Source organism: Neptuniibacter sp. 2_MG-2023 (assembly GCF_030547495.1).
In the GTDB taxonomy this organism is placed as follows: domain Bacteria; phylum Pseudomonadota; class Gammaproteobacteria; order Pseudomonadales; family Balneatricaceae; genus Neptuniibacter.
The window spans coordinates 1-47,977 of sequence record NZ_JAUOQC010000018.1 but is presented as its reverse complement, the minus strand read 5'-3'; the positions used below and the strand labels follow the sequence as shown (position 1 = coordinate 47,977).

The following is a 47,977-nucleotide window of genomic DNA, read 5'->3' as shown; positions in this document are numbered from 1 at the left end:
TGTACATATGAATTTCCTGTAGGCATAAAAAAACCAGCACAGGGCTGGGTTCTTTAAGTGGTGGGTCGTACAGGATTACTATTGCCCTTCGGGCCATCGTCGCAAGCTCCGATGTTTTCTTATGACTTCGTCATGCGAATCGAACCTTTAACGGTTCTCATCCTGTACATATGAATTTCCTGTAGGCATAAAAAAACCAGCACAGGGCTGGGTTCTTTAAGTGGTGGGTCGTACAGGATTCGAACCTGTGACCAATTGGTTAAAAGCCAACTGCTCTACCAGCTGAGCTAACGACCCACTTGGAGGAGGCGTATTCTACGCACCAAAAGCGGGAAAGCAAGGCTTTTTTTACTGGTAGCGTGTTGGGTCTTTAATTCCTGCCTCCACAAAACCTTTTGTACGTAACCGACAGCTGTCACAAACACCACAGGCACGACCTTGATCATCCGCTTGATAACAAGAGATCGTCAAACCGTAATCAACATTCAGCGCTGTACCCGCTTGGATAATCTGCTCTTTAGTTAGATCGATCAACGGTGTCTCTATACGAATAGGATCACCGCTTACACCACGTTTAGTGGCAAGGTTCGCCATAGTTTCAAATGCAGCAATATATTCTGGTCGACAATCAGGATAGCCGGAGTAATCCACCGCATTGACACCGATAAAAATAGCATCCGCTTCTAACACTTCAGCCCAACCTAAAGCCAAAGACATAAATACCGTGTTACGTGCTGGCACGTATGTCACTGGAATCTCATCCGTCTCCTCTTCAGGAACATCAATACTATGATCAGTCAGCGCAGATCCGCCAAAATCTTCAAGGTGAAGGCGAATCACTTGATGCTCAACCGCTTTTAGCTGTTTAGCAATCTCTTTAGCTGCATTAAGTTCTGTCAGCGAACGCTGTCCATAATCAAAGCTCAGTACATAGCAGTCATAACCACGGTCAGAAGCAATGGCTAGCGCTGTTGCTGAGTCCAAGCCGCCAGAAAGCAGTACCACTGCTTTAGGGGAAGCAGGCGTATTCATGTATATTTCCAGATTTATTGAAGACGTTTAAATTCTTCGGCCAAACGGACGGCAGAAGAGTCCGGATACTTAGTAATAACAAGATCTAAGTATTCAGTGGATTTTTTACTATCACCTAGCTGATCGTAGACAATACCAAGTTTATAAGCGGCATCCGGTGCTTTACGGTGATCAGCAAATCGTGTGACAACCTGCATAAAAGATTCGCGCGCCAACTCAGGTTTCTGTTCGGCCAAGTTCACTTCACCAAGCCAATAATAGGCATTAGCTAAGCGTTCGCTTTGCGGGTAATCTTTAATAAAAGCAGTAAATGCTTCAGCCGCTTTAGGAAAGTTTCTCTCTCGCACTAGCCCAAAGGCTTCGCGATAGGCTTTAGCATCACTAGGTGCTGCATCAGACTGCACAAGTTCAGGCTGGGATTGCGTAACTGTAGGCGTTGGCTCAGCACTACTCAGATCAGTAGAAACAGGCGTACTGGGAGCTGAGGTTGTAGATATAGATGATATACGTCGATCAAGATCTCGGTAACGATCCAATTGCTGACGTTCCATCTGTTTTAGACGGTAATCCTGCTGCTCTAACTGCCCTCTTAATGATCGCACCTCATCCTGCAACTGCTGGACAATAAGTACAAGCTCACTACCGCTTGACGCTTGAGGAGTATAAGTCGCCGTTTGAGATGAGCTTTGGCCACTATCGACGCCTAACTCAATCACCGGAACCTCTTCAGCAACAGCACTAGCGCTGAGTAACAGCGCCAGTGTTGATGTATATACTGTGTATTTTGAAGTCATAAATTAACGAGATACGTACTTCAATTCCACACGACGGTTCTGGCTCCAGCTAGAATCGCTGTGACCCAAAACGGCTGGTTTCTCTTCACCGAAGCTAATAGATTCAACCTGGGAACCAGATACACCATTAACTTGTAGGAAACGAGAAACAGCTTTAGCACGACGCTCACCTAGAGCCATGTTGTACTCACGAGTACCACGCTCATCAGCATGACCTTCTAGTATAACTTGTGCTGATGGGTTAGCTGCTAAATAGGCCGCATGTTTTTCTAAATCAGCAAAACCATCCGCTTTTACAACAGACTGGTCAAAGTCAAAGTAAAATACAGTTTGAAGGTTTGCGACATCGTCCATAGAGGAACCGCTAACACCAGTATTCTGGCTTACGCCCTGAGTCGAACCTGTGTCAGTTCCTGCTGTAGAACCAGTGCTTTCTGTTGTGCCAGATGTACTACAACCTGCTACCCATGCAACGGATAGGGCTAGTGCAACTGCTTTAGTTACGTTGGAAGCTCGCATTGATCACTCCTGAAAAAATTTACTGGTTTACCCAGCATTTTTAATGTTATTAACGCCGCCATGTCCAAATCAGGACATAAGTTAATGTCTATAAGAAATTATTGCAAGTAGGGACTCCATGCGGGTTCCCTAACATCGCCACTCGTTGCCGGCAATATAAAGCGCACATTACCATCTAAGGTCACGCCACCAAGCACACCTTTCACCCCTTTTTGAGTAGCATAAAGAATAATACTACCGTTTGGAGCTATAGTGGGCGACTCATCAAGATACGTATCAGTTAGCGTATCTAAACGGCCTGTTTTCAAATCTTGAACAGCAATTCGGAACACATTGTCATCACCTCTGTGTACCATCGCGAGGAAGCGACCATCATGGGTCAAACGTCCACGTGAATTATAATTGCCTTCATAAGTCACTCGTTCCAACTGGCGGGTCGGCAGATAGATCCGATAGATCTGTGGCTGACCACCTCGGTCGGAGGTAAAAATAATAGATTGACCATCAGGAGACCATGAGGGCTCCGTATCAATCCCATAATGATGAGTAATTCTGGCTAAACTACGGGATCTTAGATCCAGTACATAGACCTCCGGATTACCATCTTTAGATAAGACTATCGCTAATTTATTACCATCTGGTGACCATGCTGGCGCACCATTAAGGCCTCTAAATGATTGAACTTTTTCACGTTTACCTGTTGCCAAGTATTGAATATAGATTGCCGGACGGCCACTTTCAAAAGACACATAAGCGAGTTTAGAGCCATCTCGTGCCCAAGCCGGTGACATTAAAGGTTCACTCTGCTGACGGATCGTAATCGGACGCGCACCATCAGAATCGGCCATTTTAAGGCGGTAGCTCACTTTACCTTCACCATATTGCTGAGCGGTAACATAGACAATTCGTGTGGAAAACGCACCGCGAATGCCCGTCAACTTCTGATAGATCATATCCGATATATAATGTGCTATATCGCGTAGATTATCTTGTGTACCTGATACTCGCTCAGATAACAAACGCTGCTCTTTAAGGACATCATAAAGCTCAAATTCAACTTTTATTTGATTACCTTCAGCAGGTATTTGACGGCCAATCACTAAAAACTCAGTTTTGCTAATTCGCCAATCTCTATAATAGATCTGAGCTTGCTGAGTTGGAAAACTCAACATATTTTTAGGATCCATCATATTGAACAAGCCGGTACGACCTAAATCAGCTGAAACAATCTTAGCAATATCTTCTTTTAACGCTGACGACCCATCCCAAGCAAAAGGTACAACCGCAACAGGGGTTGGCTCATCAATGCCTTGGGTGATCTCAATCGCTAAATCACTCTCAGCACTAGCAACAGAGGAAAGCAGTAACACACAACTCATAATTAATAGATGAAACACTTTCTTCACGCTTAACTCCCCTTTAAAACTTAATCCCGTAAATCTTCAGGTCTAAACCGAAGAACACGCTTCCTAAAATAACGGTCAAACACAACAGGATCTAACTCCTGTAGCTTTTCAAATACAGTAACACGATCAATCGCTCTCAGTGCATCATTATCAAACCGAGAATCACCACTCGACTTCGTTACATAGCGATCATTAACACGGCCTGAGGGTAATAGATGCACCGTTATCTCAACCACCATACCATTTCTTGCTGTTGGAGAACGTCGCCAATTACGAGTGACCTGATCAACAATATAAGCTTCATAGCCCATCGCAGCAGCACGCTGTTCTTCTGCCGCAATTGCAGCCTCTTCCTCTTCTAAAGCCCGAATCAAGGCTTCATTTCTAGCCTGTTCTTCTGCTGCTTTACGGGCTTTTTCTGCTTTGCGTTCAGCTTCCGCTTTTTTCTTAGCCGCATCAGCTTTAGCTTTTTTTGCAGCCGCTTCTTTAGCTTTTTTCGCTTTTTCTGCGGCCGCTTTCTTTAACTTAGCCTCTTGAACTTTCTTCTGTTCAGCCTGTTTTTTAGCATCGGCTGCTTTTTTCTTAGCTAACTCTTGTTGTCGTTTTTTATCTTCTGCTTTCTTCTTAGCCGCTTTCTCTTTTGCTAACTGTTTTTTCTTCGCATCCGCTTTACGTTTTTTATCCGCTTCAGCTTTACGTTGCAAATCAGCTTTCTGTTTTGCTTTAGCCTCTGCTGCGGCTTTTTTTTGTGCAGTTTGAGTTTTCATATCCACAATCGTTGCTTGAACATGCCGCGGCACTTTACGTGTCGAGTCTTCATGGTCAAACCAACTCTGTGCCAATAAGCCAACAACAACCGCATGCAGTAAAACAGCAAAGAGAGTGGGAAGCAGGTAACTACCTAAACGCAAAATTCTAACCTACTCTGTCACCAAGCCAACGCTTGGAGCGCCAGCTTGTTGTAGTAAAACCATCAGTTGCACAACCGTATTGTAATCAACACTACGATCGCCGCGAACTAATAACATTTTATCTGGATTGGTCGCCAAAATCTTACTGATTCGATCTTGGACCACCTCAGCGGTAACCGCTTCTTCAGGGTCACCACCAATATCGATAAAGTATTCGCCATCGGCATTAACCGTCACTATAACGGGTTCATTGTCTTTATCATCTACAGGTTCTGCTGCGGCTTTAGGTAACTCAACATTAACCCCTTGTGTAAGCATCGGTGCAGTAATCATAAAGATCACTAATAACACCATCATTACATCAATATAGGGCACAACATTGATATCGGCGTTCAACTTGCGCTTTTTCTTATGCCTTCTAATCATCTGATCACACTCCCCATTAAATTAGTGTGATCCATGCATACGGCGATGCAAGATAGATGAGAATTCATCCGCAAAGGTTTCATAATTACCTAATAGATATTCCACTTGTGCAGAATAACGGTTGTAAGCAATGACGGCTGGAATTGCGGCAAAAAGGCCAATAGCTGTAGCAATTAGAGCTTCAGAGATACCTGGAGCCACTGATGCTAGAGTTGCCTGATGAACATTGGCTAAGCCACGGAAGGAGTTCATAATCCCCCAAACGGTTCCAAAAAGACCGACATAAGGGCTGGTTGAACCGACGGTTGCCAAGAAAGGTAGATGACGTTCTAATTTATCTTCTTCACGCGCTAAAGCAACACGCATGCTTCGCTCAACGCCGTCCATTACAGAATCTGGATCATAACCCTGCTGTTGCGTTAATCGGGTGTACTCTTTAATGCCTGCACGGAAAATATTTTCAGCACCACAATCGGAATTAGGCTGCTGATTGACTTCACGGAAAAGTTGGCCTAAATCGACACCTGACCAAAATCGTTCTTCAAACTTCCTGAGGCTTTTACGTGCTTTTGAAAGCACCGATTGACGCTGAAAAATCATTATCCAAGAAAGCACTGAGGCTAACAAAAGCATTAGCATAACCAGTTGCACAACTAAACTCGCATTTGCAACCAAACTCCAGATCGACATTTTTTCGACCACAGTACTATCCTTCTTATCTATTTAAGCAGTTAAAGAGACCCCAAACCTGCTTTCTGATTACTCAAAAGCAGATAAGTTCAATCTATTTCCCAGCAGAGAAATTTAGGATCAACAATAACAGTCAGAAGAATTAATACAAGAAAAAAACCAGCCTAGAACGGCTGGTTTAATACAAGAAAAGTGATGAAGGGTTTTGTAAAAAAAAATTATGCGCTTTTTTGCAAACCTTGCTCATATAAAGACTGACAACGAATACATCGAGCGGCAGTTGGACAAGCCTTTAAACGACTCAATTCAATCTCTTCACCGCAATCGGTACATAAACCGAACTCCCCTGCATTGATTCGACTTAACGCAGATAAGCATTCTGCTATCTCTTCGTTATGCCTAGACAGGGATTCAACTTTCAACATAAAGTCTGCGGTAGCATCCGCATCTTCCCCAGAATCATGAACCTCTAGCGTTTGCACTCCGGTGCTTATCTGCGGCTCCATTTCCTCTGTCACTTCAGCTTGTAACTGCTCTAATAGATAGAGAAGCTCCTTTTTAAAGGCCGCCACCTCTGATAGCGTAAGATTAACCGTCATAACAATACCTGCACTTACTTTATTATAGTAATCGGTATATTAGACCTAGGACCTATAAAACAGGGTTGACGAAGATCAGTTTTAGCACAAAAGCATACTTAAAGTAGGGTTTATTGATCTAAATCGGATTTGGTTTATTTAATAAAACCAGTAATGATTAACCTTCGTCTGGCCGATCAATCCCAAAATGCTTATAAGCATAATCAGTAACTACACGCCCTCTAGGGGTTCGCATAATAAATCCTTGCTGGATAAGGTAGGGTTCCAATACATCTTCGATAGTATCACGCTCTTCACTGATTGCCGCTGCAAGATTCTCTACACCTACAGGGCCTCCCGCAAACTTGTCGATCATCGTCATTAACATTCGGCGATCCAGATGATCAAAACCATGATGATCAACATTAAGCATATTTAAAGCTCGATCTGCCATATCATTATTGATCTTACCGTCCCCTTTAACCTCAGCGTAATCCCGCGCACGGCGCAACAAACGGTTTGCTATACGTGGCGTTCCTCTAGAGCGCTTTGCTACTTCCGAAGCGCCCTGCTCATCAATATAAGTGCCAGAAAGGTTAGCTGAACGGGAAACGATGCGGGTCAAATCTTCGACATTATAAAACTCTAAGCGCTGCACAATCCCAAAACGGTCACGAAGCGGGGATGTGAGCAACCCCGCTCGCGTGGTTGCCCCCACTAAAGTAAAAGGAGGCAGCTCCAACTTAATAGAACGGGCAGCAGGGCCTTCACCAATCATAATATCAAGTTGATAATCTTCCATTGCAGGATAAAGCACCTCCTCCACATTAGGGCTAAGGCGGTGAATCTCATCAATAAACAGAACATCATTAGGTTCTAAATTAGTTAAGATCGCTGCTAAATCCCCTGCTTTCTCAAGCACTGGGCCAGAGGTGGTTTTAATCTCCGACCCCATCTCATTAGCAATAATATTAGCTAATGTGGTTTTACCTAGGCCCGGAGGCCCAAAAATCAAGGTATGATCTAAAGCTTCATTACGCATTTTCGCAGCCTGAATAAAAATCTCCATCTGCTCGCGTACAACAGGCTGTCCCACATAATCTTCAAGGGTTTTAGGGCGAATAGCGCGATCTGTCGCCTCTTCTACAGGATTACTTAACGGCGAAATAAATCGATCAGCTTCTATCACTTACAGTACTCCTACCCAACCATTGCACGTAGAGCGTAACGAATAAGCGCTTCACTACTACTTGTAGCACCTAAAGCTTTTACCGCTTGAGCTACCGATTTAGTCGCTTGAACAGGCTTATAACCTAAAGCGATCAACGCGCTTTCAGCCTCAGACCGAGAATCGGCAACTGGCTCGAAAGCAGCCATATCAGGTCCATCTGCAGCCGATAACTGAAATTCGCTTGAGCTTTCAAGGCCCAATGCCTGAATTTTATCTTTCATCTCAACAATCAAACGTTCTGCAGTTTTTTTGCCTACACCGGGCAATTTTACTAACGACGCGGTATCACCATCATTTACACAACGTACAAATTCGGCAGTAGAAATGCCCGATAAGATTGTGATCGCCAGTTTGGGCCCGACACCATTAGCTTTAATTAAAGTGCGAAAAAGCGTGCGTTCTTCCCGTTCATAAAAACCATAGAGCAACTGCGCATCTTCACGGGTCACAAAGTGAGTAAACAAAATTAGCTGCGAACCACATTCAGGTAAACGATAAAAAGTATTCATTGAGGCTTCGACCTCGTAACCCACTCCATTCACATCAATAACGAGTTGTGGAGGGCGTTTCTCTATTAACTCACCTTTTAATCGACCTATCACTGATCCTGCCCCTTTTTCATATCTTCCAACTTATGTCCTGCGACAATAAATTCTGGCAATTTCAAGTTCGCAAAAATGGTAGCCATGCGAACAACAAATACTATCGACATGGCTATAAGTACCAATAACTGCTCTTCTACCACCTCATAAAACGCAATATAGAATATCGCACCGACAATAGAGCAGGTCGCATAAAGCTCGCCGTCACGCTGAAGTATTAACGGAATTTGACCTGTGAGAATGTCACGAATCATACCTCCGGCACAACCCGTTATTACCCCCATCATAACAGCGATAATCGGTGAAAATTCTAATGCTAAGGCTTTTTCAGCACCAAGAACTGTAAAGAGCGCTAACCCCATCGCATCAAGTATTAACAATAATCTTCTTGGGTATTGCATATAGCGACACACGACAAAAGCAACAACCGCAGAAATAATCGCTACCCAAAGATAAGTCGTATCAGCAATCCAAACAACCGGGTGAATATCCAATGTGATATCACGAATAGTTCCGCCACCAATTGAGGTCACAATAGCTAACACTACCACCCCTAAAATATCTAAACGCTTCCCTTGGGCTGCTAAAGCTCCCGCAGTGGCGAAAACCGCAACACCCAGAAGGTCGGCAATATAGATAAAATATTCGTAACTCATGATTAAACTCTTATAAGTAACAATGCTGCCTAAGCAACTAGAAAATTAACGGCGCCAACTCGCATTTCGCGACGACATACTACCTGCAGTTTTAATCAAACTACTACGTGTATGAGCATGACAAAGAGCAATAGCTAACGCATCAGCGGCATCCGCTTGAGGCGCGCCTGGCAACTTCAGAATTTGAGTCACCATATGCTGGATCTGTGCCTTATCAGCCGAACCTTTGCCCACAACAGATTGCTTAACTTTACGCGCTGCGTATTCATAAACAGGCAGATCTGCATTAGTGCCTGCCACAATAGCCACACCACGCGCCTGACCTAGCTTTAAAGCTGAGTCAGCATTACGTGCCATAAACACCTGCTCAATGGCCATCTCTTGAGGACAATAACGCTCTATGACCTCAGCAACGCCTGTAAAAACCTGCTGCAAGCGTTCTGGCAGCTCATCACCTTTGATGCGTATACAGCCGCTAGCAACATATTCATTTTTATTGCCAACACTATTAATCACACCGTAACCTGTGATGCGCGACCCTGGATCTATTCCTAATATAAGCATCTGTTTAATACATTCTGATTCAAATTGCGGTTCAAAATCACCAACCCCAAAAAAATACTGTTTATTTATACAGCAAAGAATACAGGAGCTAGCCCATTTTAAAAACCCTGAACCCACTAATATTGAGGAATAAAAAAAGCCGAGAGTATAATCCCGGCCATTAGAAAGAGGAAAGAAAATTATTCGTCCATCGATTCTTCAGGGATAATGGCATTGTGATAAACGTTCTGAGAATCATCAAAATCCTCTAGCGCATCGATCAGCTTCAGGACTTTTCGGCCCGCATCTACATCCAACTCAACAGTTGTTGATGGAATCATCGCAATTTCCGCATGAACCGGCTGCAAGCCGGCATCTTCCAAACCTTGCTTTACATCCATGAACTCATGCCAATCGGTGAACACATCTATAGAGTTATCATCATTAGTAACCACATCTTCAGCACCAGCCTCAAGTGCGGCCTCCATTACAACCTCTTCATCCAGATCGTCCCCAAAGGTGATCTGGCCTTTCTTCTCGAATAGGTAAGCAACCGAACCACTTGTACCTAAGTTTCCACCAAACTTATTAAAAGCAGCACGCACCCCAGCAACCGTACGGTTAACGTTATCTGTCATACACTCAACAAGAATTGCCACACCATTTGCGCCGTAACCTTCATAGGTGAGCTCATCGTAATTATCACCTTCTGCGCCCCCTGCTCCACGTAGAATCGCTTTATCGATAGTATCGCGCTTCATATTTGCGCCTAGGCCTTTATCAACCGCCGCACGCAAACGAGGATTATCATCAGGATTACCGCCACCCTCTTTCGCAGCAACCACAAGTTCACGAATCAGCTTAGTAAAAACCTTACCGCGTTTAGCATCTTGTGCCGCCTTACGGTGTTTAATATTTGCAAATTTAGAATGACCAGCCATCACCCTCTCCCTATCTACCGTATGTTTTAAAATAATGATCTATAGATACAAATAAACTGCCCGAAGGCAGTTTATTTTTAATACTAAAAGGCCCTTTTAAGCGCCCTATTACAGCAAAACGAAAACTAAGGCGTTTTACGTAATTTAATGTTTAATTCACGAAGCTGAACAGCGCTAACCTCACCTGGCGCATTGGTCATCGGACAAGATGCACTCTGCGTTTTAGGGAAAGCGATGACTTCACGGATAGAATCCGAACCGGTCATCAACATAATCAAACGGTCTAAACCAAACGCTAAACCACCATGCGGAGGCGCACCAAATTTTAGGGCTGTTAGTAAGAAGCCAAATTTATCTTCAGCTTCTTCGTCAGAAATACCTAGAATCTCAAGTACTTTAGCTTGCATCTCTTGATCATGGATACGGATAGAACCGCCACCCAGTTCACAACCATTAAGCACCATGTCATACGCACGGGATAGTGCCGCTAGCGGATCAGCTTTAAGCTCTTCTGGTGAGCAGCTTGGTGCCGTAAATGGGTGGTGCAGCGCAGTTAAACCGCCATCACTTGTCTCTTCAAACATTGGGAAATCAACAACCCAAAGTGGCGCCCACTCGCGCTGAGACATTTCAAGATCTTCACCTACTTTAATACGTAAAGCGCCTAGTGCTTCAGAAACCACTTTCTCTTGATCAGCACCGAAGAAAACAATATCGCCATTTTCTGCGCCTAAGCGTTCCATAATCGCCATCGTTACATCATCACCTAAGAACTTGATGATAGGTGACTGAAGGCCATTCGCGCCGTTTTCAATTTCATTCACTTTGATCCACGCCAAGCCCTTAGCACCGTAAATGCTAACAAACTTAGTGTAATCATCGATATTTTTACGTGTCAGCTTAGCGCCGCCCGGTACTTTAAGCGCAGCAACACGGCCTTTAGGATCTTTTGCTGGCCCAGCAAAGACTTTGAACTCAATCTCGGCCATTAAGTCAGCAACATCAACCAATTCCATTGGGAAGCGGAGATCTGGCTTATCAGAACCAAAACGCTGCATCGCTTCAGAGTATGGCATGCGTGGGAAATCACCCAGATCAACACCCTTAAGCTCAAGGAACAGTTTACGGATCATTTTCTCAGTTAGGCCCATGATTGATTCTTCATCCATAAAGGATGTTTCAATATCAATCTGGGTAAATTCAGGCTGACGATCCGCGCGCAAATCTTCATCACGGAAACATTTAGCGATCTGATAATAACGATCAAAACCCGACACCATTAACAACTGTTTAAACAGCTGTGGTGACTGCGGCAATGCAAAGAAAGCTCCTTCATGGATACGGCTTGGCACCAAGAAGTCACGCGCACCTTCAGGCGTTGCACGGTTAAGAATAGGGGTTTCAATATCTAGGAAACCATTGTCATCTAAAAAGTTTCGGATCGAATTAGATACTTTAGAGCGGAAACGTAGTTTTTCCTGCATTTCAGGACGACGTAAATCGATGTAACGATGACGCAAGCGAACATCTTCACCCACCTGTTGATGTTCATCCAACTGGAAGGGAGGTGTTTCAGACTTGTTCAATAGAACCAGTTCTTTACCTAATACTTCGATCTCACCTGTCGGCATATCAGCATTAGTTGTACCTTCAGGACGCGCACGCACAGTCCCTTTAATTTCGATAACAAACTCATTACGACAGCTATCAGCAAGAGTAAAACTCTCTTCACGATCGGGGTCGAATACAACCTGCGTAATACCTTCACGGTCACGCACGTCTAGGAAGATAACGCCACCATGGTCACGGCGACGGTGCACCCAACCTGCCAGTGTAATGTCTTCACCGATATGCTCTTTTCTAAGATCGCCGCAATAATGACTGCGCATAATTTACTGTTCCTGTTAACTTAAATAGATCGGGTCTACACCCAATCGTCTATGAATTAATAACCTATCCAGTACTCTTCGCTAACCTTAGCTAGCGGAGCTGTCCGGTGTACCTGCAAGATTTTTCTTCTTACCGGTTTTAAAATCTGTTTCATACCAACCAGAGCCTGATAAACGAAAGCCCGGTGCTGATACTTTTTTAACTACATCACTGCTTGCGCATGAAACACAAACTGGCGCTGGTGCATCACTTTTAAGAACTAACTTCTCAAATTCGTGACCACAGCTATCACACTTAAAATCAAAGATTGGCATTCGAAATAAGTCCTCAAACTGCTAAGGATAAACCTATTAAAAACGGCGGATTATACCTGAATTATTTGATGGTGACAGGCCCCTACCCGCATTGATCGCAGAAAGAGCTATTTGAAGTGAATTTAACAGAATGAAAGTAACTAAACCTAAGTAGTTTTATAGGTTTCTAGATTATTGGCTTCACAATAGAAGGCCTGCCTTATTATGATCAGAGCCTATATCTAAGCGAATACTTAAATACTTCCCTTACATTAAAAGGCAGAGCCTTAACCCGTATGACGCCATCTCCTTTAGATGCTCAATATTTTATCCACTAAGCAAACGTCTACAGGTTTAATGAAGTTCAAATGTGAGCTCACCTGCCAATAAGACTTCAAGCTTAGAGCGCACGTCATCTAGCTGTTCAGCCGTGTAAGGTTGCGCAGGAAACTTACCCCAGACCGGCGCAGGCCAAGCTTTATCAGATTCGTAACGCACAATATGATGAATATGAAGCTGAGGAACCACATTACCCAAAGCGGCAATATTCATTTTTTTAGCGGCAAACGCATCAGCAAGATTAGACGCTAAAAAAGAGGATTCTTTCATCAATATACATTGATCTTCATCTGACAGGTGATAAGTTTCGGTGACTCCTGCACGGCGCGGGACTAAAATAAACCAAGGATAGTTCGCATCATTCAACAATAATAAACGACTAACAGGAAAGTCCCCCAATACAATACAATCAGCTGCAAGTTGGGGATGAAGTTCAAATTCAAGTTCTAGCTCATCCATTTTTATGCCCCTATATGCAATGGGGATGACGCCCCATACAATCAAAGATAGACCTATAAATTAGTTTAAAAGGTCACTAACAATCATTATCCTCAAATTAAAGCTTAGCAACTATAAAAGAAAGCGGGTACCAACAATATGCTGGAAATAAAATTCAGCCATAAGATCAGCGATATAGATAAAAACCTATGGAATCAGCTCTCTCCCACTGATAACCCTTTTCTCCGCTATGAGTTTCTTCACGCATTGGAAGAATCAGGCAGCGCCTCCGCTCAATCAGGCTGGCAGCCTATACACCTACAACTAAAAGATAACGGTATAACCATCGCTATTATGCCGCTCTATCTAAAAAACCACTCTTACGGTGAATACGTGTTTGACTGGGCGTGGGCCGATGCTTACCAGCAACATGGGCTCAAATACTATCCTAAGTTGGTCTGTGCCATCCCCTTCTCCCCAGTTATGGGCCCGAGGCTATTAACACAACAAGATCCCGCTCCTTTGCTAGCCACTATTCGCGCCCAAATACCTGTACTCTGCGAGAAATTAGGCGCTAACTCGTTCCATCTCCTTTTTCCAACCGAATATGAAAAGAACCATTTAGCGCAGCCCAAATTAATGTTGCGCAAAGGCTGTCAGTATCAATGGTTTAATCAAGACTATAAAAGCTTTGAACACTTTTTAAGCTATTTCACCTCAAGAAAAAGAAAGAATGTAAAAAAAGAACGGCAGAAAGTGATCGACCAAGGGATCAGCCATATACAGCTCAGTGGCCATGAGATCAGCCACCAGCAGATCGAGCAGTTTTATGATTTTTACCGTATGACCTACTTAAAGCGTGGACGTGAAGCTTATCTGAACAAAGAATTTTTCTTTAAATTACAAGAAACAATGCCCGATAACCTTCTCCTTGTTATAGCCATGCAAGGGGAACGCCCCGTTGCTGCAGCCTTATCACTTAAAGATTCTGACACTTTGTATGGTCGCTACTGGGGCTGCTTTGATGAATACGACAGCCTGCACTTTGAAACCTGCTACTATCAAGGCATCGATTACTGCATACAAAACAATCTAAAACGCTTTGATTCAGGAGCCCAAGGTGAACATAAGATCCAACGAGGCTTTCAGCCTGTAGCTACCTGGTCTACTCACTACGTAAAAGAGGTGGGCTTTAATCAAGCGATTAAACGTTTTATTGTGGAAGAAACGGCTATGGTGGATGAACAGATGATAGAGCTCAGTAAATTTCTTCCCTTCAAAGTCGATGAGTAATTAAATATCCAACAATTTCCATTGTTTATGCAGATATGCCACTATCGGAAAACAGTATTTAAATCGGTGTGATGAAGCTATCTAAACCATCCGACCGCTCGACAATAAAATAGATAAAGGAAGATCAATGAATATTAGCAAAAACCTGTTACTTGCGGCTCTTATCACACCACTAGCGACCTCTGCACTCGCTGCGCCTTCAATCAATAATATGCAGACCTGCCAAGGGGTTATAGATTTTGTTGAATATAAATTGGATTCTGCGCCTGATAAATACCCACAAGAAGATCTAAATGCCGTACGTCTTGGGTTAGGTGGATATGACAACTTTATTCAACAAGAGATCGTAACACCGGGTCTACTTAAATTTAATGGTGGCGATGCAGCCAAAGCCAAAGCGATGCAAAAGCAAGTGGATGAGTATAAAGCCACCATAGTCGGCGGACTTAAAAAGCAATACAAAGACACCCGTTTTTATACCGACTTTGCGGTTGCTATCAACGATTGTGCAAAACAATCAGTACCTGCAGGCCAAGCATTAGAGAACTTAAAAGTTGCCATCAACACGTTAGTTAAACTTGCCAAAATGGGTTAATCATCACCTTCCTAGCGCGATAATTTAATAACACGCTGCTACTTGATAACTCTTTTTATCAGTAGCAGTTCCTATATCAACCTGATCACCAAGCCCTAAGCCCATTAACGCTTTACCTAATGGGGATGAGGGCGTTATTACCATCACCTCTTGACCAAGATTGTGATCACCATATTTCACCTTTAAACCACCGGCTAAACGCCCGATAAGCAGGTATTTCACTGCCCCTATTTCATCCTCAAGCTTAACTAATGAGCCCACACCAATCTCATCGACCTCCTCATCATTGCCTGAAGATTCAAGTAACTGCTGAAACGACCTTAACTCCTCTTCACACGCCATAACCCGTCTTGATTGACCTTCGGCAAGATACGCCGCCTCCAAGCCCAATGTATCGTACTTATTTTCAGCAACGTTCTCTTTATCCGTGGCGCTTTGATGTGCTCGTTCTGCTGCGGCTATAGCGTTTTGATAGTCTCGCTCTAACGCCATAACAACCTGTTTAAGTAATTTATATTTATTCAAGAGAATCTATCTACTTTTTATCAATCTGATTGGTCGGTCTTAGACGGAGTATTAAATCATTTCTGGTTACATTTCGTTAGGATTCACTCAACATTGTGCAGCATTTCCTGTTTTTACTCTTAGCTATCTGAATGCATTTATATCAGAGCAAATAAACCCTATAAAAATAAGGAAAGGCCATGTTTAACACAGACGTATGTCGCTATCACTATATCAACCTGAATGATCTACCTGAAGATATTCAGGCGATCATCACCGAAGTACAAGAGAAAACAGGGTTTATCCCTAATGTATTTTTGACCTTAGCTCGCCGCCCTGATGAGTTTCGTGCATTCTTCGATTACTACCAAGCAATCATGAATAGGGAAGCTAATTTGAGCTTAGCTGAGAAAGAGATGATTGTGGTTGCCACCAGTTCAGCAAACGGCTGTCAGTATTGTGTCGTTGCTCACGGCGCCGTGTTAAGAATTATCACGAAACAGCCTATACTCTCTGACCAAATCAGTATTAACCATCACCACAGTGCAATAACTCAGCGGCAAAAATCAATTCTCGATTTCAGTATGAAACTATGTCGTACACCAGAGCAGATTAACGAAGAAGATTATAACCGTCTCTACAAACAGGGATTAGATGATGAAGATATCTGGGATATCTCCAGCGTCTGTGCGTTTTTTGGTCTATCGAACAGAATGGCGATTATAAGTGCGATGCAGCCTAATCCTGAGTTTTATACGATGGGTCGATAAACCTAAAGGTAGCGTCACCTAAAAGCTAAGGTGGCGCTACTGCCATTTAACCTCCGTCGTTAGCATATAACCAGCCCCATAAACGGTTTTAATCAACTCTGGATGCTGAGGATCTGACTCAATTTTCTTCCTCAAGCGAGACATTCGCACATCAATGCTTCGATCATAGGGAACGCAATTTTCCCCCAATAGCTGATCTCTAGATAAAATCTGAAAAGGATGTTTTAACAGGGCTAACAGCATATCCCCTTCCGCTCGACTTAACGACTCACTGTATTGATCTCGGCTTAAATGAAGCGACTCTGGTTGAAATTTCCAATTCGCAAATAGTGCTTGTTTAGGACACTGAGCCGATTGCTGTTTCTGTTTTTCAAGACGGCGATGTAAGCTTTGTACCCGCGCCACTAGCTCCCTAGGTTCAAAAGGTTTAGTAATGTAATCATCTGCACCAAACTCTAGGCCTAAAACACGATCAGCTAGACCATCACGGCCAGACACAATAATCACCCCAACCGCCTTATGCTCTAACTCTTTTACTAACTGCATACCATCAATATCTGGCAAGTTCAGATCAACAATACAGATCTCCGGCAACTGACGATCTAAAGCAGCAAATAACTGTTCGCCATTAGCGCAATATTCCACTTGATAACGGTAACTACTCAAGGAAGAACAAATCAACGTCCCTAGATCTTCTTCATCTTCAACAACGTAAATTAATGGACTGTATCCATTCATGGATTATCCTTCTTATTCTTATCAACTAACTCGGGCGAGATCGCCTGTGCTAATGCATCTGCATCAAAAGGTTTTTGTAACAAATTAAAATCAAAATCGGTTTCAGGAGGGTTCTCCGTGTAACCGGTCATTAAAACAACAAAAGCATTTGGGTGCTGCATTTTAACCAGCGCCGCAACATCGTAGCCATTCTTATGACCTGGCATCACTACATCGGAAACAACACCACTAACCCTCTCTAATCCAGCCAGCAACAACGCAGCCTCATCGCCACTATTAGCTTCAATAACAACAAACCCCATGTCCGTTAATTGCTTACGCACTAATTGACGTAGATCTTGGTTATCTTCCACCAACAAAACTAAAGCGCGATCCCCTTTTGCTGAAAAAGGAGATCTGACTACGGCCTGCTGGTCCACCTTACCTTCAGATTCAATACCTAGCGTTGCAGGCAGTAAAAGATCTATCTGAGCGCCCGTTTCCCCTTCATGAATATCGCATCGATTACGTATGCGCAGATAACCCTTCGACTGTTTTACAAAACCATACACCATACTTAAGCCCAGTCCTGAGCCAGCTCCGGTACCTTTAGTGGTAAAAAACGGCTCATAGGCTTTTTTAAGCGCTTTTTCCGTAAACCCATCCCCTGTATCGGTAATACAAATTAAAACATACTCACCCGCCGCTACCGCTTCATCAAATCCGCCACTGACAATATCTGACGCGGTAGATGTTGTACCCGAAACGGTTAAACACAACACCCCTCCCCGACTCATTGCATCCACTGCATTCAATACTATATTAACTAAGGCATCTTCCATTTGAGCAGCATCAACATAAACATCCGGTGTTTCGGGCTTAATCTCGGTCAGTAAATTGATATTATCTGGCAATGGTGCCGCCAATAAATCAACGAGCTCATGGATTAATCCGCCTAATTTAATACGTGCAGGAGATAACGATTGTCGACGAGAAAAAGCCAATAACCGTTTTGTCATATCAGCACCCCGCCTTGTCGCACGAATAGCTGGACTCAAGTTATCTTGTAGTTCTTCCGGTATAGATTTATGCCGTTGAAGCTCAAGCAAATTACCTAAGATAATAGTCAATAGATTATTAAAATCATGAGCTAATCCGCCTGACATCTGACCTACCGCTTTCATTTTGCTGACTTCAGCCAAACGCCGTTCCGTTTCCCGCTCATGGGTAATATCGATAGAAAGGTTAAGAAAACCAACCACTTTTTTCTGATCATTATAAAACGGCAATACAGTTCGACGGGTTAGCATCTCTCTGTCTTGTTCCTGAAATAGGTACTCATATACTTCAGTTTGCCCTTCAAGAGCCCGTTCTATATTCGGCCGAATCTCTCTATACATATCATCGCCAACCACCTCTTTAAGAGTTTTCCCCTCAATCTCATCTTTACTCTGATTGAATAAATCTAGGTACTCACGGTTAGCAAAGACAAAGCGCTGTTCTTTATCTAAGTATGCAACTTGAGCCGGTAGCGCATTAAGAATAAGTCGCTGCCGCGTTTCAACTGCACGTAATTCTGTTTGAGCCAACTCCATAGAGAGAACAGCATCACGTAACTGGTAGTTGGATTCAGATAACTCTTTAGTACGCGCTTTTACACGTGAATTAAGGGTATTAATATTATCCCGCAGCTGATCAACCATATAATCAAACGATTCAGCTAAAAGGCCTAACTCATCATTACGATGAATACCTGTCTTCGCAGAATAATTACCTCGGCTGATTTTATAAGCTGTCGATGAAAGCTTCTTAATAGGCGAAGTCAGCCACTCAGCAAATAGAAAAGCGAGAACAATAGCGGCAAGTAATGCAAAGAACCCCATCGCCATCAGCCGCTGACTTAATTGTACTGAGCTCGCTTTAAGGTCATCCAAATAGACGGAAGAACTGATATACCAATCAAAGCCCGATAAATGACGTACTAAAGATAGTTTTTCATAAATGTAATTGCCCTGATCATCGGGCCGGTCCCACTTATAGTAAAGTTCCTTACCCGAATCAGCCACGGCCATAAGATCCTGATAGATCGGTTGCTGTGTAACGGGGTTAAGCTGCTTTGTAAAGTTAGTTCCATGGATATTCTGGTTGGGATGAAATAGCATATTCCCTTCTGAGTCAAAGACATATAGATAGCCATTCGTTGCAATTTTTACATTTTTTAATGCTTTATTAATCTCAAAAATTGCGCGCTGCTTCTGTAACTCAACTTCATTCTGAATATCATCAATATAAACACCCGCCCCCATAATAAAGCCCCACTCAGAGAAGTCTTTTACATAGGAGTATTTATCAATCACTTTGGTATTATTATTCAGGCGCTGCCATTTATATTTATAAAACCCTTGTTTATCCTCACGCACTTTATCTAATATTTCAGGAATAATAAGCTTACCCTCAGGGCCTATAACCCTCGACATGCTCTTATTATTGAACTCACTATCGGGGTGAGATAACAGGCGAGCATCATAATCAGCGATCCAAATATAATCACCATTACCAAAGTCAAATTCACGTAGATCAGCAAACACTTTCTGCCAAACTTGCTCATCACTTAATCCCGCAGTTTGCCCATCTCTCAAGCTAACCTCTATATGTTTTTCAGCGATATCTAATACTGACTTTAATCGCTGCTCATGAGAATTAAGGGTGTTATCTATATAGGTTTCTGTACTGGCGTACATACGGTTTGCCAAATCATAAACAATATTTAGCACTTGGCGATTAGAGTGCAGCTCTAAGCCAAAGACATTTTCTTTTATTAATGGAACCGTTAGCCAATAGATCGAGCCAAAGATGCTGCCGATCAACACAAGCAGCATTAAAAACAAACGGATAGTAATAGAAGCGTGGCGCTGCATCAGTAATTCATCTTCCCATCATTGCTCAACAACCCGAAGAATGTAACACAAAGTTACCACTCTCAACTCGCTTGTTACATTTGGTTAGATTCTCAAAATAGTTGAGCAAGATTTAAGCTTTAATCTGCTGTTAATAAAAATAACAGCAGAAGCCTGATCAACATTTCACAGTGACTTCGGCCAGAATAGAGTAGCAAGCGATGACCCAGCCAGCACAGGATTTCATTCTTGAAACCCGTAATCTGACAAAAGCCTTTAAAGGTTTTACAGCAGTCGATGATGTTAATCTGAATATCCAACGGGGACATATTCACGCTTTAATAGGCCCCAACGGAGCAGGTAAAACGACTGTCTTCAATTTATTAACAAAGTTTCTTCAACCAACCTCTGGAAAAATTCTGTTTCAAGGTGAGGATATTACACCATTGAAACCAGCGGCAATTGCCCGTAAAGGTGTGATCCGATCCTTCCAGATCTCCGCGGTATTTCCTCACCTAAGTGTTTTAGAAAATGTGCGTATCGCGCTACAACGTAAAGAAGGCAATAGCTTTCATTTTTGGCGTTCGGAAAAGATTCTTAATCGTTTAAATGATAAAGCTCTCGCGCTACTGGAGTCTGTAGGTTTAGAAAGCTTTGCGAACACCGTTACTGTTGACCTTTCCTATGGCCGTAAACGGGCATTAGAGATTGCAACAACACTCGCCGTAGAACCTGAATTAATGCTACTGGATGAGCCGACTCAAGGTATGGGTCATGAAGATGTAGGCTTAGTATCCGACCTGATTAAAAAGGTATCTAAAGATCGCACTATTTTGATGGTGGAACACAATCTTCATGTTGTATCTAAACTCGCAGATCGGATTACTGTATTACAACGGGGCGCTATTCTAACCGAAGGTGATTATGCGAGTGTTTCTGCCGATGCCCGCGTCCGTGAAGCTTATATGGGTACCGCAGCAGACGATGTAGACACTAAGCAAACAGCGGAGGTGGCATCATGATCGAGCACGCATCAAGCCATAGCGAATCTATTGCTAACCCAGCCTTCCACGCCAGTCACCGAGAAAAAATTCGCATTAATAACTTACATGCATTTTATGGTGAATCACACATTTTACATGGCATCGACATGACCGTGAATCAAGGAGAACTCGTGACCCTATTAGGTCGCAACGGTTCCGGTCGTTCTACCACGCTTAGAGCCATTATGAATATGGTAGGTGAACGCAGCGGGCAGATTGTGATTAATGGTCATGAAACTATCGCTATGCCTGCCCATAAAATTGCACATATTGGCTTAGGCTTCTGCCCTGAAGAACGGGGTATTTTTGCCAGTCTTAATGTGGAAGAAAACCTAATGTTACCGCCGAATGTACGCTCTGATGGGGTCAGCCTTGAAGAGATCTACGACATGTTCCCAAACCTCTACGAACGCCGCACAAGCCAAGGTACTCGCCTTTCTGGTGGTGAGCAGCAAATGCTGGCCTTGGCCCGCATTCTACGCACCGGCGCAAATATCCTACTCTTGGATGAGATAACTGAGGGTCTCGCCCCCGTCATTGTGCAGAAACTGGGCGAGGTCCTTAGGAACCTCAAAGAGCGCGGTCTTACCATTTTATTGGTTGAACAGAACTTCCGTTTTGCAGCACCTATTGCTGACCGTCATTACGTGATGGAACACGGCCACATTGTGGAAGAAGTACACGCCAACGAATTGGAAGCCAAAACTGAACTACTTAACACCTATTTGGGCGTCTAGCCCTTGGTTATATCACTAACTGTTTCCCAACAGAAAATAAAAACAAACCAAACCGGAGTCAGAAAATGAAAAGAACCAACACATCAGTTTTATCTACCGTTGTATCAGGCGCAATCGCCGCAACCATGATTTGTAGCGCTCAAGCAGCCACAGATGGTCAGGTGAAACTGGGCATATTGGCAGATATGGGCGGTACCTACGCAGATATTTGTGGTTCAGGCTGTGTTATTGCAGCAGAAATGGCGATTGAAGATTTTGGTGGAAGTGTACTAGGAAAACCCATTGAAATGGTCAGTGCGGATTCCCAGTTAAAACCGGATATAGCTTCTGCGATTGCCCGTAAATGGGTAGAAGATGAAGGGGTCGATACCATTGGAGGCTTAGTCTCTTCCGCGGTATCCGGCGCAGTATCAAAGGTAAATGCGGACAGCAAAAATATCACCTTAATTTCGGGTTCTGCATCAAACAGCTTCACAACAAAAGCGTGTAACCCATATAACGTGCATTGGACATATAACGTAGTTGCACTCGCCAACGGTACCGTTAAACCTATGGTGCAGGCGGGCAAAAAGAAATGGTTCTTCATTACCGCAGATTACAGTTTCGGTCATGCACTTGAAGGCATGGCCAGTAAAGTTATTAACGAAAATGGTGGCGAAGTTCTCGGTAATGTTCGTGCGCCACTCGGTACAACAGATTTCTCCTCTTACATTCTGCAGGCCCAAGCCTCTGGCGCAGATGTCGTTGCTCTAGCCAACGCGGGTAACGATACAGTTAACGCCCTAAAGGCAGCTGCTGAATTTGGCCTAACGGAACAGATGGATGTAGCTGGTCTACTGGTTTTTACTCCTAATGCACAAGCGATGGATCCAGCTACCGCAGGAGGCATGCGCCTTACATCCGGCTTTTACTGGGATATGGATGATGAAACACGAAAATGGAGTAAGCGCTTTGAACAACGTCATGGTGCGATTCCAAGCATGATCCACGCAGGCGTTTATTCAGTCACAACCCACTATCTAAATGCGGTTAAAACAGCAGGAACTGACGACTCCGATATTGTTATGAAAACAATGAAAGAGACAAAACCTAGCGACTTTTTTGCCCGTAACGCAACCCTACGCCCAGATGGCCGCATGGTACATGACATGCTTTACGTAGAGATTAAAAAGAAAGAAGAGCGTAAAGATAAAAACGATATTTATAAGATTATTAAAGTGATTCCAGGTAACGAGGCATATAGCCCTATGCTACCTCAGTGTAACTTTTCCTGATCGGTTAGCGGCTCTGAAAAGAGCCGCCTTTATCGCTCTATATAGTTCAGAAAGGTAATTTTTCTGTTATGGCTACACTCTTTGATATTAATCTATTTGCCCTGTTTGGCCAGTTACTGGTCGGACTGATTAACGGCTCTTTTTACGCCCTGCTTAGTCTAGGATTAGCAATCATCTTCGGGCTATTAAAAATCATCAACTTCGCCCAAGGCGCTATGTATATGCTGGGTGCCTTTATTGCACTCCTTGCATTGAAATATATGGGTATAAACTACTGGTTTGCTCTCATCCTTGTTCCTTTAACGGTTGGCTTGATTGGCATTCTCATGGAACGTTTTCTAATCCGTCCTATCGCCAATGAAGATCACCTTTACAGCTTATTGTTAACTTTTGGTCTTGCTCTAATAATCCAAGGGGTATTTACCCATGCTTTTGGTTCTTCCGGCTTGTCCTACGCTGTACCAGACGCATTAAAAGGCGGCACAAAGCTCCCTTTCATGTACCTGCCTAACTACCGTGCTTGGATCATTATTGTGTCAGTCCTTGTCTGTGCTGGCACATGGTGGATGATCGAAAAAACTAAACTTGGTGCTTACCTACGTGCTGGCACTGAAAACCCGCAACTGATGCAAGCCTTCGGGATCAATGTGCCGCTCATTGTCACTCTTACCTTTGGCTTTGGAGTGGCTTTAGCCGGTTTTGCTGGCGTTATGGCAGCCCCAATCTACTCGGTATCACCTGATATGGGATCCAATATTCTAATAACCGTCTTTGCCATCGTTGTTATTGGCGGCATGGGGTCTATAGGGGGAGCCATTATTACCGGCTTAGGCATGGGTGTTGTCGAAGGACTCACTAAGTACTTCTATCCAGAAGCCTCTAACACCGTGATTTTTTTAGTAATGGTTATTGTGCTGCTACTAAAACCCGCGGGTCTTTTCGGTAAGGAAGCTTAGGAACCTATTATGAATAATATGAAACTTAATCTCTGTCTTCTCGCCCTAGCTTTGCTAGCACCAACGCTGCTCTACCCTGTTTTTCTGGCCAAAGTGCTTTGCTTTGCTCTGTTTGCCTGCGCCTTTAATCTGTTACTAGGTTTTGCTGGCCTACTCTCATTTGGTCATGCCGCTTTTTTAGGAACCGGTGGCTATGTTACCGGTTACTTAATGATCCACAGTGGCTTAACCCCTGAAGTTGCGATTCTCCTAGGTACAATTGCAGGAGGCTTGCTGGGTGCGATATTCGGCAAACTCGCAGTCAAACGTGAAGGCATATACTTCGCCATGGTGACATTAGCGCTGGCACAACTGATCTTTTTCTTCTACTTACAAGCACCATTCACCAACGGTGAAGATGGCTTACAAGGCGTTCCTCGCGGTGCTCTATTCGGTTTAATTGATCTATCCGACAATATGGTTATGTATTACTTCGTGCTGGTTATCTTTATCGCCGGTTATTGGTTAATTAATCGCACCATTCACTCTCCATTTGGCCAAGTACTTAAAGCCATTCGTGAAAACGAAGATCGCGCGACCTCTTTAGGTTATGACGTCAACCATTACAAATGGTTAGCCTTTGTGATTTCAGCGGCGCTAGCCGCTCTTGCAGGATCAACAAAAACACTCGTATTTGAACTCGCCTCTCTGACAGATGTGCACTGGCACATGTCTGGAGAGGTCATATTAATGACCTTAGTCGGTGGGGTCGGCACTATTTTTGGCCCCGTATTAGGTGCCGGTTTTATTGTCACTATGCAGAACTACCTATCAGGTGGAGAGATGGGTAACTACATCCACATTATTATGGGTGCAGTATTCGTCATCTGCGTACTTAGCTTCCGTAGCGGCATTGTTGGCCAACTCATGAAGTTTAAGCGCAATAACTTTTAAGCGTAACACTAATTTCGGCTACTGGGATAACAACAAACATGGAGAGCATCGTGAATATAAATGAAAACAATAACGAATCTGCCTTCGAAACAGATCTGGATAAAAACCAAGCCAACTACGCGGCACTGACGCCTATTACATTTATTCAACGGGCGGCCAGCGTCTACCCTAACCGAACGGCAACAGTACACGGCGATACCCGTTATAGCTGGTCTGAAACTTACACACGTTGCAAACGTTTAGCCAGTGCGCTGCATGAATATGGTGTCAAACCTGGGGAAGCGGTCTCCATTTTGGCCCCAAACCTACCCGAGCATTTTGAAGCTCACTTTGGCGTACCTATGTGTGGTGCAGTGCTAAACTCAATCAATATTCGCCTTGATGCGGAAGCGATCGCGTTTATTCTGCAACATGCAGAAAGCAAAGTACTTATCACCGACAAAGAGTTTAGTGACGTTGTTAAAGTAGCTCTTACACTTGTCGAGAACAAACCTCTAGTTATTGATATAGATGATCCCTATTGGCAACACGGCGAACTTATTGGCGATTTGACCTATGAAGCTTTTTTGCAAAAAGGCGATGAAGATTTCACCCCCTACTCCGTTAAAGATGAGTGGAATGCGATAACTCTAAACTACACATCAGGTACTACAGGGGATCCTAAAGGCGTTGTGTATCACCACCGCGGTGCATACCTAAACGCCATTAGTAACGCTATATCTTGGGGAATGGAGCAACATCCTGTTTATCTCTGGACACTTCCTATGTTCCATTGTAATGGCTGGTGCTTTCCTTGGGGTATTGCGGCTATGGCAGGGGTTAACGTTTGCTTACGTCATGTCCGTGCAGATCATATCTTTAACCTAATTAAACAAGAAAAAGTAGGTTATTTCTGCGGTGCTCCTATCGTATTAAACATGCTTAATTCTGCCGATGATGACCTAAAAACCGGTATAGAACATCAAGTTAATGTAATGACTGCAGGCGCTGCACCACCTGCATCAGTGATCTCAGGTATGGAAGCTCTAGGATTTAACGTCACTCATGTTTACGGTCTAACCGAAACCTACGGCCCCTCTGTAATTTGCGCTTGGCACGATGAGTGGAATGACAAGCCTTTAGATGAAAAAGCGCGTCTTAAATCTCGACAAGGGGTTCGCGCCCCAATGCTTGATGGCTTGATGGTTGCGGACCCAACAACAATGGAGCCGGTTCCTCAAGATGGCGAGACTATGGGCGAGATTTTTATGCGCGGCAACTTAGTGATGAAGGGCTATCTTAAAAATCCAGACACCACTCACGCAGCCTTCGAGGGTGGATGGTTCCACTCCGGCGATTTAGCTGTATGGCATCCAGATGGATATGTAGAAATCAAAGATCGTTCGAAAGATATCATTATCTCCGGTGGCGAGAATATATCCAGTATTGAAGTTGAAGATGTGCTCTATCGCCACCCGATGATTCAAGAAGCCGCCGTTGTTGCTAAAAGTAACGAGAAATGGGGGGAAACCCCTTGTGCCTTTGTCGCCTTAAAAGATCTCGATCGAGAGGTTACCGCACAGGAAATTATCGCTTTCTGCCGAGAGCATATGGCCCACTTTAAAACGCCAAAAGATATTATTTTTGGTCCACTGCCTAAAACATCGACAGGAAAAATCCAAAAATATTTACTCCGCGACAGGGCCAATTATTCAGACGAACAAGATAGTTAAGAACATGATTAAAATAACCTCAGTGGATTCAACACCCCTGAGGAATAATAGAGGTACCGAAATGAAAATATTAGTCGCTGTAAAACGCGTTATTGATTACAACGCCAAAGTGCGGGTTAAAGCTGACAATTCAGATGTTGACTTAAGCAATACCAAAATGGCGATAAACCCTTTCTGTGAGATCGCTGTTGAAGAAGCCATTCGCCTTAAAGAAGCAGGTAGCGCTCAAGAGGTAGTTGCAGTATCGGTTGGGCCCAAAGCCTGTCAGGAACAGATTCGGGCAGCACTCGCCCTCGGTGCAGACCGTGGTATTCAGGTCGAAACCGACGATAACCTTGAATCACTAAATGTGGCAAAACTGTTAGCTCAAGTTGTCCGCGATGAACAACCCGATCTCATCATTATGGGTAAACAAGCCATCGATTCCGATAACAACCAGACGGGACAAATGCTATCGGCACTACTCAATATGCCACAAGGTACTTTTGCTTCAGAGATCAACCTTCAGGAAGGTGAAGTCCAAGTTATCCGCGAGATCGATGGCGGCTTACAAACCCTTGGCCTTACCCTACCCGCCATTATCACGACAGACCTTCGTTTAAATGAACCTCGCTATGCATCACTACCCAATATTATGAAAGCGAAACGAAAGCCACTGGCAGTTGTTACCCCCGAAACTTTAGGGGTTGAGCTAAAACAGCACAGTAAATTGCTTAAAGTTACTCCTCCAGCTGAACGCAGTGCTGGCATATTAGTAAGCAGCGTTGATGAATTGATCGAGAAACTCAAAAACCAAGCGAAAGTAATTTAAGGGGTGAACAAATGGCTATTCTAATTATTGCTGAACATGATAACTGCACCCTTAAAGGTGCCACACTCAATACCGTAACAGCCGCGGCTCAAATGGGCCAAGACCTCCACCTTTTGGTTGCTGGCTCTAATTGTCAAAACGTGGCCGATGAAGCGGCTAGTGTCGAAGGAATTAGTAAAGTACTACTTGCTGACAACTCTGTTTATGCTCATCACCTCGCAGAGAATACGGCACAGTTAATCAGTCAATTAGGTACGGCTTACAGCCACATACTAGCGCCGGCAACGAGCAACGGGAAAAACATTTTGCCTAGAGTGGCAGCGCTACTTGATGTAGGGCAGATCTCAGATATTACGGCGGTGGAATCCGCAGATACTTTCCAACGCCCTATCTATGCAGGCAATGCCATTGCGACACTCCAGTCACTCGATAATATTAAAGTTATTACCGTCCGTGGTACCGCCTTTGAAGCGGCATCTACAGGTAACGATGCACCTATTGAAAATGTGGATCTACAGATTGAAAGTAACCTCTCTAGCTTTGTTTCAGAAGAGATAGCGCAATCGGACCGTCCTGAATTAACCGCAGCAAAAGTGGTTATATCTGGCGGCCGAGGTATGGGAAATAGCGAGAGCTTTACTCTGTTAGAACAGGTCGCTGACAAACTAGGTGGAGCCGTTGGCGCTTCCCGTGCAGCGGTCGATGCAGGCTTTGTCCCTAACGATATACAAGTTGGGCAAACCGGCAAGATTGTTGCCCCTGATCTCTATATTGCGGTCGGAATCTCCGGTGCAATCCAACATCTTGCAGGGATGAAGGATTCGAAAATCATTGTCGCCATCAATAAAGATGAAGAAGCACCCATATTTTCCGTAGCAGACTATGGACTAGTAGCCGACCTGTTTGAAGCAGTACCTGAGCTTGAACAGAAACTATAACCTTTTATTCATGTACCACCCCTGCTTGACCTTAAGAGGCTTGGACTACGTAAAACCGTTTCCAGTCTAAGCCTCCTTTTTAAAAAAGAGGATCGTTATGAGCACTTATACTCCCCCGTTGAAAGATGCCAGCTTTGTACTGGATCAACTCATCGGACTCAACCAGCTTTGTGAAAAGCTGCAATTAGAAGATATTAATACTGAACTAGCCACCGTCATTATCGAAGAAGCCGGCAAACTGGCTTCAGATATACTCGCCCCTCTAAACAGCGTTGGTGATGAAAAAGGGTCATCGGTTTCTGCCGGTAAAGTACAAGAAACTGCTGGTTTTGCCGACGCTTACCAACAGTTTGTAGAAAATGGTTGGGCCACACTAACCGGTCCTGAAGAGTTTGGAGGACAGAACCTACCTAATGTTATAGGTACGGCCGTTAATGAGCTTTGGCATTCATCAAATATGTCTTTCGCACTCTGCCCAATGCTAAGCCAAGGTGCTGTCGAAGCCCTGATCGCCCATGGTAGTGAAACACTCAAAGCGCACTACCTCCCACCACTTATCAGTGGTGAATGGACAGGTACAATGAACTTAACCGAACCAAATGCAGGCTCAGATCTTGCAGCGGTTGCAGCTAAAGCTAAACCTGAAGGTGATCACTACAAAATTAGCGGCCAAAAAATATTTATCACATGGGGAGATCACCAAATGACCTCCAACATCGTTCACCTTGTACTAGCCCGGCTGCCTAATGCTCCCGCCGGAGTAAAAGGGATCTCCCTCTTTATCGTCCCAAAATATTGTTTAGATGAGCAGGGCCAACCCGCTGAATTGAACGATGTTAGCTGCATCTCTTTAGAACATAAAATGGGGATTCATGGCAGCCCAACTTGCGTAATGAGCTTTGGCGATAACGACGGAGCGATTGGCTACCTCGTCGGCGAAGAGAACAAAGGCTTAAGCTATATGTTCACCATGATGAACCATGCCAGACAAGCTGTTGGCTTACAGGGTTTATCTATCTCAGAACGAGCCTATCAGCAAGCGCTGCAATACAGCCAAGAACGCTTTCAAGGTAGTCGTCGTGATGGCCAAAAAATTGCCATCATCGATCACCCCGATGTGCGCCGCATGCTAATGGCTATGAAAGCAGGTAATGAAGCCATGCGCGCACTCGCTTACAGTGCCGCCGCAGATATTGATCACGCCCATAGTGGCGATGAAGCAGCCAAAGCCAGAGTAGAGCTATACACACCTATTGTTAAAGGTTGGATGACCGAATTAGCGCAAGAACTAACCTCACTTAACATCCAAGTACACGGTGGTATGGGTTTTATTGAAGAAACCGGCGCAGCACAGCACTATCGTGATGCCCGTATTCTTCCGATCTATGAAGGCACTACAGGTATCCAAGCACTCGATTTAATCGGGCGTAAAACTTTATTTGATAAAGGCATGGCCCTTAAAGCACTACATGCAGATATTAATGAAACACTCAATCAACTCACAGCCTCCGATAACAAACAACTGCAGGCCCTTCAACACCCACTAAAAGTAGCCTTAGAAAGTGCTGTATCAGCCGGTGATTGGATTCTAGAAAATACGGCCGATGATCCACAAACCATGGGTAATGTTAGTTTTGATAACCTGATGATGATGGGTTATTTAACCGGTGGCTGGTTATTGGCTCGCAGCGCCCTTTTAGCGAACAAACTAATCACACAAGAAAACCCTTACGGGGACCCCTTCTTACAAGGAAAAATTGCAACCGCCAGTTTTTATGCAGAACACTATCTACCGCGTGTTAAGCAACATGCCGATACGGTACTCACCGGCCTATCCAATACGTTTGCATTAGATATAGAGCAGATGCAGGGAGTGTAGTTATGGAACATGAAGTGATGGAATTCGACGTCCTCATTATTGGTGCGGGTCCTGCTGGCTTGGCCAGTGCCTGTCGACTGAAGCAACTAAACTCAGAGCTAAATGTGTGCGTCGTAGAAAAAGGTTCAGAAGTTGGCGCTCATATACTTTCAGGCGCTGTTATTGACCCTAAAGCCTTGAACGAACTATTCCCTGATTGGAAAGAGATGGGCGCACCCTTAACAACAGCCACAGAACAGGATGAAATCGTCCTGCTAAAAGACAGCACCTCTTCGATAAAAATTCCACATTGGATGGCACCGAAGAGCATGCATAATCAAGGTAATTATATTGCCAGCCTCGGTAATTTCAGCCGCTGGTTAGCAGAGCAGGCAGAATCCTTAGGGGTAGAGATATTTCCTAGCTTTGCCGCCTCTGAAGTTGTATACGATGATAATGGGCGCGTAAAAGGCATCCTAACCGGTGACATGGGTGTAGGCAGAGATAATATGCCTAAAGATAACTATATGCCGGGCATGGAGCTTCACGCCCCTTTCACTATCTTTGCCGAAGGCTGCCGAGGGCATTTAGGTAAAGCGTTAATCCATAACTTCAATCTTGATAAAGATAAAGATCCGCAACATTACGGTATAGGCCTAAAAGAACTCTGGGACATTGATCCTGCTAAACATCAACAGGGACTCGTTATCCACGGCTCGGGCTGGCCTTTACATGGTGATACTAGTGGTGGCTTTTTTCTCTACCACCTAGAAAACAATCAAATAGCCGTTGGCTTAATTATCGATCTTAATTACAGCAACCCTTGGCTGAGTCCATTTGATGAGTTCCAACAACTTAAACATCACCCAATGATTTCCCAATACTTGGAAGGCGGTAAACGCGTATCTTACGGTGCAAGAGCGATCACTAAAGGGGGCTACAACTCGCTTCCTAAAATGCAATTCCCTGGTGGGATTATGATTGGCTGTGATGCGGGAACGCTAAACTTCTCCCGTATAAAAGGGGTTCACACGGCCATGAAGTCAGGCATGATAGCGGCGGAAGCGATTAATAACGCCTTAAAAAGTAGCGATAAAGAAGCTGAAACATTCGATACTCTTTATAAGGAAAGCTGGCTGTATAGCGAGCTATTTAACGCGCGAAACTTTGGCCCCGCTCTGCATAAATTTGGCCCTTGGATTGGTGGCGCTTTTAACACCTTAGATCAGAATATTTTCAACGGAAAGATACCGCTGACACTTCATGACCGTCAAGAAGACCACGCTAAATTACTGCGTATAAGTGAAAGTAAAAAGCTCACTTATCCTAAACCGGACGGAAAACTATCCTTCGATAAACTCTCCTCTGTATTTTTATCCAATACAAACCATGAGGAAGATCAACCTTGTCATCTACAACTAAGCAAAGAGGATATTCCCCTTACCGTAAATATCCCTTTATATGATGAACCTGCACAACGTTACTGCCCAGCAGGAGTCTATGAAGTCATCGAAGATGAGGCTGGTAAAAAACTGCAAATTAGTGCACAGAACTGCCTACACTGTAAAACCTGTGACATTAAAGACCCTTGTCAAAATATTCAGTGGGTTCCACCAGAAGGCGGAGGAGGTCCCAACTATCCAAATATGTAACCGTTAAAGCCGCCCGTAAACGAATCATCGGAAACCATTTATGGTTTCAAGGCTCGGTGCCTTCTTGCCCTCTTCTGGAGGGCCTTTTTATGGGCCATACTTGCCGACGACTTATCAGAAATATCCCCGCACTCTATGGTTCTCTGCTCAGCAACCCCGTATCATCGTTTATCTTTATCCTTGCAAACCTGTGACCTAAATGACAACTCAACCCAACAACCCCTTACACGGGGTAAAACTTGCCGATATAGTAACTCAACTCGAAACCCACTACGGTTGGGACGGTTTGGCCGAAAAGATCGACATCAACTGTTTTAAAAGCGATCCTTCGATTAAGTCATCACTGAAGTTTTTACGAAAGACACCTTGGGCAAGAGAGAAGGTAGAGCAGCTTTATCTATACACTTTCTCAAAGCAGAATCCTTGGAATAGCAAATAAAACAGCTGGAAATAAATTATGTCAGAGATTAAGTTTTCGACCGATGAAAAAGCGCTCTTAGTGGCAAAACTAAAATCCTATTTCGAAAAGGAGATGGAACAAGATATAGGACAGTTTGAGTGTGAGTTTCTCCTCGACTTCATCTCTAAGGAGTTTGGTGCCCATTATTACAATAAAGGCCTAAGCGATGCTCAGTTGATTGTCAGTCAAAAACTAGAGGATATCTCTGATGCATTCTATGAAATGGAAAAAATAACCCCTTCCTAAATTAAAAATATTCTCCTTTCTCAGCTATAAAACATCCGTTTTAAATTAACCGCAACCCTACTCTGCTCATACCCTAAAAGCATAAAGTTATTATTTTTTAAAAATCTAGACTTCTCCATGAGAAGCAGATAATCACACTTGCTGTCACGCACAACAACGCTAGTCCTCATCATAGCTGCACAGCATTATTGAACAATTATTATCTACCGCAGCCGCAACATGAATCTAATTTTTTTAATGATTATTCTTGGTGAAATTTTATCCTACTAAATGATTAGAGTTATTAATATTTGTCTCCTACAATCAGTTTTACCGGTTAACGAATTGACTCGGCAACGCCAAATAGTTTGATAAAAATAAGGCTGAGGGATAGAGATGATAACGTACGAAGAATGCTTAGAACTAAGTGATCTAACTGCTGATGAAGTAGATGCTATTGCAGAACATGAACATGTCGACTCAATGATAGCTATAGCGTTAGGGCACTACCTAATCACCCATCAAGGTGAACAGAAAATAAAATCTATCATTATCGATGATATTGAAAAGGCAGAGCGTGCGAAGCATTACCAGCATGCAGATATGTTAAGAAAAGTGCTTAACCATTTTATTGCCACTCACCCAGAACATAACGCTAAAAAAGCAGCGTAGAAAATTTTATAACATAGCAAGCAAGTCCTTTCGATACCGGCTAGGGGTGATATCCATTTCAGTTCAGTTCACCCCGCCGGATCGTTTTTACCTATACAGTTAAAACTAAGTCTTGCACTGACTCACTCCCCTGGATACTCATTTATTGATAACCATCAACATGCCATGCTATCGAGGCTGATAGGATCACAAGCCTACTTAGCCAAATATCCATACTCCAATGAGCCCAAGCAAAAGTCGTCCAAATACAGCCAAACGCCAAACATCGTCTAACCAGTGCGATACTTACACTTATCAAATAGACAATAGCCTCTATATCAACTTAACAGATCGCTGCACATTAGCATGCCAGTTTTGCCCAAAACACAACGGCTCAACTGCAGTTAAAGGCTACGAACTTTACTTAACCAAACAACCCGAAGCCGCCACAGTTATCGCGCAAATTGGCACTCCATCAAAATATGATGAGATAGTATTTTGCGGTTACGGCGAACCTACACTCCGATTAAAAGCCCTACTTGAGATCGCCCATTGGGTAAAAGAAAACGGCGGTAAAACCCGCGTCAACACCGATGGTTTAGGCAGCCTATTTCACAAACGCGACATTGTGCCAGAACTGGCAGAGTGTATAGATGCCCTATCTATCTCTCTTAATGCCCAAAACGAAACGGTATACCAACAACACTGCCACCCCGCCCTTCCCGACTCGTTTAAAGCAGTACAAGCCTTTATAAAACGCGCCGCCGAACTGATCCCTCATGTGCAAGTATCAGCGATTAACGGACTTGAAGGCGTAGATATAATTAAGTGCCGAGAGATAACCGAAAACCTAGGCGCTCAGTTTAAACAGCGCGAGTTGGATGTAGTTGGCTGATCGACCAAGACTTAAAATCAAAAAGAACAAACAACGCAAACCCGCTGATGGCCTATTGAGTTACACGGGGAAATCACAGGTTTTTACCTTGATGATCAATGACAGACAAACAGAGTATTTAAAACGGCCCTCGTTTATGTAAGGATAGCCTGACAGTTTTGTATTTTTCTCCAAGGAAGAGAAAACCCCAGCTAAGGAAAGCTTATGATATTCAAACACCTACGCCACCTCAAACAACTCGCTTTATGTAGATATATGACAACTTGTCGTGTTTAAACGCGACAATCTGTCATATATTTAGCTGTTAACTTCACTCAAATGGATCTGCGATGGAAACTCATAATATACGAATTAGTAATTTACCTAGGGAAGAACTCGCTGATTTGTGGAAACATTTATCACCACCAGAACTAAATGATCTTATCTTCAGTAGTAATAAGAAAGAAATTGATATTTTATTTGGTCACATGTCTGAAAGAGGGATTGTTGAAACAATACAATCGTTAGACTCGGATGCTCTAGTTAAAGTATTAAAATCGCTTCCAAACCGTTCGATAAGCAATCTGTTTATGTTTGCTAATTCGAAGCTAACGCACAAAATTGTATCAAGTATTGACCGAGGTCTTTTACTAAATATTTTAAGGAGTTCTAACCCTGAGCTTAGAGAAAGAATTTTAAAGTCGATGCCTATTGACCAGCGAAGAATGTTCTTGGAATTATCAGAAGAAGAATCAGGGATGGAGAATGACTATAAATACTTCATGTCTGAAAAAATTGAAAACTCACATGAAAAAGAAGCTTTTAATAGATTAAAAGAATTAGAGGAAAGAGAGCGATATCTTGAAAGAAGGCAGCGAGCTAGAGAAGAACAATACTCAGCTCAACTTGATGTTCTAAGACAACAAGTCGCGGAATCAGAAAAAGAAGTACATCAAAGACAAAATAAGTATAAAAGTGTCGAAGCTGGGCTTTTAAAAAAAGAACTGGAGATTAGAGATAGCATTCGAGTTCTTCAAGAGGAACATCAAAAACAAGTTCAAGAAAAAATAGAGTTAAAAGTTCCTGAGTTCGTCGAATCAGCAGTAGCAGCTCTAAAGGAAAAAGAAAAAAGCTTTTCTGATAAAGCCGCAAATTGGAATTCTCATGGGAGTATATCTTTAGGTTTAGCTATTGCATCTGCTATTGGTGCTTTAATCTACGGTGGTTTTGAATTTAATTCAGCAGCTAAAGAGAATATTGATTGGTTTTTCTTTTCATTCTTATTAATAAAAGGTTTGATTGTTGTTTCTCTTTTTGGTGCATTTGCAAAGCATGCATACAACATAGGCAATGCTTATATGCATGAATCGTTAAAGCGAAGCGATAGAATGCATGCAATTAACTTCGGTAAACTTTATCTAGAAGTTTACGGAAATGAGGTTAGTCAAAATGATATGAAATCTATCTTTGAGAATTGGAACATGAACAGTGATAGTGCTTTTACGAAAATACAAGCATCAAACTTTGAGCCAAAAGTTGTTGAACAAGTGACGCAAATGATTAATGCGGTATCAAAAGCCACACAAAGTGGTGAACGTGAAGTTAACAAGCCAATCAAGCAGGACTAAAAACAGTTTGCTCGGTTTCGCTACGCTTCACATCTTAGCAAACTATTTTTAGCCTCTTATTGGGGCGTTAGGACTATGTCAGATTTCAAGTTATATGCCATTTTGTTTGCCGCACCTCTGGTACTATTTTCAATAATCCAGATAGCGATTTATGTGACCACTAAAAGGCTCACTGAACATAAATTCCTGTCGATAAGTTCAGTAGTATTGAATATGGTTTTGGGGTTTCTTTTGTGTCGTGAAATCGCAAAGCAAGCAGTCTATATGCCACCAGAAATGGTCACGGTCTCAGATGTATGGCTAGGTGATTTTTGGGTGCCTGCATACCCTTTAGCTTTTGTTGTGATGGCATTATTTACAGCACTAGTAACGTACTTGACGCATGTTTATGCAAAAGCGTCCTAACAAAAACATTAAAAGTCGCCCTTCGGGCTTGGACCGTCGCTACGCTCCGGCCCTTTATGTTGGGCGTTAAGTGTTTAATCGAAATCGGAGTTCTAAATGAGTAAATACTATCCGCCAGTGTTTAATGAAGAGCAATTTCATTGTTTACACTGCGGAGTTTATGCAAAGCAATATTGGTCCGATTTATTCGATCATTATTCGAGGAATGCAATGGGAACTGACTTCAGATGTAGTCGGTGTTCGCACTGTCGTGAAAAGTGTTACTGGTATGGTGAGCGAATGGTAGTACCATCGGAAGCGCCTGTTCCGCCCCCTCATATTGATCTGCCGGAACCTTGCCTTGAAGATTATAATGAGGCGAGAGATATAGTTGCTCGCTCGCCAAGAGCAGCGGCGGCGCTTTTAAGACTGACAATACAAAAGCTATTAGGTGAGCTGGGAGAAAAAGGGAAAAATATCAATGATGATATTGGAGTATTGGTTTCTAAGGGGCTGCCTATTGAAGTTCAACAGGCATTAGATTATTGCCGCGTGATTGGTAATAATGCAGTACACCCTGGTGAAATTGAGATTAACGATAATCCAGAGATTGCGCACAGCCTCTTTGAAATGATTAATTTCATAGTTGAAGTTAGAATTTCACAGCCAAAAAAAGTTGCGAACCTGTATAAAGTATTACCTGAAGGTGCATTAAGAGCTGTGGAAAAACGTGACAACACAAAAAACACTTAACAAAGCAATAAACCGGACTCCGCATTGCGTGGTTCGTTTCACTCACTTTACCACGCAATACTCCGCTCGGTTATTGCGGCGTTAGCGAAAAACACCAAAATGAAAAACATACTAATCGGGTTAATTGTTTCACTTTCTTCATTCCATGCGTGTGGAGGTGAAGTCTACCCATCTCTATTCGATGTGCAAATTGGTAAACCATTTGATCACCCTAGAGGGCAAGAAAACAAAGATATCAATCGCCCTACAACACAATTCAGGGTGCCAAATTATGGGAAAACGTCAGTTTTATTCCCTGAATACCAGGTTTCGTACTTAAATAAAAATTATTCGGTTTCTATTGTTACCGCAGAATCTGTATCAAAAAGCATGACGGAATGCATGCATAAAAAAGAAGAGGCTCTAAAATTATTGAAGCCAGCTTTTCCAAAATATTCACCTACACCTCAAGAAAAAAGCAATTTGGGTGGCAGTAATGAGTTTTCTGCCTCTGACGAAAACACATATTTTGTTTTGCAGTGTCAGCAGTCTTACGGCCCATTCTCGACATTGCGTTTACAGTTTAGGGGCGTAGCGCAAGACAAGGAGCTAAAGGATGCTTGGAATGCCTTCTTTAATAAATAAATCGCTAACAAGTACAGCCAGCAGGGCTGGCCTACGCTGTAGACGTTATGAGGATATAGAAAACAAGTAATACCCTCGTAATGTAAATAATTAACGTCACACAGTAGCTGCAACAGTATCAGTTTCTCTATATCTAGAAATCTCAGGTAGCCGGTTGATAAGCTCAAATCCTGAAGACGGCTTTAAAGCATCCACAGAGGTAGGTTTATTAGGGGCCTATCTAATTTATAAAGTCTGGGAACTGTATTGTGCTCGCAAGTATTATAAAAACACATAACAAAAACATCAAAAGCAGCCCTGCGGGCTTGGACAGCCAAAGCGATGCTTTATGTTGGGAAACACCATATGCCACCGTGTTACTCACACATTAATACCGGGATAGATATGAAGCATTTAGGACTGTTTATTGTATTGGCTTTCTCAGCCAATATATATGCTGTAGAGAAAGAGATAGAAAGCCTTTACAAGGCAAACAATATTAATGGGTCAATACTCATTGAATCCGCTGATGGTGAACGAAAATATCAATATAACGTTAATAACAAAGAAAGCTTTATACCTGCTTCAACATTTAAGATACCCAATACTTTAATCATACTTGAGGAGGGTTTGATTAAAGACCTTTCTGAAGTCATTCCTTGAGATGGTGTAGAGCGCGAATACGCCCCATGGAACAAAGATCAAACACTTAAAACCGCTTTTCAATATTCATGTGTATGGTGTTATCAGCGCTATGCCAAAATGATCGGCGACACTAAGTATCATGAGTATCTTAGAAGTTTTGACTACGGAAACCAATTAACGGGTAGTGAGATCACACGATTTTGGCTTGATGGCGAACTAAGAGTTTCAGTAAAAGATCAAATTGGTTTCTTGCGTAAATTATATAAGGATAATTTACCAATACAGGAACAGCATATTAAAATACTGAAGGATATTATGTTGTCAGAGAGTAATAACAAGATAAAGGTCTGGTCCAAAACAGGTTGGTCTGGCAAAGATGGTTGGTATGTGGGTTATCTTGTTGTTAACGAGCAAACATGGTTTTTTGCAAACCACATTGAGATAAAGCAACGTTCAGATTTAGCGCTGAGAAAGAAACTTACAATGGATGCATTCAAGGCTCTCAAAATTGTTCAGCAATAATTGGCATAACAAGCGCATGTTGTCGGGCTGTGAACTTCACCCGTTAAAGCGCACTATCGAGAGTATCCTATGATAATAAGATTATTCAGTTTGATTTTGTGTTTATGGAGTACTTTTTCAATGGCTGAGGAATGTGTTGTCTTACTTCATGGGATGGCTCGTTCCGATAGTTCTATGAATAAAATGGAAGCAAAACTTGAAAAGTCGGGTTATGCCGTAGTGAACTTTGACTACCCTTCAACCAAACATGATATTGAGAGTATAGCCAAAAATTATATTCCTAATGCTGTCGCTCAATGTAAACCTAACCTAACCATAAATTTTGTTACTCACTCTTTGGGTGGGATTGTTTTACGTAAATATTTAAGTGATAACAAACTAGACCGCTTAGGTCGTGTGGTAATGCTAGGCCCACCGAATAAAGGAAGTGAGGTTGTTGATAAATTAAAAAACGTTCCCGGATTTGAATTTATTAATGGCCCTGCAGGTTTAGAATTAGGCACAGATAAAACAAGTGTTCCAAATTCACTTGGAGCAGTGACCTATCAAGTCGGCGTAATAGCGGGCAGTTCAACTATTAATCCAATACTTTCTCAAATGCTTCCAAACCCTGACGATGGCAAAGTGTCTGTCGAAAGCACAAAAGTAGAAGGGATGACTGACCACATCATTATGCCCGTTTCTCACCCCTTTCTTATGCGAGATGATGCGGTGATTCAACAAGTAAAAATATTCCTAAAAAAGGGAAAGTTTCAGCATCATAGGGTTTCGCTCTAACAGCGCGTTAAACGAGCACAGCATGTGTTCATGCTGAAGGCTTATAAAAGTGGCCATTACACGATGAAGGAGATAGGCGATTATGTTGAGGTTAGTTATTCGCCAGTGAGTCGATGAATAACGGGTACTACACAATGCTAGGCCTGATTCTTACGTTCTTTACACACTCAAAAGATAAGGAGTATTTTTTTGAGATTTATATTCGTAGATGCTGAAAATATTGGCTTGAAAGGCGTTGAAGCGATTGACGCTTCTATTTCAGATAAGGTTATTGTTTTCTCAAAAAACGAAGCGGTAAAAGAGGCTTGCGAAAGAAAACTATTTCTCTACGTATCAAGCTACCCCAGCGGGCCGAACCAAGCCGACTTCTACGTTATAGGAAACTTAATCGGAATTATTGCATCATTATCTGAAGTACAACGAAGTGCTTGTCAGTTTATTCTTTATACGCAAGATAATGCGCTAACCACAGCGTTCTCATTCCAGTGCAAACTTCATAAGGTAAATTCTAAAATTGCGCTAAAGCCTAAATCAGACATTCAACAGAAACGAATTACAGAACCAAAGAAACTGCCACAAAGTTTGGAGCAAATGATCTACGACCAACTCAAGACGGCTCAAACGACCGAGGCTGTGCGAAAAAAACTGAAACAACCCAAACCTGAATTTACTAAAGCGTTAAATCAATTAATTCGAGCAGAAAAAATTCGCCGTGTATCTAAAAATAAAAAAACATGGATTCAAGCATAAGCATCAATAGGAATAACCGGCTCAGATTCCTTGCTGAAAGCGATTTTCAGTAGTGAAGCCCTCTCACTAAAAAGTCTTTCTGAGCCCGTTATTTTTAGGCTAAAAGCTCTCGCCTAATAATCTCTGTACCTGCTTTTAACGCTTCGAGTTTGGCACTGGCCACTCGACGAGATAAAGGTGCCATACCGCAGTTGGTACAAGGGTAGAGTTTATCAGCATCGACAAATTCAAGTGCCTTTCTCAAGGTATGGGCGACCTCCTCGGCTGTCTCAATTTTGTCGGTTGCTACGTCAATTGCCCCTACCATGACTTTTTTACCGCGAATCAATTCAAGCAACTCCATAGGTACATGGGAGTTGTGACATTCTAATGAGATAATATCGATATTCGACTTTTGCAGTTTAGGGAACACGGCTTCATATTGTCGCCACTCCGACCCTAATGTCTTTTTCCAATCAGTATTGGCTTTAATGCCGTAGCCATAGCAGATATGTACAGCGGTTTGACAGCTAAGTCCTTCAATCGCTCGCTCTAAGCACGCAATCCCCCAGTCATTTACATCATCAAAAAAAACATTAAATGCCGGTTCATCAAATTGGATGATATCAACGCCCGCCGCTTCTAACTCTTTCGCTTCTTGATTGAGAATTTTGGCAAACTCCCACGCGAGCTTTTCACGGCTCTTATAATGATCATCATAGAGCGTGTCGATCATCGTCATGGGGCCTGGTAGCGCCCATTTAATCGGTTGTTTGGTTTGTTGGCGTAGAAATTTAGCATCGTCAACAAACACAGGTTTCTGGCGGGAAACGGGGCCAACAACTGTGGGGACGCTCGCGTCATAGCGATCACGAATTTTAACGGTCTTACGTTTCTCAAAATCAACACCATCGAGGTGTTCAATAAAAGTCGTCACAAAATGTTGCCGCGTTTGCTCGCCATCACTGACAATATCAATACCGGCATGTTGCTGTTCGTGTAATGACACACGTAGCGCATCCTGTTTGCCGTCAATTAACGCCTCTCCTTGCAACTTCCAAGGTGACCAAAGCGTCTCAGGTTCTGCAAGCCACAAGGGTTTAGGTAAGCTGCCTGCAGTTGAAGTGGGTAATAATGTTTTCATAATAAGTAATGCCGTCTATTTAGATGAATAATTGGACCTAGAGATTAAGCGTAATGAGCTGACCACTGTTCAAGCAGGGTTTGGTAGGGTTTGATGAAGTGTTTTTCAGCAAACTTCCCTTGTTCATTAGCTAACTGGTTACGCTCTTCTCGGTCATAAATAATTTGGGTGACGGAGTGATCTCGGTTTTTCAGCTTAGGCTGATAACATTGGCCTGCCACAGCATTGGCATTATAAATTTCAGGCCGATATATTTTCTGAAAGGTCTCCATCGTACTAATTGTGCTAATCAGTTCGAGGTTGGTGTAATCATTCAGTAAATCGCCAAAGAAATAAAAAGCCAAAGGAGCAACGCTATTTGGCGGCATAAAGTAACGAACCTGTAAGCCCATCTTTTCAAAGTATTGCTCAGTCAAGGATGGCTCATTAGGTTGATACTCAAATCCTAAAACGGGATGCTGATTCTCTTTTCGGTAGTAAGTTTTACTATCAGACACACTGAGGCAAATAACCGGCGGTTTTTTAAAATGCTGTTTGTAAGCTTTAGACTTAACAAAATATTTAAAAAGCTTACCGTGCAGCTCCCCAAAGTTATCTGGGATACTGAATTTAGGCTGATGCTTATTATGATCCAGAAGCAATACACTAAAATCATAATCCCGCACATAAGAAGAAAAATTATTGCCTACAATGCCGTCAATGCGCTCACCGGTTTTATGATCAACAATGTTTGTTTTTAATACTTCAATAGCGGGGAAGGTTTGACCATTGCCTTCGATATCAAGATCTACAGAAATAATTTCTAATTCGACAGAATAACGATCTCCGTTAGGATTATCCCAATGTGCCAACGCATTAAAACGGTTATCAATCATCTTTAGGGTGTTAGACAAGTTTTCTTGACGACGCTCTCCTCTAGCCAGATTCGCAAAGTTAGTCGTGACACGCGTATTGTCTGACGGGCGATAGTTTTTATCGAAGCCAACGCGCTTAATCGTAAAGGTAAAGTTTGTATTCATCGTAATCGCACCCTACTTCCTGATATAAAATCTGAATTTATTCCCTACCATCGCTCGACCGTCTTACTTGTTTTCAGATTTCCCCTGTTAATCGTCGTCACCATCATTTTGACCTGTGCGACCTCATTAAGAGTCAACTGCAATATTGTCTAAGCTGAATAGCTGAATGTATTTTATACTCGCAATAGAACATGAATAAAAATGGTTTATTTTTGATTTGCATTGAATTTAATTCATACAGATAGATCTGCGAAAATATCAACAGGTAAGGGTTATGCCTATTAGACTGATTCGAATAGATGATCTTATTGTTCATGATGAGCTAATACAGCAAACAGGATCGTTTTTACAGATCCCATATTGACAGCTACAGCCTAGTCAGAAGATAATGCGCTCAGGCTTGTTGGACGCCTGCCTCGCAAAAGCGATAGTACCAATCATATATATTTCGCAAGCAGCCGCTTGCATATCATCTCAGGTTCATAGCGAGTAGACCGGTTTAAGTAGGCGATATGCATATGACTCATCCTATCTGTGGTCTTAACACACCCGAAAACGAATTACTCAAATCGATATTACGCGTGGCAAAATCCTTACACCGTGCGGCTAAATCGGATTCACGTCCCCACTCTCTTCCTGTTTTACGAAGACTGATTTCCAGCGAAACCTTTCGTCAAATTTCATTACCCGAACTATACCGTCGACGAGAGACAATCCAGCGCAAACATATATTGCAAATGTTAGCCCTAGAGGCTGGAAGCCTTAATTGGTCTGAATACAAAAAAAAGATCCAAGCCCAGCCCGAAGAGCAACCGCTTGATTACAGCCTCGCATTAAAACATGCAGGTTATCCCAACATCTGGTTCACATCCTTGCCGGAAGCCGAAACATACGCGGCGGCACAAGGTGGCCAACCTATCCCCGTTGGTAAGCAAGCAGTCGTGATTCCCGCTCAATAATCGACTTTATCGATTAATCCTTTAAACACAACCAATAAACTTGCTCGCTAGCCCGCTTACAAAGGTGATAGCGAGCAACACTCATCTATAAGGTGCTCGCTACGCAGATCTGGTATATTGCCTTGCAAATACCCTAATCACTGTGAAGGTCGATTTTGTTTATGCAACGCATATCTCTAAAACTGTTACTTAGTTCTTTGTCGCTTATCTTATTAATCGCTTTTTCTGGATATAGCAGCGCAGGTGAGCCCCTGAATTTAAAGAAAACGATGAAACAGATGCGGCTGCATTATAAAAATGCACTGGATACTGATTCTGCCCAAAGCTTTAATCAAAATATTGGCGAGTTCAAAAAATATCTCAAAAGTGCGCAAACCTATGATTTTTCGCCTGAACGCAAAGTAATTTCGCTGGAAGGTTTAAATAAAGTGGAGCGTTTTGTTGAGGCTATCCCACCAGCTACAGCTGACAACCTAAGCACAGTTCAGCAGCAACTCAGCACTGTCGATCAGTTACGTACGGAGTACCACAAAAAAGCCAAGCCGAGCATCTGGGAGATGCTCCTCAACTTTTTGAAGTAAAAAGGAACCTAATCAACTGATTTAGGTAAAGACAAGAAACAAGGACTCATTATGAAAAAACTATTAACACTCTCTGCCATCATCCTTTCTGTGCTTCTTCCCAGCATCGCTTTTGCACATCAAGCAAGTGGTGGAGGCTTTTTAGCGGGGTTATCTCACCCTGTCCTTGGTTTTGATCACCTACTAGCCATGTTAAGTGTAGGTATCCTTAGCGCCCAAATGGGGGGACGAGCCCTATGGTTAGTACCCACAACGTTTGTATCCGTAATGTTAGTGGGCGGTATCTTAGGCTTAAATGGTTTTGCCTTAATTTCTGTTGAAACAGGCATCTCAATTTCCGTGCTTGTTTTAGGTATATCACTTACAGTTGAGAAAAAAATCGCACCTATTTTAGCCATGTGTTTTGTTGGTTTTTTTGCCATTTTTCATGGCTACGCACACGGCATTGAAATGCCTTACTTAGCAAACCCTGCGTATTATGCACTCGGTTTTATTGTAGGTACGGCGAGTATTCATGTTATGGGCGTGTTAATAGGTATCATTGCCGCAAAGCTTTCAAATGGAGCCCAGTTCTTAAGATATCTAGGCGCTGGTATAGCAGGTATAGGTTTCCATTTAATCATAATGTAAAAGCCTAACAATCTGCTTACTATGACTCCGTAATAATGGCCGTTTTTCTACTCTGCACGGCCCCAAATGGCCATTATTACTTCATCTATCAGGGAATGGCTAAGACAGGTATTCCTCCCGTAGTTACCAGCACTGCTAACTACTTTTTAAGCCAAACTAGTGTTTAGACAACTCCCCCCTATTTTTACTGGCGATCTTCCTATAGGATCGCCCCATATGATTTTTACTGATTAAATTCCCTCAAGACGGGACCCCATACAGTAAGCTTAATCAGCCCTCTCTTCTTTTTTGATAAGACAAAAACTAATGACTGATATAACGGTAGCAACACACAGCGGTAACTTTCATGCAGATGATGTTTTCAGTATCGCTGCTCTTAAGAGTATTTTCCCGGCGTTTACACTGATACGCACACGGGATTTGGCGCTGATCGCTAAAGCTGACCTTGCGATTGATGTTGGCGGTGAACATGATCCAGACACAGGCCGTTTTGATCATCATCAACGGGGAGGAGCAGGCAAACGCGACAATGGTATCCCCTACTCCTCATTTGGGTTGATTTGGCAGAAATATGGTTTAGAGATATGCAAAGGGAACCAAGAGGTCGCGGACTCTGTCGATGCAGGCTTAGTATCAACCATTGATGCGATCGATTGCGGCCATGTAGAGGGGGTAGCGACAGGTATTAGCCTTAGCCAAACAATCTCTATGTTTAACCCCACATGGCAAGAAGACAGCCACTTTGATAGCTGCTTTGATGAAGCGGTTGATTTTGCATCACGTGTTTTAACACGCTTTATTGCAACGACTAACGGTGGTATTAGCGCCAAGTCAATTGTGGCTGAAGCGATTGAGAATGCAGAAGATCCAAGAGTGATCGTATTAGAAAAATACACACCATGGAAAAGAACAGTACACGCCTTATCTAAAGAGGCGTTATATATGGTTTATCCATCAGATTCGGGTCAATGGAGAATTCAAACAGTACCTGTTGAATTAGGTTCATTTGAAGATAGGAAATCACTTCCTAAGCCTTGGGCTGGCTTATCTGATAAGGCACTTCAAGATGTAACCGGTATTGATGATGCTATGTTTTGTCATAATGGACTATTTGTTGCCGGTGCAAAATCATTTGAAAGTGCAATGAAGATGGCTTCTATGGCACTTGAGGACGCTTAAACAGAGCTTAAATACCAAAAAATCGACTCTGCGGATGTTTATAAAAGGATAAGTCTCCTCCTTTTATAAACTTTTGCTTAGTGGTATTCACTAAGTAGGGCTAGGAGGAACAATCCCCTCGCTCACTCGCTTTTCCATTATCCGCATAGATCGATTGTGTTGATAGGACATCTTGCCGATCAGTTTGGCCATCTATAAACGATGAACAATGACGCCCGAACAATAAAGTTATCAACACCGTTACAACAAACACTAACAAACTAATACGCATATTCATCTTCATATCCACTGGCTATCTGATCCTTTGAGTACAAGATGAGGTAAAAATTCAATCTTTATTCCTTAGCTAAAAAGCACCTTGTGATATGATGCGCACAAGATCAGCTTGCATAGATGAAAGAGATTATGAAAAACAACTTTTACTACGATTTAGAGTCCTCAAAAATAGGCGCTCAAACAGATCTAACCTCAGCCTTAGATAATTTACGTTTTAATGAGGATGGCTTGATTCCAGCCATCGCACAGCAAAATGCAACCGGTGAAGTCTTAATGATGGCTTGGATGAATAGAGCCTCAATTGAAGAAACTTTAAAAACTGGACAAGTCTGTTACTGGTCCCGCTCCCGCCAAACCTATTGGCGTAAAGGGGAAAGTTCTGGCCATGTACAAAAACTGGTCGAGATGCGCATAGATTGCGATGGCGATACCTTACTGTGTCTAGTCAATCAGACAGGACCGGCCTGCCATACTGAACGCTCCAACTGTTTTTTCCATGCAGTTAAAGGCGATAAAATAGAGATTATCGCCGAGCCTTGTTGCGCAGAATAAGTTTTTTGTGATCTATAAAGATAAAAAACCACGCAATAGCGTGGTTTTTTTATAGGTAAATTTTTAGCTATTAGAACGATTTTTCTGCGCTTCGCGATAGGCTTCTTTAGCTTGTCGATGGGCTTTAACCGCATCCTGAACTTCACCACCTAAATGAGCTTCGCCGCGTGCATTCGCTAACTGAACTTGGTGTTCACGCTCTCTGAAACGGCTCTTCTGCTCATCAGTCATGGTTTCTATACAATGAAGACAGCTGACACCGCGTTCGTAACTATCTAACTGCTTTTCTTCCTCAGTAATCGGCATACGGCACGCGTGACACTGATCATAATCTCCAACTTCAAGACCATGCTTAACAGACACTCGTCCATCAAAAACAAAGCAGTCCCCTTTCCACATAGATTCAGCTTCAGGCACCTCTTCAAGGTATTTTAAAATCCCCCCTTCAAGATGATAAACCTCATCAAAGCCCTGCTCTTTTAAATAGGCTGTAGATTTCTCACAACGGATACCCCCGGTGCAAAACATCGCCACTTTTTTGTTCTTTTCAGGATCTAAGTTATTAGAAACATACTCAGGAAACTCGCGGAAAGTTTTGGTCTCGGGATCTAAGGCATTTTCAAAAGTGCCAATAGCCACTTCATAATCATTACGTGTATCAACTAATACAACATCAGGATCAGAGATTAACGCGTTCCAATCTTTCGGCTTCACATAGGTACCTACCACACGTTTAGGGTCGATACCTTCAACTCCCATTGTGACAATCTCTTTCTTTAACTTAACCTTGGTCCGCATAAAAGGGTTAGTGGTATCGAATGATTCTTTATACCCTACATCCGATAAACGCTCATCTTGGCGTAACCAATTAAGCACGGCATCAATTCCCTGACGTGTACCGGCAATCGTACCGTTAATCCCCTCCACCGCAAGCAGCAAGGTACCCTTAACGTCTGCCTCGACCATGCAGTCATGCAGGGGCTGACGTAAAGATTCATAATTTTCTAAAGTGACAAACTTATACAGAGCACAAACAACAATATTGTTGCCTAGCTGTTCTTGATTAGACATATAAACTCCGCTAATTGGGGCGTAATCCCAACGCAAAATAGAGGCAGCCCTTCGGGCCACGTAGCAAACGAGATGTAGGAAAAACCTACCTAAATCCGAACAAAAATATTCAGGGGGCGGATTTTATAGCATTCGGAAAGGAAGCGCACATACAATCTATGGAAGATCTTTTCGGCCAAAGGCTGGCCTCCTACATGCACACCCAATGTAGGAGCCCACCCTGTGAGCGAAAGAATTACGTGCAGAAATCCGAAAAAAACACCTGAATAAATTACGCACTTAACCCGATATCACATAACCCTTCGGCCAGAGGCTGGCCTCCTACGTGCACGCCCA

The 47,977-nt window shown here is 42.9% G+C and carries 53 protein-coding genes, 1 tRNA gene, 1 other RNA gene and 1 pseudogene; 31 read left to right on the top strand and 25 right to left on the bottom strand.

The features are described from left to right. Positions 1–58: 58 nt before the first annotated feature. The 18 genes from Q4486_RS14535 to Q4486_RS14450 form a co-directional block, all read right to left on the bottom strand. Positions 59–182, bottom strand: a non-coding RNA gene (locus Q4486_RS14535) — RtT sRNA. Between the two features lie 39 nt (positions 183–221). Beyond that, positions 222–297: transfer RNA gene (locus Q4486_RS14530), tRNA-Lys, on the bottom strand. Positions 298–348: 51 nt separating this feature from the next. Next, positions 349–1,032: a 7-cyano-7-deazaguanine synthase QueC gene (gene queC / locus Q4486_RS14525; protein WP_303519908.1), complete on the bottom strand. Its 684-nt coding sequence runs from the start codon at positions 1,030–1,032 to the stop codon at positions 349–351. Between the two features lie 14 nt (positions 1,033–1,046). Beyond that, entirely contained in the window at positions 1,047–1,826 is a 780-nt protein-coding gene (gene ybgF, locus Q4486_RS14520; RefSeq protein ID WP_303415182.1) for a tol-pal system protein YbgF, read from the bottom strand. Between the two features lie 3 nt (positions 1,827–1,829). After that, complete coding sequence (pal, locus tag Q4486_RS14515; protein WP_303415184.1) at positions 1,830–2,345, bottom strand: peptidoglycan-associated lipoprotein Pal; 516 nt, start codon at positions 2,343–2,345, stop codon at positions 1,830–1,832. Positions 2,346–2,443: 98 nt separating this feature from the next. Then, entirely contained in the window at positions 2,444–3,724 is a 1,281-nt protein-coding gene (gene tolB, locus Q4486_RS14510; RefSeq protein ID WP_303519913.1) for a Tol-Pal system beta propeller repeat protein TolB, read from the bottom strand. 47 nt (positions 3,725–3,771) lie between these two features. Further along, positions 3,772–4,662, bottom strand: coding sequence for a cell envelope integrity protein TolA (gene tolA / locus Q4486_RS14505; protein WP_303519906.1), 891 nt, complete (start codon positions 4,660–4,662; stop codon positions 3,772–3,774). A 9-nt stretch (positions 4,663–4,671) separates the two neighbouring features. After that, a complete protein-coding gene (tolR, locus tag Q4486_RS14500; protein WP_067868274.1) occupies positions 4,672–5,088 on the bottom strand; it encodes a protein TolR in 417 nt (138 codons plus the stop codon). 21 nt (positions 5,089–5,109) lie between these two features. After that, positions 5,110–5,790, bottom strand: a complete 681-nt coding sequence (gene tolQ / locus Q4486_RS14495) for a protein TolQ (protein WP_303519904.1) — start codon at positions 5,788–5,790, stop codon at positions 5,110–5,112. 206 nt (positions 5,791–5,996) lie between these two features. Further along, entirely contained in the window at positions 5,997–6,377 is a 381-nt protein-coding gene (locus tag Q4486_RS14490; RefSeq protein WP_303415188.1) for a TraR/DksA family transcriptional regulator, read from the bottom strand. A 157-nt stretch (positions 6,378–6,534) separates the two neighbouring features. Next, positions 6,535–7,545: a Holliday junction branch migration DNA helicase RuvB gene (ruvB, locus tag Q4486_RS14485; RefSeq protein ID WP_303415190.1), complete on the bottom strand. Its 1,011-nt coding sequence runs from the start codon at positions 7,543–7,545 to the stop codon at positions 6,535–6,537. An 11-nt stretch (positions 7,546–7,556) separates the two neighbouring features. Next, positions 7,557–8,189: a Holliday junction branch migration protein RuvA gene (gene ruvA / locus Q4486_RS14480; RefSeq protein WP_303415192.1), complete on the bottom strand. Its 633-nt coding sequence runs from the start codon at positions 8,187–8,189 to the stop codon at positions 7,557–7,559. Continuing rightward, entirely contained in the window at positions 8,186–8,845 is a 660-nt protein-coding gene (locus Q4486_RS14475) for a trimeric intracellular cation channel family protein (RefSeq protein ID WP_067868260.1), read from the bottom strand. The genes ruvA and Q4486_RS14475 overlap by 4 nt, the downstream gene beginning before the upstream one ends. A gap of 45 nt (positions 8,846–8,890) precedes the next feature. Beyond that, positions 8,891–9,409 carry a crossover junction endodeoxyribonuclease RuvC gene (gene ruvC / locus Q4486_RS14470; RefSeq protein WP_303415194.1) on the bottom strand — a complete coding sequence of 173 codons (519 nt, stop codon included), beginning with the start codon at positions 9,407–9,409 and terminating at the stop codon, positions 8,891–8,893. A 179-nt stretch (positions 9,410–9,588) separates the two neighbouring features. Continuing rightward, positions 9,589–10,329: a YebC/PmpR family DNA-binding transcriptional regulator gene (locus tag Q4486_RS14465; RefSeq protein ID WP_303415196.1), complete on the bottom strand. Its 741-nt coding sequence runs from the start codon at positions 10,327–10,329 to the stop codon at positions 9,589–9,591. A gap of 125 nt (positions 10,330–10,454) precedes the next feature. Then, positions 10,455–12,218, bottom strand: a complete 1,764-nt coding sequence (gene aspS, locus Q4486_RS14460) for an aspartate--tRNA ligase (RefSeq protein ID WP_303415198.1) — start codon at positions 12,216–12,218, stop codon at positions 10,455–10,457. Positions 12,219–12,305: 87 nt separating this feature from the next. After that, a complete protein-coding gene (locus tag Q4486_RS14455) occupies positions 12,306–12,533 on the bottom strand; it encodes an FmdB family zinc ribbon protein (RefSeq protein ID WP_067868251.1) in 228 nt (75 codons plus the stop codon). Positions 12,534–12,866: 333 nt separating this feature from the next. After that, entirely contained in the window at positions 12,867–13,310 is a 444-nt protein-coding gene (locus Q4486_RS14450; RefSeq protein ID WP_303415200.1) for an HIT domain-containing protein, read from the bottom strand. A 138-nt stretch (positions 13,311–13,448) separates the two neighbouring features. Here Q4486_RS14450 and Q4486_RS14445 point away from each other — a divergent pair, with 138 nt between their 5' ends. Both Q4486_RS14445 and Q4486_RS14440 read left to right on the top strand, forming a co-directional pair. Continuing rightward, positions 13,449–14,582 (top strand): GNAT family N-acetyltransferase, encoded by a 1,134-nt coding sequence (locus Q4486_RS14445; protein WP_303519902.1) that lies wholly within the window; start codon positions 13,449–13,451, stop codon positions 14,580–14,582. Between the two features lie 127 nt (positions 14,583–14,709). Continuing rightward, complete coding sequence (locus Q4486_RS14440) at positions 14,710–15,177, top strand: hypothetical protein (protein WP_303415203.1); 468 nt, start codon at positions 14,710–14,712, stop codon at positions 15,175–15,177. A 24-nt stretch (positions 15,178–15,201) separates the two neighbouring features. Here the strand turns inward: Q4486_RS14440 and Q4486_RS14435 are convergent, their stop codons facing one another. Beyond that, positions 15,202–15,702: a transcription elongation factor GreAB gene (locus Q4486_RS14435; RefSeq protein WP_303519901.1), complete on the bottom strand. Its 501-nt coding sequence runs from the start codon at positions 15,700–15,702 to the stop codon at positions 15,202–15,204. Positions 15,703–15,881: 179 nt separating this feature from the next. Here Q4486_RS14435 and Q4486_RS14430 point away from each other — a divergent pair, with 179 nt between their 5' ends. Next, positions 15,882–16,451 (top strand): peroxidase-related enzyme, encoded by a 570-nt coding sequence (locus Q4486_RS14430; RefSeq protein ID WP_303519899.1) that lies wholly within the window; start codon positions 15,882–15,884, stop codon positions 16,449–16,451. 36 nt (positions 16,452–16,487) lie between these two features. Here the strand turns inward: Q4486_RS14430 and Q4486_RS14425 are convergent, their stop codons facing one another. Both Q4486_RS14425 and Q4486_RS14420 read right to left on the bottom strand, forming a co-directional pair. After that, positions 16,488–17,189, bottom strand: coding sequence for a response regulator transcription factor (locus Q4486_RS14425; RefSeq protein ID WP_067868235.1), 702 nt, complete (start codon positions 17,187–17,189; stop codon positions 16,488–16,490). Next, positions 17,186–20,086: a cache domain-containing protein gene (locus Q4486_RS14420; RefSeq protein WP_303519898.1), complete on the bottom strand. Its 2,901-nt coding sequence runs from the start codon at positions 20,084–20,086 to the stop codon at positions 17,186–17,188. Before Q4486_RS14420 ends, Q4486_RS14425 begins: the two co-directional genes overlap by 4 nt. 200 nt (positions 20,087–20,286) lie before the next feature. Here Q4486_RS14420 and Q4486_RS14415 point away from each other — a divergent pair, with 200 nt between their 5' ends. The 23 genes and pseudogenes from Q4486_RS14415 to Q4486_RS14305 all read left to right on the top strand — a co-directional run bounded on the left by Q4486_RS14415 (position 20,287) and on the right by Q4486_RS14305 (position 40,251). Beyond that, a complete protein-coding gene (locus Q4486_RS14415; RefSeq protein ID WP_067868233.1) occupies positions 20,287–21,087 on the top strand; it encodes an ABC transporter ATP-binding protein in 801 nt (266 codons plus the stop codon). Then, positions 21,084–21,845 carry an ABC transporter ATP-binding protein gene (locus Q4486_RS14410; RefSeq protein ID WP_082792438.1) on the top strand — a complete coding sequence of 254 codons (762 nt, stop codon included), beginning with the start codon at positions 21,084–21,086 and terminating at the stop codon, positions 21,843–21,845. Before Q4486_RS14415 ends, Q4486_RS14410 begins: the two co-directional genes overlap by 4 nt. A gap of 65 nt (positions 21,846–21,910) precedes the next feature. Next, positions 21,911–23,119 (top strand): ABC transporter substrate-binding protein, encoded by a 1,209-nt coding sequence (locus tag Q4486_RS14405; RefSeq protein ID WP_303519897.1) that lies wholly within the window; start codon positions 21,911–21,913, stop codon positions 23,117–23,119. 68 nt (positions 23,120–23,187) lie between these two features. After that, entirely contained in the window at positions 23,188–24,075 is an 888-nt protein-coding gene (locus tag Q4486_RS14400; protein WP_067868231.1) for a branched-chain amino acid ABC transporter permease, read from the top strand. A 9-nt stretch (positions 24,076–24,084) separates the two neighbouring features. Continuing rightward, positions 24,085–25,008, top strand: coding sequence for a branched-chain amino acid ABC transporter permease (locus tag Q4486_RS14395; protein WP_067868230.1), 924 nt, complete (start codon positions 24,085–24,087; stop codon positions 25,006–25,008). Positions 25,009–25,064: 56 nt separating this feature from the next. Next, positions 25,065–26,720 carry an acyl-CoA synthetase gene (locus Q4486_RS14390; protein WP_303519910.1) on the top strand — a complete coding sequence of 552 codons (1,656 nt, stop codon included), beginning with the start codon at positions 25,065–25,067 and terminating at the stop codon, positions 26,718–26,720. 61 nt (positions 26,721–26,781) lie between these two features. After that, positions 26,782–27,531, top strand: a complete 750-nt coding sequence (locus Q4486_RS14385; RefSeq protein WP_303519896.1) for an electron transfer flavoprotein subunit beta/FixA family protein — start codon at positions 26,782–26,784, stop codon at positions 27,529–27,531. Positions 27,532–27,542: 11 nt separating this feature from the next. After that, positions 27,543–28,469 carry an electron transfer flavoprotein subunit alpha/FixB family protein gene (locus Q4486_RS14380; RefSeq protein WP_067868224.1) on the top strand — a complete coding sequence of 309 codons (927 nt, stop codon included), beginning with the start codon at positions 27,543–27,545 and terminating at the stop codon, positions 28,467–28,469. 97 nt (positions 28,470–28,566) lie between these two features. Further along, complete coding sequence (locus Q4486_RS14375) at positions 28,567–30,348, top strand: acyl-CoA dehydrogenase (RefSeq protein WP_303415217.1); 1,782 nt, start codon at positions 28,567–28,569, stop codon at positions 30,346–30,348. A 2-nt stretch (positions 30,349–30,350) separates the two neighbouring features. After that, positions 30,351–31,979, top strand: a complete 1,629-nt coding sequence (locus Q4486_RS14370; protein ID WP_303519895.1) for an electron transfer flavoprotein-ubiquinone oxidoreductase — start codon at positions 30,351–30,353, stop codon at positions 31,977–31,979. Between the two features lie 199 nt (positions 31,980–32,178). Continuing rightward, positions 32,179–32,418 (top strand): VF530 family DNA-binding protein, encoded by a 240-nt coding sequence (locus Q4486_RS14365; protein ID WP_067868215.1) that lies wholly within the window; start codon positions 32,179–32,181, stop codon positions 32,416–32,418. Between the two features lie 18 nt (positions 32,419–32,436). Beyond that, positions 32,437–32,685: a DUF2164 domain-containing protein gene (locus Q4486_RS14360; RefSeq protein WP_303415222.1), complete on the top strand. Its 249-nt coding sequence runs from the start codon at positions 32,437–32,439 to the stop codon at positions 32,683–32,685. A gap of 375 nt (positions 32,686–33,060) precedes the next feature. Continuing rightward, on the top strand, positions 33,061–33,336 hold the full coding sequence (locus tag Q4486_RS14355; protein WP_303415223.1) for a hypothetical protein: 276 nt from the start codon (positions 33,061–33,063) through the stop codon (positions 33,334–33,336). Between the two features lie 220 nt (positions 33,337–33,556). Further along, positions 33,557–34,210 carry a TatD family nuclease-associated radical SAM protein gene (locus Q4486_RS14350; protein WP_303519893.1) on the top strand — a complete coding sequence of 218 codons (654 nt, stop codon included), beginning with the start codon at positions 33,557–33,559 and terminating at the stop codon, positions 34,208–34,210. Between the two features lie 329 nt (positions 34,211–34,539). Beyond that, positions 34,540–35,817, top strand: coding sequence for a hypothetical protein (locus Q4486_RS14345; RefSeq protein ID WP_303519891.1), 1,278 nt, complete (start codon positions 34,540–34,542; stop codon positions 35,815–35,817). A gap of 75 nt (positions 35,818–35,892) precedes the next feature. Then, on the top strand, positions 35,893–36,222 hold the full coding sequence (locus Q4486_RS14340; protein WP_303519890.1) for a hypothetical protein: 330 nt from the start codon (positions 35,893–35,895) through the stop codon (positions 36,220–36,222). Positions 36,223–36,346: 124 nt separating this feature from the next. Next, positions 36,347–36,508, top strand: coding sequence for a hypothetical protein (locus tag Q4486_RS14335; protein WP_303519889.1), 162 nt, complete (start codon positions 36,347–36,349; stop codon positions 36,506–36,508). Then, positions 36,502–36,954, top strand: coding sequence for a DUF4145 domain-containing protein (locus tag Q4486_RS14330; protein ID WP_303519888.1), 453 nt, complete (start codon positions 36,502–36,504; stop codon positions 36,952–36,954). The genes Q4486_RS14335 and Q4486_RS14330 overlap by 7 nt, the downstream gene beginning before the upstream one ends. Before the next feature lie 99 nt (positions 36,955–37,053). Beyond that, a complete protein-coding gene (locus Q4486_RS14325; RefSeq protein WP_303519887.1) occupies positions 37,054–37,578 on the top strand; it encodes a hypothetical protein in 525 nt (174 codons plus the stop codon). Positions 37,579–37,962: 384 nt separating this feature from the next. After that, positions 37,963–38,220: a hypothetical protein gene (locus Q4486_RS14320; protein ID WP_303519885.1), complete on the top strand. Its 258-nt coding sequence runs from the start codon at positions 37,963–37,965 to the stop codon at positions 38,218–38,220. A gap of 27 nt (positions 38,221–38,247) precedes the next feature. Then, positions 38,248–38,724 (top strand): annotated as a pseudogene (locus tag Q4486_RS14315) (penicillin-binding transpeptidase domain-containing protein); the annotation flags it as partial. Between the two features lie 120 nt (positions 38,725–38,844). Beyond that, positions 38,845–39,501 carry a triacylglycerol lipase gene (locus tag Q4486_RS14310; protein WP_303519884.1) on the top strand — a complete coding sequence of 219 codons (657 nt, stop codon included), beginning with the start codon at positions 38,845–38,847 and terminating at the stop codon, positions 39,499–39,501. A gap of 189 nt (positions 39,502–39,690) precedes the next feature. Continuing rightward, a complete protein-coding gene (locus tag Q4486_RS14305) occupies positions 39,691–40,251 on the top strand; it encodes a hypothetical protein (RefSeq protein WP_303519883.1) in 561 nt (186 codons plus the stop codon). Positions 40,252–40,345: 94 nt separating this feature from the next. On the opposite strand, the gene Q4486_RS14300 is transcribed toward Q4486_RS14305, so the two are convergent. Together Q4486_RS14300 and Q4486_RS14295 are read right to left on the bottom strand one after the other, a co-directional pair. Continuing rightward, a complete protein-coding gene (locus tag Q4486_RS14300; protein ID WP_303519882.1) occupies positions 40,346–41,374 on the bottom strand; it encodes a methionine synthase in 1,029 nt (342 codons plus the stop codon). 44 nt (positions 41,375–41,418) lie between these two features. Next, on the bottom strand, positions 41,419–42,393 hold the full coding sequence (locus Q4486_RS14295) for a DUF1852 domain-containing protein (protein WP_303519881.1): 975 nt from the start codon (positions 42,391–42,393) through the stop codon (positions 41,419–41,421). A gap of 518 nt (positions 42,394–42,911) precedes the next feature. Here Q4486_RS14295 and Q4486_RS14290 point away from each other — a divergent pair. From Q4486_RS14290 to Q4486_RS14275, 4 genes are all read left to right on the top strand, one after another. Then, positions 42,912–43,352, top strand: coding sequence for a hypothetical protein (locus tag Q4486_RS14290; RefSeq protein ID WP_303415235.1), 441 nt, complete (start codon positions 42,912–42,914; stop codon positions 43,350–43,352). Between the two features lie 161 nt (positions 43,353–43,513). Then, on the top strand, positions 43,514–43,933 hold the full coding sequence (locus Q4486_RS14285) for a cytochrome b562 (protein WP_303519880.1): 420 nt from the start codon (positions 43,514–43,516) through the stop codon (positions 43,931–43,933). A 51-nt stretch (positions 43,934–43,984) separates the two neighbouring features. Continuing rightward, a complete protein-coding gene (locus tag Q4486_RS14280) occupies positions 43,985–44,563 on the top strand; it encodes a HupE/UreJ family protein (protein ID WP_303519879.1) in 579 nt (192 codons plus the stop codon). 306 nt (positions 44,564–44,869) lie between these two features. Further along, complete coding sequence (locus Q4486_RS14275; protein WP_303519878.1) at positions 44,870–45,742, top strand: MYG1 family protein; 873 nt, start codon at positions 44,870–44,872, stop codon at positions 45,740–45,742. Between the two features lie 100 nt (positions 45,743–45,842). Here the strand turns inward: Q4486_RS14275 and Q4486_RS14270 are convergent, their stop codons facing one another. Further along, positions 45,843–46,019, bottom strand: coding sequence for a hypothetical protein (locus Q4486_RS14270; RefSeq protein WP_303519877.1), 177 nt, complete (start codon positions 46,017–46,019; stop codon positions 45,843–45,845). Between the two features lie 128 nt (positions 46,020–46,147). On the opposite strand from Q4486_RS14270, the gene hisI reads away from it, so the two are divergent. Continuing rightward, positions 46,148–46,570 (top strand): phosphoribosyl-AMP cyclohydrolase, encoded by a 423-nt coding sequence (gene hisI, locus Q4486_RS14265; RefSeq protein ID WP_303415241.1) that lies wholly within the window; start codon positions 46,148–46,150, stop codon positions 46,568–46,570. 63 nt (positions 46,571–46,633) lie between these two features. On the opposite strand, the gene Q4486_RS14260 is transcribed toward hisI, so the two are convergent. After that, on the bottom strand, positions 46,634–47,641 hold the full coding sequence (locus Q4486_RS14260; RefSeq protein WP_303415242.1) for a rhodanese-related sulfurtransferase: 1,008 nt from the start codon (positions 47,639–47,641) through the stop codon (positions 46,634–46,636). Between the last annotated feature and the right edge of the window lie 336 nt (positions 47,642–47,977).

Bases quoted from the DNA above. Each gene is read 5' to 3' on its own strand.
- tolR (WP_067868274.1), bottom strand. From the start codon at position 5,088: ATGATTAGAAGGCATAAGAAAAAGCGCAAGTTGAACGCCGATATCAAT.
- Q4486_RS14400 (WP_067868231.1), top strand. From the start codon at position 23,188: ATGGCTACACTCTTTGATATTAATCTATTTGCCCTGTTTGGCCAGTTA.
- Q4486_RS14420 (WP_303519898.1), bottom strand. From the start codon at position 20,086: ATGCAGCGCCACGCTTCTATTACTATCCGTTTGTTTTTAATGCTGCTT.
- Q4486_RS14280 (WP_303519879.1), top strand. From the start codon at position 43,985: ATGAAAAAACTATTAACACTCTCTGCCATCATCCTTTCTGTGCTTCTT.
- Q4486_RS14455 (WP_067868251.1), bottom strand. From the start codon at position 12,533: ATGCCAATCTTTGATTTTAAGTGTGATAGCTGTGGTCACGAATTTGAG.
- Q4486_RS14395 (WP_067868230.1), top strand. From the start codon at position 24,085: ATGAATAATATGAAACTTAATCTCTGTCTTCTCGCCCTAGCTTTGCTA.
- Q4486_RS14405 (WP_303519897.1), top strand. From the start codon at position 21,911: ATGAAAAGAACCAACACATCAGTTTTATCTACCGTTGTATCAGGCGCA.
- Q4486_RS14285 (WP_303519880.1), top strand. From the start codon at position 43,514: ATGCAACGCATATCTCTAAAACTGTTACTTAGTTCTTTGTCGCTTATC.
- Q4486_RS14465 (WP_303415196.1), bottom strand. From the start codon at position 10,329: ATGGCTGGTCATTCTAAATTTGCAAATATTAAACACCGTAAGGCGGCA.
- Q4486_RS14320 (WP_303519885.1), top strand. From the start codon at position 37,963: ATGAAGCATTTAGGACTGTTTATTGTATTGGCTTTCTCAGCCAATATA.
- Q4486_RS14410 (WP_082792438.1), top strand. From the start codon at position 21,084: ATGATCGAGCACGCATCAAGCCATAGCGAATCTATTGCTAACCCAGCC.
- Q4486_RS14370 (WP_303519895.1), top strand. From the start codon at position 30,351: ATGGAACATGAAGTGATGGAATTCGACGTCCTCATTATTGGTGCGGGT.
- queC (WP_303519908.1), bottom strand. From the start codon at position 1,032: ATGAATACGCCTGCTTCCCCTAAAGCAGTGGTACTGCTTTCTGGCGGC.
- Q4486_RS14375 (WP_303415217.1), top strand. From the start codon at position 28,567: ATGAGCACTTATACTCCCCCGTTGAAAGATGCCAGCTTTGTACTGGAT.
- Q4486_RS14415 (WP_067868233.1), top strand. From the start codon at position 20,287: ATGACCCAGCCAGCACAGGATTTCATTCTTGAAACCCGTAATCTGACA.
- Q4486_RS14440 (WP_303415203.1), top strand. From the start codon at position 14,710: ATGAATATTAGCAAAAACCTGTTACTTGCGGCTCTTATCACACCACTA.
- Q4486_RS14365 (WP_067868215.1), top strand. From the start codon at position 32,179: ATGACAACTCAACCCAACAACCCCTTACACGGGGTAAAACTTGCCGAT.
- Q4486_RS14340 (WP_303519890.1), top strand. From the start codon at position 35,893: ATGTCAGATTTCAAGTTATATGCCATTTTGTTTGCCGCACCTCTGGTA.
- Q4486_RS14475 (WP_067868260.1), bottom strand. From the start codon at position 8,845: ATGAGTTACGAATATTTTATCTATATTGCCGACCTTCTGGGTGTTGCG.
- Q4486_RS14430 (WP_303519899.1), top strand. From the start codon at position 15,882: ATGTTTAACACAGACGTATGTCGCTATCACTATATCAACCTGAATGAT.
- Q4486_RS14345 (WP_303519891.1), top strand. From the start codon at position 34,540: ATGGAAACTCATAATATACGAATTAGTAATTTACCTAGGGAAGAACTC.
- Q4486_RS14330 (WP_303519888.1), top strand. From the start codon at position 36,502: ATGGTAGTACCATCGGAAGCGCCTGTTCCGCCCCCTCATATTGATCTG.
- Q4486_RS14380 (WP_067868224.1), top strand. From the start codon at position 27,543: ATGGCTATTCTAATTATTGCTGAACATGATAACTGCACCCTTAAAGGT.
- pal (WP_303415184.1), bottom strand. From the start codon at position 2,345: ATGCGAGCTTCCAACGTAACTAAAGCAGTTGCACTAGCCCTATCCGTT.
- aspS (WP_303415198.1), bottom strand. From the start codon at position 12,218: ATGCGCAGTCATTATTGCGGCGATCTTAGAAAAGAGCATATCGGTGAA.
- ruvC (WP_303415194.1), bottom strand. From the start codon at position 9,409: ATGCTTATATTAGGAATAGATCCAGGGTCGCGCATCACAGGTTACGGT.
- Q4486_RS14275 (WP_303519878.1), top strand. From the start codon at position 44,870: ATGACTGATATAACGGTAGCAACACACAGCGGTAACTTTCATGCAGAT.
- Q4486_RS14445 (WP_303519902.1), top strand. From the start codon at position 13,449: ATGCTGGAAATAAAATTCAGCCATAAGATCAGCGATATAGATAAAAAC.
- Q4486_RS14260 (WP_303415242.1), bottom strand. From the start codon at position 47,641: ATGTCTAATCAAGAACAGCTAGGCAACAATATTGTTGTTTGTGCTCTG.
- Q4486_RS14325 (WP_303519887.1), top strand. From the start codon at position 37,054: ATGAAAAACATACTAATCGGGTTAATTGTTTCACTTTCTTCATTCCAT.
- Q4486_RS14490 (WP_303415188.1), bottom strand. From the start codon at position 6,377: ATGACGGTTAATCTTACGCTATCAGAGGTGGCGGCCTTTAAAAAGGAG.
- Q4486_RS14310 (WP_303519884.1), top strand. From the start codon at position 38,845: ATGGCTGAGGAATGTGTTGTCTTACTTCATGGGATGGCTCGTTCCGAT.
- Q4486_RS14350 (WP_303519893.1), top strand. From the start codon at position 33,557: ATGAGCCCAAGCAAAAGTCGTCCAAATACAGCCAAACGCCAAACATCG.
- Q4486_RS14270 (WP_303519877.1), bottom strand. From the start codon at position 46,019: ATGAATATGCGTATTAGTTTGTTAGTGTTTGTTGTAACGGTGTTGATA.
- Q4486_RS14300 (WP_303519882.1), bottom strand. From the start codon at position 41,374: ATGAAAACATTATTACCCACTTCAACTGCAGGCAGCTTACCTAAACCC.
- Q4486_RS14450 (WP_303415200.1), bottom strand. From the start codon at position 13,310: ATGGATGAGCTAGAACTTGAATTTGAACTTCATCCCCAACTTGCAGCT.
- Q4486_RS14355 (WP_303415223.1), top strand. From the start codon at position 33,061: ATGATAACGTACGAAGAATGCTTAGAACTAAGTGATCTAACTGCTGAT.
- Q4486_RS14360 (WP_303415222.1), top strand. From the start codon at position 32,437: ATGTCAGAGATTAAGTTTTCGACCGATGAAAAAGCGCTCTTAGTGGCA.
- ybgF (WP_303415182.1), bottom strand. From the start codon at position 1,826: ATGACTTCAAAATACACAGTATATACATCAACACTGGCGCTGTTACTC.
- hisI (WP_303415241.1), top strand. From the start codon at position 46,148: ATGAAAAACAACTTTTACTACGATTTAGAGTCCTCAAAAATAGGCGCT.
- Q4486_RS14385 (WP_303519896.1), top strand. From the start codon at position 26,782: ATGAAAATATTAGTCGCTGTAAAACGCGTTATTGATTACAACGCCAAA.
- Q4486_RS14290 (WP_303415235.1), top strand. From the start codon at position 42,912: ATGACTCATCCTATCTGTGGTCTTAACACACCCGAAAACGAATTACTC.
- Q4486_RS14295 (WP_303519881.1), bottom strand. From the start codon at position 42,393: ATGAATACAAACTTTACCTTTACGATTAAGCGCGTTGGCTTCGATAAA.
- Q4486_RS14335 (WP_303519889.1), top strand. From the start codon at position 36,347: ATGAAGAGCAATTTCATTGTTTACACTGCGGAGTTTATGCAAAGCAAT.
- tolB (WP_303519913.1), bottom strand. From the start codon at position 3,724: ATGAGTTGTGTGTTACTGCTTTCCTCTGTTGCTAGTGCTGAGAGTGAT.
- Q4486_RS14425 (WP_067868235.1), bottom strand. From the start codon at position 17,189: ATGAATGGATACAGTCCATTAATTTACGTTGTTGAAGATGAAGAAGAT.